Origin of the sequence: Sphingomonas spermidinifaciens (assembly GCF_002351485.1) — a bacterium.
Classification (GTDB): Bacteria; Pseudomonadota; Alphaproteobacteria; order Sphingomonadales; family Sphingomonadaceae; genus Sphingomonas; species Sphingomonas spermidinifaciens.
On sequence record NZ_NWMW01000002.1, the window covers coordinates 109,616 to 164,626 of the forward strand.

Consider the following 55,011-nt stretch of genomic DNA (forward strand, 5'->3'; position numbering starts at 1 on the left):
GCTGGAGCGCACGACCTTCTCGCGGCGGAGCGGCTCGATCGCCTCGGTCACCGCCTCGCGCAGGCGGCGCAAATCCGCCCATTCGGTGCCGAGCGGCAGATCCCCGGGCAGCGCCGGCAGCTCGGGCCATTCGAGGAAATGGACCGAGCCGTCCTCCGACGGGAAGCGCGCCTGCCACACTTCCTCCGCCGTGAAGGCGAGAACGGGAGCGGCGTAGCGGACGAGCGCGTGGAACAGCGTGTCGAGGACGGTGCGGTAGGCGCGGCGCTTCGGGCTGTCGGCCGCGTCGCAGTAGAGCGAATCCTTGCGGATATCGAAGAAGAAGGCCGACAGGTCGTCGTTGGCGAAGTCGGCGAGCGCGCGGGTGTAGCGGTTGAACTCGAACGCCTCGGCCGCGGCGCGCAGCTCGGCGTCGAGGCGCGTCAGCTCGGAGAGGATATAGCGCTCGAGCGCGGGCATCTCGGCCACGTCCACACGCTCGGCATCGGTAAAGCCGTCGAGCGCGCCGAGCAGGTAGCGGAAGGTGTTGCGCAGCTTGCGATAGGTATCGCCGGTGCCCGCCAGCACTTCCTTGCCGATGCGCACATCCTCGAAATAATCGGTCTGCGCGACCCAGAGACGGAGGATGTCGGCGCCGCTCTCGCCGATGATCTTGAGCGGATCGACGACGTTGCCGAGGCTCTTCGACATCTTTCGCCCGTTGCCGTCGAGCGCGAAGCCGTGAGTGAGAACGGCGTCATAGGGCGCGCGGCCGCGGGTGCCGCAGCTTTCGAGGAGCGACGACTGGAACCAGCCGCGATGCTGGTCCGACCCCTCGACATAGAGGTCGGCGCGGACGCCCTCGCCATAGCGCGCCTCGACGGTGAAGACGTGCGTCGAGCCGGAGTCGAACCACACGTCGAGGATGTCGTTGACCACCTCGTAATCGGCGAGGTCGTGGTCGGGGCCGAGGAGCGCCTGATGGTCGGCGGCGAACCACGCGTCGGCGCCGCCCGCCTCGAACGCGGCGAGGATGCGGGCGTTGACGGCTTCGTCACGCAGATAGTCGCCGGTCTTGCGGTTGACGTAGAGCGGGATCGGCACGCCCCAGGCGCGCTGGCGGCTGATGACCCAGTCGGGCCGCCCCTCGACCATCGAGCGGATGCGGTTCTGCGCCCGGCCGGGGACCCAGCGGGTGCGCTCGATCGCGTCGAGGGCGAGTTCGCGGAGGGTGGGGGCGTTGTCGCTGGTCGCCGGATTGACGATCGCGCCGAAGCCCGCGGCGGCGGCGAAGCCCGGCAGTTCGTCAGCGGCGCTGCCAGGGGTGCGGGCGCCGGTTGCGGGACGGTCCATCGGGATGAACCACTGGGGCGTGCAGCGGAAGATCACGCGCGCCTTCGACCGCCAGCTGTGCGGGTAGCTGTGCTGGAACGGCGCGGCGGAGAGAAGCGCGCCGGCCGCGCGCAGGCCTTCGCAGATCGGGCCTTCAGGGCCGGTGAACTTCTGGTTGATGACGCTGCCCTGACCGCCGAGCCATGCCCAGTCGTCGCGGTACTTGCCGTCGTCGGTGACGGCGAACACGGGGTCGATGCCGTTCGCCTTGCACAGCGCGAAGTCGTCCTCGCCGTGATCGGGCGCCATGTGGACGAGGCCGGTGCCCGCGTCGGTGGTGACGAAGTCGCCAGCGAGGAACGGGCGGGGCTTGGCGAAGAAGCCGCCGAGATGGTGCATCGGGTGGCGGGCGATGGCGCCGGCGAGGGCGGTGCCTTTGATCGATTCATCGAAAGGCGAGTAAGGATCAACGTACTCTTGCAACGAGGGTGCACCGACATCGCCGAAGTCGAGCGCCTTGGCCGCCGCGTTGATACGGTCAGCAAATGATGTCGTTAGATCTTTCGCGACGAGGAACTTTGAAATGCGGTTCGTGTGGAACGGCAAACCGGCTTTCGCCAATACTTCATTGACCCGCTTATCGCCTGCCGCGCCGACGCCAACCGTATCAGCGGTGACTGACAGCAGCACATATTCGATCTCCTGCCCATAAGCCAAAGCCTGGTTGACCGGGATCGTCCACGGCGTCGTCGTCCAGATGACCGCGTGCGCGCCGACCAGTTCGGGCGCGTTGGGGGCGTGCGTGATCTCGAACGCCACGTCGATCTGGGTCGAGGTGACGTCTTCATACTCGACCTCGGCCTCGGCCAGCGCGGTCTTTTCGACGGGGGACCACATGACGGGCTTGGCGCCGCGATAGAGCTGGCCCGACATGGCGAACTTCAAAAGCTCGCCGGCGATCGCGGCTTCGCTGGCGTAGTTCATCGTGAGGTAGGGGTTCGCCCAGTCGCCGGCGATGCCCAGCCGCTCGAACTGCGCGGCCTGCACGCCCACCCATTTGGCGGCGTATTCGCGGCATTCGGCGCGGAACTCGGCGGCGGGCACCTCGTCCTTCGACTTCTTCTTCGCGCGGTACGCTTCCTCGATCTTCCATTCGATCGGCAGGCCGTGACAGTCCCAGCCGGGGACGTAGGGCGCGTCCTTGCCCATCAGCGACTGGCTGCGGGCGATGATGTCCTTCAGCACCTTGTTCATCGCGTGGCCCATATGGATGTCGCCATTGGCGTAGGGCGGGCCGTCGTGGAGGATGAAGCGTTCGCGGCCGGCGCGCTGCTCACGAAGGCGATCGTAGATGCCGATCCGCGCCCAGCGGTCGAGGATGGCGGGCTCCTTTTGCGCGAGGCCCGCCTTCATCGGGAAGTCGGTCTTCGGCAGGAAGACGGTGTCGCGCCAGTCGCGGGTGGGGTCGGTGCTGTCGGTCATGGGTGCGCGCGGCCTTAGCGAAAGGCGGGCGGGGGGACAAATGCGATGTTGGCGGGGAGGCAAGGCCCCTACCCTCGCCGGGGTACTAGGTGCGCGACAGGATCGCGCGGGCCTCTTCGACGTCGTTCGCCATCTGGACCTTGAGCGCGTCGAGGTCGTCGAACTTCGCCTCGGGCCGCAGAAACGCGATCAGGGCAACGTCGATCGTCCGGCCGTAGAGGTCGCCCGTAAAGTCGAGGAAATAGGGTTCGAGCAGCTCGACGGGCTCGCCCTCGATCGTCGGGCGGATGCCGAGATTGGCCGCGCCGTCGAGGATGGTGCCGTCGGGGAGCGTGCCGCGCACGGCGTAGATGCCGTAGCGGGGGCGGAGATACTGGCCGAGGCGGAGGTTGGCCGTCGGGTAGCCGAGCTGGCGACCGAGCTTGGCGCCGTGCTCCACCTCGCCACGGATCGTGAAGGGCCGGGTGAGGAGGCGGGCGGCGTCGCCCGGCTCGCCCGCGATCAGGTGCTGGCGGATGCGGCTCGACGAGACCGGCTCGCCGCCCAGCGTCACGGGGGCGACGGTATCAGTCGAGAAGTCGTGCGCGGCGCCCAGCTCGGCAAGGCGCGCGACGTCGCCCGCGCGACCCTTGCCGAAGGTGAAGTCGGTGCCGGTGACGACGCCGCCCGCGCCGATCATGTCGGCGAGGTGAGCGGCGAACTGCTCGGGGCTTTGCGCGGCGAGGGCGGGGCCGAAAGGGAAGACGAGCATCGCGTCGGCGCCCGCCGCGGCGAACAGGTCCTGCCGCTGGTCGAGCGTCGTCAGGCGGAAGGGCGGGGTGGCGGGGCGGAAGTACCCCATCGGGTGCGGGTCGAAGGTCGCGACGATCGCCGGGCGGCCTTCGCCCCGCGCACGCTCGATCGCGCGGCCGATCACCGCCTGGTGGCCGAGGTGAAATCCGTCGAAATTGCCGAGCGCGACGATTCCGCCGCGCAGGCCCGCCGGCACCGGCGAGCCGCCGTCCAGACGCTCCATCGGCGCGCCTATAGGGGGGCGGGCGGGGAGGGGGAAGAGGGGCCTAGGGGCCGCATCCCGGCGCGCAGGACACGGACGACATTGCCGCCCATCACCTTGGCGATGTCGGCGTCGGAGAAGCCGCGGTCGCGAAGCGTCTGGGTGATGACGGCGAGGCGCGAGGTGTCGAAGCCCGTCGTCACGCTGCCGTCGAAGTCGGAGCCGAGGCCGACATGGTCGATGCCGGCAACGTCGCGCACATGCTCGATCGCGGCGACGATGGCCTTGGGGGCGGTCGAGCAGACGGCGGCGTCCCAGTATCCGACGCCGATCACGCCGCCGGTGCGGGCGATGCCCTTGATCTCCGCATCGGTGAGGTTGCGGTTGACGCGGCATGTCGCCTGGACGCCGCCATGGCTGGAGACGACGGGCCGGCGGGCGATGGCGAGGGCTTCGGCGACGCTCCGGTGACTCGAATGGGCGACGTCGACGATCATGCCGAGCGCCTCCATCCGGCGGATCACCTGTCGGCCGAACAGGGTGAGGCCGCCTTTCGCGAGGCCGTGCATCGAGCCCGCCACTTCATTGTCGAAGAAGTGGGCAAGGCCGGCCATGCGGAAGCCGGCGGCGTGCAGTCTGTCGAGATTGGCGAGCTTGCCCTCGAGGTTATGGAGACCTTCGATGGAGAGGACGGCGCCGACGACCTTTCGGCCTTGGGCGCGGTCGGCGAGCAGAGCGCCGAGTTCTGCGGGTTCGTTGATGATGCGGAGGGTGCCGTTCGAGCGTGCCTCCGCGCGTTCGAGCTTGGTCGCGTGCCAGAGCGAGCGTTCGAGGAGCGAGGTCCAGGTCTTGACCGGCTGGAGCTGGCCGATCGCGAGCCATTTGATCTGGTCGGTATTGCTGCCGTTGGCGTCGTAGTTCTGGCCCGCGGGCGTCTTCGTCACCGAGGAGAAGATCTGGACCGCGACATTGCCGGCGAGCAGGCGGGGGATATCGACATGGCCCTGGTCGGAAGCCTTTGAGATGTCTCGTTTCCACAACAATGAGTCTGCGTGGAGGTCGGCGATCGTCAGTTGGTCGTGGAGGGCCTTGGTCGCGGGGGTGACGGTGGGGAGCGGGGTGGGGGCGATCCTGTTCATCGATCGCTCGGCGATGCCGGGGGCGAAGGTGAAGAAGGCAGCGAGCGCCGCGATGAGGGTGGCGAGGGCGATGAGGGCGGCGCGCTTCATCGCACCAGCGTCACGAAGCTGTAGGCGGGGCGGTCGCCCTCGGCGGGGTAGTCCGCGCGCGCAACTTCGCGCCAGCCGGTGAAGGGGGGGACGGTCGCGTCGCCTTCGGGCCGAGCGTGGACCTCCGTCAGTTCGATGCGGGTGGCGGCGTCGAGGAAGAGGGCGAAGATCTCTGCCCCGCCGATCACCGCGACCTCCGGCGCGTCCGCCGCGAGGGCGAGGGCGTCGGCGGGGGTGTGGGCGACTTCGGCGCCCGCCGCCCGCCAGTCGCGGTCGCGGGTGAGGACGATGTGGCGGCGGCCGGGCAGGGGGCTGGGAAAGCTGTCGAAGGTCTTGCGGCCCATCACCATCGGCTTGCCGAGGGTCATCGCCTTGAACCGCCTGAGATCGGCGGGAAGGCGCCAGGGAAGGTCGCCATCGCGGCCGATCACGCCATTGGCCGCGCGCGCGAGATAGAAGACGATGTGCTGCACGCGGCCCCCCCGTTCTTTGCCCCCAGCATGGGGCGCGGGCGGGCGCTTGGCAATCGGCGGCGGCTGGGCGAAGCTGGCCCGCGAAGGGGAGCGGGCATGAAGCGATTGGGGCTGGTTCTGGGGTTGTTGGCGTCGCCGGCGTGGGCGCAGCTTGGCGAAAGCGCGCGGCCGCAGCTGCCGCCGGTGCCTTCTTTACGCGAGCGGGCGGCGACCATCGATGCGTCGCTGAAGGAGCGGCTCGACACCGTCATCCCCGCGATCATGCGCGAGCGCGGCGTCGATATGTGGGTGCTGGTCGCGCGCGAGAATTTCGAGGAGCCGGTGGTCGCCACGATGCTCGATTCCGAAGCCTTTTCGGCGCGGCGGCGCACGATCCTCGTCTTCCATGATCCGGGCGAGGGCCGGCCGGTCGAGCGGCTGACGGTCAGCCGCTATGGGCTGGGTGGGCTGTTCGCGCCCGCCTGGGACCCGGCGACACAGCCCGACCAGTGGAAGGCGCTGGCCGACATCATCGCCGCGCGCGCGCCCAAGCGGATCGCGATCAACAGCTCGGCCGCGTCCGCCTATGCCGACGGGATGACGCTGTCGGCGTGGGAGGAGATGAACGCGGCGCTGCCGCCCGAGCTGCGCACGCGAGTAGTGCGCGACGGAACCCTCGCGATCCGCTGGCTGGAGAGCCGGACGCCGCGCGAGCTTGCCGACTATCCGCGGATCGTTGGCACCGCGCAGGCGATCATCGCCGAGGGCTTCTCGAACAAGGCGATCCAGCCGGGGAAGACGACGAGCGCCGACCTTGTCTGGTGGTATCGCGAGCGGATCGCGGGGCTGAAGCTCGAGACGTGGTTCCAGCCCTCGGTCGGCATCCAGCGACAGGGGGCGAAGGGGATGCTCGAGGGTGATACCGTCATCCGGCCCGGCGACCTACTCTGGGTCGATTTCGGCATCGTGACCGAGCGGCTGGCGACCGATACCCAGCACCTGGCCTATGTGCTGAAGACGGGAGAGACCGAGGCGCCGGCGGGGCTCCGCGCGGGGCTGGCCGCGGCCAACCGGCTGCAGGACATCACCATGGCGGCGTTCCGTGCGGGTGACAGCGGCAACGCGATCCTCGCGCGGGCACGCGCGGCAGCGATCGCCCAGGGGATCACGCCCAGCATCTATTCGCACCCGGTCGGCTTTCACGGCCACGCAGCGGGAAGCGCCATCGGCTTCTGGGACAATCAGGGCCCGGACCCGCGCGGGGAAGGGCCGGTGCGCGCGGGCACGACCTGGTCGATCGAGCTGATGGCGAAGGCGGCCGTGCCCGAATGGGGCGGGCAGGTGGTCGAGTTCCGGCAGGAGGAGGATGCGGTGTTCGACGGGCGCCAAGTGCGGTGGCTGAACGGGCGGCAGACGGGTTTTTATTTGGTGCGGTGAGGGGGTTGGAGAAGGAATGTGGTTCACGCGGAGGCGCAGAGGGCGCGGAGAAGAAGAAGGGGGTTCCGGGAAGGCGCTAAGGCGCGAAGGGGTTAGGTTCACGGGGAGGCGCGGAGAGCCTACTCGGGTCGGGGTGCGTGAGGCGAGTGGCTGCACGTTCGAAAGCGGAGTACACGCGCTCCGTCTGGAGCAATGAACCCCTAAGGAATGATGGGCTAGTGAGACCGATCTCCGATCAGCGAATTAGGATTTTGTCTTGGCATTTTTTGCGCCCGACAAAATAATCTTTGCCCTTTCTCTTCCCCATCCAAACTCGCCCAGCTCTTCTATGCTATATCTACTCGAAATTTCTCTCAGCAGTATAAAGAATATCAAATAGTCCGGGGAGACTGACCACCTTGTTCCGAACTTATCGATTATACTGGCAAAAAGAGAAGTATTGTCGCCTTTAATTATACTCTCGATTTCACTTATCGTCTGCAAGCCCAGTTTATTGGAAATATCTATCATTTCAGGATAAGTCACGTCATCTGGATCGAACTCCAAAATTTCGAAGCCAGATGACTTTGCTTCCTCTACGATTTCCTCTAGGTAGTCGTTATTTTGAACAAAAGCTTTGATAGTTTCCAGAGTTATCGGTATGGACTTTTCTCCAGACGTCACTGCATTTACGGCGGCCGTGGTAAGTGAAACTTTGGCATCTCTGATCGCGACAAATTCCTCATCAGCGAGTTCGAAGAGTCCGGCTATACGGAAAAGTCTCCGGCGAAGTTTTGATGGAGTAGCCGTTTCTTGTTTGTATTGAAGTGCATGAGAAACCGCCGACCAAGCATGCTGAATAACTGTCCTAATCTGGATCTCTGCTTTAAACGATTCGGCGAACTTCCATTCAGATAGATTTGATCGGTCATTGTTCAAGCGAACAATGGAGTGAACTGAGAGATATCCAAAACGATCAACTTCAAACGAGTCGGGCTGGTGAGATAGTTCCTTCTCAAGTACGAGGAACTCCCTATCAATCATTTCTGAAACAGATGTAACATCATCTGAATAATAGACGATAACGCGCGCTCCGCACAGGTCGGGAAGTTCGGTCAATGGATCTTTGTAAGACTTGCCAGGGCGATTGATTTTATCACGAAAGCTAATTAAATCCTTAGCCCGGGATTCTACAACCTGATAGCGAATTTCGTTCGCTTCAAGTAAAGAGGTAAGCAATATTTGAAGCTTAGCCGCATACGACTCGTACAGCGGACGTTCTGCAGCATACCGCGCCATCGCTGCTTCCAAATGGTCTATCTCGTTGTTCATCACTGACACCATATCGATGCTTTAGCGGGTTGAACATATGTTGGATGCGATCCTGTCGCTCGGCGAGAAATCGGCGCTGTCAGAGTTCAATCGCTAAAGAGGTCTCCCATCTGATACCCTATCAAAACCGCAAAACGACTAACCCATTTGGCACATTTTGCTTGACAGCGCGACGCTGATCTGGCACTCCTTGCCATGCTGGAGAATTGCGAATCGGGCCGGGGCGGGGACGCTGTCCGGCCCGTTTTCGTTGGGGCGGGGGCCTTTTCATATGGCGGACGAGTTCATCACGCAGGGGCCGGATTCGCTCCCGCAGGTTCGGCGTGCCGAGCGGGGCTGGACGGCGAAGCGTCGGGAGGCGTTTCTGAGCGTGCTTGCCGCATCGGCCAATGTGCGGCTGGCGGCGCGCAGCCTGGGGATCGATCCGGCCGGCGCTTATCGGCTTCGCGCGCGGGACAAGACGTTCGCGGCGCTCTGGGCCGAGGCGATGGCGCTGGGCTATGAGACGCTCGAACAGGCGTTGATCGAGCGGGCGCGCGGCGGCGTCAACGCGATCGCGATCGACGGGCTGGCGTTCGGGTTGACGCTGACGGGCGAGGTCGATGGCGACGTCCATGCGCCGCCGCCCGCGACCATCAATGGCGGGCAGGTCGAGATGGACGTGAAGCTGGCGATGTGGCTGCTCGACCGGCAGGACCGGCGCGGCGGCCGCACCACCGGGGGCGTGCAAGGCCCGGCGCCGACGCGCGAGACGGTGGAGGCGAAGATCGCGCGCAAGCTCGACATGCTCGCCAAGCGGCGCAAGCGGTGACGCGGGGAGCGGACGGCCGCGATATCTACGCCGAGCTGAGCGCGCTGGATGCGGGTCAACGGCAGTGGCTGTTCGACAGCCTGAAGGACCGCGAGGTCGATATCATCGACGAAGCCTGGGAGGCGTGGGCGCATGACGGGCAGCTGGCGCCGCCGGGGGACTGGGCGATCTGGCTGATCCGGGCGGGGCGGGGGTTCGGCAAGACCCGGGCGGGGGCGGAGTGGGTGAGCGCGGTGGCGCGGGCCAATCCGGAATGCCGGATCGCGCTGGTCGGCGGGTCGATCGACGAGGTGCGGCGGGTGATGGTCGAGGGGCCGAGCGGGCTGCTCGCCGTCGCGCATGCGGGCGAGCGGGCGGGGATGAAGTTCACCGGCAGCGTGCTGCGCTTTGCCAACAGGGCGGAGGCTTATGTCTATTCGGCGGGCGCGCCCGAGCGGCTGCGCGGGCCCGAGCATCATTTCGCCTGGGCGGACGAACTGGGAAAGTGGCGGGCGCGGGCCGGGGCGGCGGCGTGGGACAATCTGCGGCTGGGCCTTCGGCTCGGCGAGCGGCCGCGGCTCCTCGTCACGACGACGCCGCGGCCGACGGTGCTGATGCGGCGGGTGATGGCGCTGCCGGGGCTCGTCCAGACGCTGGGGCGGACACGCGACAACCCGCATCTGCCGGCGAGCTTCGTGGGGGCGATGGTGGCCGATTATGGCGGCACGCGGCTGGGGCGGCAGGAGCTCGACGGCGAGATGGTCGAGGATGTGGCGGGCGCGCTCTGGACGCGGGGCCTGATCGAGGGGTGCCGGGTGCGGGCGGCACCCGAGCTCGTGCGCGTGGTGGTGGGGGTCGATCCGCCCGCGGGCACGGAAGGCGATGCGTGCGGGATCGTCGCGGTGGGGCTGGGCGGCGATGCGCGCGGCTATGTGCTCGAGGATGCGAGCGTCGTCGGCGCCTCGCCCGAGGGATGGGCGCGGGCGGTGGTGGCGTGCGTGGGCCGTCACGGGGCCGAACGGGTGGTGGCCGAGGTGAACCAGGGCGGGGCGATGGTCGCGAGCGTGCTGCGCGCGGTCGAGGCCAGCCTGCCGGTGCGCGGCGTCCACGCGACGCGCGGCAAGGCGGCGCGGGCGGAGCCGGTGGCGGCGCTCTACGAGCAGGGGCGGGTGGCGCATGTCGGCGCCTTCCCGGCGCTGGAGGACGAATTGTGCGGGCTGGTCGCGGGCGGGCGCTACGAGGGGCCGGGGCGCTCGCCCGACCGCGCCGATGCGTGCGTCTGGGCCTTGAGCGAGCTGATGCTCGGGCGGCGCGGGGGCGTGGGGGTGCGGGGGGTTTAGGGGGGCGCGCGGGCGCTTCGGATCGTGTAGGATGCGGCGGAGAAAAGCGAGGAGAGTGAGGATGTTCCGTTCCTTCGTCGCCGCCGCGGTGCTGGTCGCCGCCCCCGTTGCCGCCGTCGCGCATCATGGCTGGAGCGCCTATGACGAGACCAAGCCGATTACCGTCGGCGGGCCGCTCAAGAATGTCGTGTGGGGCAACCCGCACGGGACCGCGAAGATCAGCTATCAGAAGAAGGACTGGGACGTGGTGCTGGCGCCGACCAGCCGGATGACCGCGCGGGGCCTGAATGCCGATGCGATCAGCAAGGGACAGCGGGTGACGCTGACCGGCTATGCGCGGCGCGACGGGACCGCGGAGATGCGGATCGAGCGGATCACGGTGGGCAAGACGACCGTCGAGCTGCGCTGAACCCGGGTGGAAGGGCTGATCCTGGCGATTGTCGGGGCGATCGACGCCACGGGGATCGGGCCGTGGTCGCGAGGGTCGGCCGTTGCCTACCCCTGGGCGAACGTCGCGCATGTGCTGGGGGCGATCGCGCTGGTCGGGGCGATCGGGGTGGTCGACCTGCGGCTCATGGGGCTGTGGCGGGCGCTGCCGGCCGAGCCGCTGAAACGCGCGCTGGTGCCGGTGGCGATCGGCGGGTTCGCGGTGATGCTGGCGAGCGGGACGGTGCTGCTTGCCGCCGACGGGCCGGCGCTGTCGAAGTCGGGGCTGTTCCAGGCCAAGCTCGTGCTGATCGCGTTGGCGGGGGCCAATGCGCTCGCGTTCCGCTGGCGGCAGGCCGGGTGGCTGGCGGCGATGTCGCTGGGGCTTTGGGTCGCGGTGGTCGTGGCGGGGCGGATGATCGCTTACAGTTGAGGGGCGACGTGCGTGACTGGCGCCGCGTCACCCCCTCCAAGCTGCGCTAGCCGCTGACGCGGCAAGCTCCGCCATCCTCTCCCCCGAGGGAGAGGGTAGGGCGCTGCGTTGTTTCGTCGCTCCAGCGGAGGCTGGGGTCTTTGACCGCTTGGGCGAGGCGGCCCATTCAGGAGAACCGAGGATGAAATGGTTCGGTCGCAAGGCGGCCGGGCGCGATGTCGCGCGTCCGGTCATGGGGAGCCCGCGCGAGGGCGCGCGGTTGGGGGAGTGGCCGGCCGCTTATGCCGAGCAGGTGCGCGAGGGATATTGCCTGAACCCCGTGGCACAGCGGGCGGTGCGGCTGGTGGCGGAGGCCGCGGCGCAGGCGCCGGTCGAGGCGAGCGAGCCGGCGCTGGCGGCGCTCGTCGCCGAGCGGACGGGCGGGCAGCCGCTGATGGAGACGCTGGCGGCGCAGCTCCTCCTTCACGGCAATGCGTTCGTGCAGCTGCTGGGGGACGGCGCGGGGGGCGTCGCCGAGTTGTTCGCGCTCCGGCCCGAGCGGGTGACGATCGAGACCGACGCCAATGGCTGGCCGGTCGGCTATCGCTATGCGGTGGGGAGCCGGGTGATGCGCCTGCCCGCCGAGGATGCGGCGGGAAGGCCCGCGGTCATCCATATCCGGCATTTCCATCCGCTCGACGACCATCTGGGGCTGGGGTGCCTGGGCGCGGCGATGGGGGCGATCGCGATCCACAATGCGGCGACGCGCTGGAACAAGGGGCTGCTCGACAATGCCGCGCGGCCGTCCGGCGCGCTGGTCTATGACCCCGGCGACGGATCGAGCCTGTCGGCCGAGCAGTACGCCCGCCTGAAGGACGAGATGGCCCTTGCCTATCAGGGGGCGGGCAATGCCGGGCGGCCGATGCTGCTTGAGGGCGGCCTGAAGTGGCAGGCGATCAGCATGAGTCCGGCGGACATGGATTTCGTGGGGCTGAAGGCGGCGGCGGCGCGCGAGATCGCGCTCGCCTTCGGCGTGCCGCCGATGCTGATGGGGCTGCCGGGCGACAATGCCTATGCCAATTACCGCGAGGCCAATCGCGCGCTGTGGCGGCAGGCGGTGGTGCCGCTGGCCGACAACATCCTGGGCGCGCTCGCCGAGGGGCTGCGGCCGTGGTTCGCCGATGCCGTCCTGCGCGTCGCGGTCGATCGGGTGAGCGTGCTGGGCGAGGAGCGCGCGGCGATGTGGGCCCGGATCGGGTCGGCGGATTTTCTCTCCGACGAGGAGAAGCGGCGGATGCTGGGAGTGGAGGCATGAGCGCGCTGCTGGCCGAGCTGATCGCCCAGGCGGAGGCGGAGGGCGCGAGCCTGTCGGTGCTGCGCGGCATCGCCGAGGAAGCGGGGGAGACGGCGGCGGCGCGGGCCCTTGCGAGGCTGGGGCTCGCCGATGGCGGGGCGGCGAAGGACATGGCGGAGCTGCGCGAGCTTCTGGCGGCGTGGCGCGATGCGAAAAGGTCGGCGCTGAAGGCGGTGCTGGCCTGGGTGACGCACATGCTGACCGCGTGCCTGCTGGTCGGGCTGGCGGTGAAGCTGGGGTTTTCGGGGTGGGTGAAGTGAGGGGGTCGAGGGGCGACCTGACCCTGGCGGGTAGCCCGGTGGAGGCCGGGGGCCGGTTGGGTCGCGGTGACGCATCTTCGATGCCGTCCGGTCCCGGACCTCGGCCTTCGCCGGGATGCGGGGTGGGGGGTGGTCTGCCGCTGCCGCCGGACTGCGGCCTTCGCCGGGAAGGATCGGGAGAGGATGGACCGCCTGCCCTGCGCTTCGCCGGCTATGCGGCGATCTTCGACCGGGCGGATCGCGGGGGCGACGTGGTGCGGCGGGGGGCGTTTGCGGGGGCCGGACGGGTGCCGCTGCTCTGGCAGCATGGCGGGGCACCGGTGGGCGCGATCGAGCGGGTCGCGGAGGACGCGCGCGGGCTCAACGTCATCGGTCGGATCGAGCGGGCGGGGCTCGCCGCGATGGTCGCGAGCGGCGCTCTGACGGGGCTGTCGTTCGGGTACCGCGCTCGGGTAGTCACACATGGAACATATCGTGAACTCATCCGGCTCGACCTGCATGAGGTGAGCCTGGTGGCGCAGCCGATGCAGCCGCTCGCGCGGGTGACGGCATTCGAATGGGTGAAGGAGGACGAGACGGCATGACCAAGATCGACATGAGCTTTGCGGGTGCGAGCCCCGCCGCCGACGCGCGGCCGATGCTGGAGGGTGCGCGGGCGCCCGGCGGCGCGGCGTTCGAGGGGTTTCTTCGCGCGGGCACCGGCATCGCCGAGGCCAAGGCGTTCACCGGCATCACCGGCCCCGAGGGCGGCTATGCCGTGCCGCGCGAGATCGATGCGCAGATCGACGCGGCGCTGAAGGCGGCCAGCCCGATCCGCGCGCTCGCCAACGTGGTTCAGGTGGGGTCGAACGGCTATCGCAAGCTGGTCACGACGGGCGGCACGCCGTCGGGCTGGGCGAGCGAGGGGGCGGCGCGGCCGGCGACCGCCAGCCCGACCTTCAACGAGATCGCGCCGCCGATGGGCGAGCTTTATGCCAACCCGGCGGCGAGCCAGGCGATGCTCGACGATGCGGGCTTCGACGTCGAGACCTGGCTGGCCGGCGAGATCGCGATGGAGTTCGCCAAGGCCGAGGGGGCGGCGTTTATCGCCGGCAATGGTGTCGACAAGCCCAAGGGCTTCCTCGCCCAGCCGACCGCCGCGACGGGCGATGCCGCGCGGGCGTTCGGGACGCTGCAGCATGTCGCGACGGGCACCGCAGGCGATTTTGGGGCCAACCCGCAGGACAAGCTGATCGACCTGATCCAGAGCCTGCGCTCGCCCTATCGTCAGGGAGCGGCGTGGGTGATGAATGCGGCGACGCTGGCGCGCATCAGGAAGCTCAAGACCGCGGACGGCGCGTTCCTGTGGGTGCCGGGGCTGGTGGCGGGGCAGCCCGACACGCTGCTCGGCTATCCGGTGGTCGAGGCCGAGGAGATGCCCGACATCGCCGCGGGCAGCCTGTCGATCGCGTTCGGCAACTTCAAGGCCGGGTACGTCATCGCCGAGCGGGGCGAGACGCAGATCCTGCGCGATCCCTATTCGAACAAGCCGTTCGTCCATTTCTACGCGACCAAGCGCGTGGGCGGGGCGGTGAGCAATTCGGAAGCGATCAAGCTGCTGAAGTTCGCCGCGGCCTGATTTCCCCTGAGCCTTAGCCCTCCCCTTGGCGGGGAGGGCCATTTTTTTCGGGAGACGGGGGATGGAGGAAGCGGATCGGGCCGCGGGAGTGGCCGCGGTCAGGGCATTGCTGCGGATCGGCTCGGAGGCCGAGGACGGGCTGATCGGCGCGCTGGTGAGCGAGGCGTTCGACCTGGCCGAGCGGTTCACCGGGCAGGTGCTGATCGCGCGGAGCATAAGCGAGCGGATCGCGGCCGACGGGACGTGGCGGCGGCTGGTGGCGACGCCGGTGCGGTCGATCGCGGAGGTGAGTGCCGATGGCGCGCCGCTGACCGCCGAGGTTTATGCGGTCGATATCGATGCAGATGGCGACGGCTGGGTGCGGGTGAGCGGGGCCGCGCGGGTCGTGACGGTCGCCTTGCAGGCGGGGCTGGCCAGCGACTGGGCCTCGCTTCCCTCGGCGATCCAGGGCGGGATCGTGCGGCTGGCGGCGTATCGCTTCGACGCGCGCGAGGCGGGGGAGGCGCCGCCGGCGGCAGTGTCGGCGCTGTGGCGGCCGTACCGGCGGCTGCGGCTGGCCGAGGCGCGGGCATGAGCGCGGCGGTGGAGCGGGTGGCCGAGCGGCGCGCGGCGGCGGTGCGCGAGCGCGTGGCGGCAGTGCTGGCGCGCGAGGGCGCGGTGACGATCGAGGGCGAGCGCGTGGTGCTCGAGCGGCGGGCGGGGGTGCTCGCAGGCGACCTTGCCTGGGTAGCGGGAGCGATCCGATGAGCGCGGCGCGGTTGCACGAGGCAGTGGCGGCGGCGCTGAGGGCGGCGCCGGGGCTGGCGGCGGCATCGGTCTTCGCCTCGCCGCCGGTGCGCTCGGCAGTGCCCTATGCGCTGGTGGGCGAGGCGGTCGTCGCCGACTGGTCGACCAAGGACGCCGCGGGGTTCGAGGCGCGGGTGACGGTCGAGCTCCATGACGCGCGCGAGGACGGCGCCGTGGTGCGCGGCCTGGCCGAGGCGGCGCGGGCGGCGGTCGAGGCGATGGCTGACGACATTGGCCACGGGTGGCGGATCGTCAGCCGCCTGTTCGTGCGCCAGCGCATCGTGCGGACGCGGGGGCAGTGGGTGGCGAGCGTCGAGTTTCGGGTGCGGGTGCTCTCGCAGGGATGATGAGGAGGGTCTTATGGCGGCGGAGAAGGGAAGTGCGTTCCTGTTGAAGGTGGGGAACGGGGCGGTGCCGGTGGCCTATTCGACGATGGCGGGGCTGCGCACGACGCAGCTGTCGATCAACGGCGAGGCGGTGGCGATCACGTCGAAGGATTCGGGTGGGTGGCGCGAGCTCCTGTCCGGGGCGGGCGTGCGGTCGGTGAGCGTGGCGGCGGCGGGGATCTTCACCGGATCGGCGGCGGAGACGCGGATCAAGGGGAGTGCGCTCGCCGGCACGATCGACGATTATCGGCTGAGCTTCGAGAGCGGCGAGACGATGACCGGGCGGTTCCTCGTCACGCGGCTCGACTATGCCGGCGATGTGGGCGGGGAGCGGAGCTACACGCTGGCGCTCGAAAGCTCCGGCGCGGTGGTGAGCGCGTGAATCCCGCACGGGGCGAGGCGTCGATCCGGGTGAGCGGCGAGCTGCTGGTGCTGCGCCCGAGCTTCGCGGCTTTGGTCGCGGCGGAGGGCGAGCTGGGGCCGCTGTTCGCGCTGGTCGAGCGGGCGGCGGCGGGGCGGCTGGCGCTGGGCGAGATGGTGGCGCTGTTCTGGCATTGCCTGAAGGACCCGGCGCCAATGCCGCGCGAGGCGTTTGCCGAAGGGGTGGCGGCGGGCGGGCTCGCGGCGGCGACCCCGGCGCTCAAGGTGCTGCTCGGGCAAATCCTGGCGGGGCGGTGATGTTTGCTCCTTTGGATAGAGGCCGCACCGGCCCGCTCCCCCACCCGACCACCCACACCATATCCTGGACGGGTGGCCGGGTGGGGGAGCGGGCCGGTGCGGCACCTGATCCGGCGTTCCCGGATCAGAACAAGGCGTTCGCCGACGCCGCGGTGCGGCTGGCGGGGATGGCCGGCTTGGCGTTCGGCTGGTCGCCGGACGCCTTCTGGGCGGCGACGCCGGCGGAGCTGGGCGCGCTGGTGCGTGCGCTGGCGGGTGAGGAGGGGCCGGTCGCCGATGCGGGCGACCTCCGGCGATTGATGGAGGCGTTTCCCGATGGATGAGGAAATCGAGCGGCTGGTCGTCAACGTCCGCGCCGATACCGCAGGCTTTGCGCGCGACGTGGCGGCGATGCGCGCGAGCCTGGAAGGACCGATGGAGGCGGGGGCCGCACGAGCCGGGCGGGCGATCGACACGACGCTCGCCCGCGCGCTGCGCACCGGCAAGCTGGGGTTCGAGGATCTGGGCCGGATCGCAACCGCGGTGCTGGGCGAGATTGCGGTGAGCGCAGTGCAGGGCGGGCTGGGATCGCTGCTGGGCGGCGCCAAGGGGGGTAGTGGCGGCGGCGGGCTGGTGTCGGCGTTGCTCGGCCTGTTCGGCGGGGCGCCGGGACGCGCGACGGGTGGGCCGGTGTCGCCCGGGCGCCCCTATTGGGTGGGCGAGCGCGGGCCGGAATTGTTCGTGCCCACGAGCGCGGGGCGAGTCGAGGTGCCGGGGGGGGCGACGGACGTGCGGCCTGTGGCGACGCCGATCCTGCCGGCGGCGGGGCCGCGCGAGGTGCGGGTGGCGATCACCGTCAACGCCCGCGGCGGCGAGGCGCCGGCGGCGCTTGCCCAGTCGGGTCGGCAGGTGGCGCGAGCCGTGCGCGCGGCGCTGATGCGCGAGGCGTGAGCCGATCCCGCCCTCCCTGCCGTGGAGGAGAACGGTTGGAGAAAAATCATGGGGCATTGGCTGGCGGCTGCACGGAGCGTGCAGGCGGCGGGGCATCTGACGCGTTTCGATCCGCGGTTCTGGACGGTCGATTTTCCGCGGCCGATGATGGCGAGCGTCGTGACGACCGCGCCCGACGGCCTGCGTGTCGATGCCGTCTTTTATCGCAAGGGCGATCTGGCGGGGCTGATCTGGGACAGCGTCGATCGCTGGGATCATCCGCTGACGAGCTATGACACCGACCGCGATTATCGCGGGTGCGTGCTGTCGTTCCGGTGGCGCTCGGGCGGGATCGTCGCGCTGGATGCGGTGAACGGCCCGACGCTGACGATCGAGGGGCGCGATGCCGGGGGTGCCCCGCGCGCCTGGTATGTGCGGCTCTGGAACTATGCGGTCGGCACGCCCGAGGATGCGCGGGTGACGATCGACTTCGACGCGCTCGAAGGCGGGTTCACCCTGCCGGGCGAGGCGGACCCGGTGTTCGCGGGCGATATCGACCGGATGTTCGTGTCGCTGGTGCCCGAGGGCTATGTCGAGGGAAGCGCTGAGCCGATCGGCGTGGTCGAGGGGTGGGCCGAGCTGACCGACATGGCCTGCACCGGGCCGCGATCGGTACTGACGATCGGCGAGTGCATCGTGCCCGAGCATCGGTTGCGCATCGCGACGGGATATGACGACGCCTATAATCAGACGCCGGCGCGGGTGATGCGCAACATCGAGCTGCTCGGCTATCGCGGCGTCATCAACCACTATGTCGGCATGAGCCACTATTTCCGGCTCGAGCACGCATCGGGCGGGCTTTACGTGAGCCTGAGCGGGGGCGTGCTGAATGCCCCGTGCCTTGCCTGGCATCGCGACTTCGCCGCGCTGGTGGCGGCGAGCGGGCGGTCGGTGATCTGGTCGCTGAGCTATGAATTGTTCGACGAACATTGCTGGGGCGACTGGAAGCAGCGCGCGACCGACGGCAGCCCGGCGCTGACCGGGTGGGTGCCGCCCTCGACGCTGCTGAGCCCGGCGCATGTCGGCGCGATGGGGTATCTGCGCGTGGTGGCGCAGGCGTTCGCGGGGATTGCGCTCGAGGCGGGCCTGCCGATGCGGTTCCAGGTGGGGGAGCCGTGGTGGTGGGTGCGCGCCGACGGGACGCCGTGCCTGTATGACGCGGCGGCGGTGGCGGCGTTCGGGGGCGATCCGCCGGTGATCGCGAGCCTGAAGGCGCCGCTGGGGGCGGCCGAGCGGGCGCTGCTCGATGCGGCGGGGGCGCTGCTGGCGGCATCGACGGCGGCACTGTGCGAGGGCGTTCGCGAGGTCGCGCCGAACGTGGAGACGCTGCTGCTGGCCTATCTGCCGACGATCCTCGACGCTGGCATGCCCGAGGCGAAGCGCGCCAATCTGCCCATTGGCTGGGCGAGCCCGGCGTTCGATGTGCTGCAGCTCGAGGATTATGACTGGGCCGCGACGGGCAATGTCGGTGCGAGCGCGCGCGGGGCGGCGGCGGCGGAGGTGCGGCTCAATTATCCGCGCGAACGGCAGCATTACCTGTCGGGGTTCGTGTTGCGGCCCGATCAGGCGGGACAGTGGCACGCGATCGCCGCCGCGGCGGAGGCGGGGCGGGCGCGGGGCGTCGCCGAGACCTTCGTCTGGGCGCTGCCGCAGGTGCTGCGCGACGGCTTCGTGCATTTCGAGGAAGAGGAGGACGACGTGCAGGCGTTCGACGATGTGCGCTTTCCGCTGGCGCTCGGGCGCGAGGCGGAGGTGATGCCCGAAACCTCGACCGCGATCCTGACGAGCGCGAGCGGGCATGAGCGGCGGAACGTCGCCTGGGGGTCGGCGCGGACACGCTATGATGTCGGGCCGGGGGTGCGATCGGAAACGGATATTGCTGCGCTCCTCAACTTCTTTCGCGCGCGGATGGGGCCGGCGCGGGCGTTCCGGCTGCAGGACCCGTTCGATCATCGGGGCGAGGACGAAGCGATCGGGACCGGCGACGGCAGCGCGATGCGCTTCCCATTGGTTCGTCGCTATGGCGCGAGCGACCGGCGGATCACGCGGCCGGTGGCGGGGACGGTCGAGGTGCGCGTCGACGGGGCCCTGGCGGGGGGCTGGACGCTCGATCCGGGCGGCTGGGTGACGTTCGACATGCCGCCGCCGGTCGGCGCGGCGATCACCGCGAGCTTCGAATATGACGTGCCGGTGCGCTTCGCCGAGGATCGGCTGACCGTCAGCCGCGCGACCTTCCTGGCGGGCGAGGCGGCGTCCGTACCGCTGATCGAGGTGCGCGAGGCATGAGCTGGCTGGCCGAGACCTGCGCCACGATCGCCTTTTGCTGGCGGGTCGAGCGGCGCGACGGGGTGGCGATCGGGCTGACCAGCCACGACCGCGACCTTGTTATCGAAGGCATCGTCCACCGCGCGGCGCCGGGGATCAGTCCCTCGGCGATCAAGCGGTCGGACGGGCTCGACGCCGACAGCATGGACGTGACCGGCGCGCTGACCCACCGCGCGATCGGCGAGCGCGACCTGATCGCCGGGCGCTGGGACGGGGCGCGGGTGGCGATCAGCGCGGTCGACTGGACCAATGTCGCCAACCGGGTGCCGCTGGGCGAGGGAACGATCGGGGCGATCGAGACGGCGGATGGCGGGTTCACCGCCGAGCTGCGCGGCGCGTCGGCGGCGTTCGAGGCGCCGGCGTGCGAGGTGACCTCGCCCGAATGCCGCGCGGAATTGGGCGACGGGCGCTGCCGCGTGCCGATGGCGGCGCGGCGGCGGGTGGTACGGGTCGTGGCGGTGGCCGACGCTACGCTGACCGTCGATACGGCGGAGCCGGGCGACAATCTCTATGGCAGCGGGCGGCTGCGCTGGCTGGACGGCGACAATTCGGGGCTGGAGGCGGCGATCGACCGGTCGGCGGGGACGGCGGTCAAGCTGCGCGAGCCGCCGCGGCTGCCGGTGCGTGCCGGCGACCGGGCGGAACTGATCGAGGGGTGCGACAAGAGGCTGGCGACCTGCGCGGGGCGGTTCGGCAACGCCGCGAACTTTCGCGGCGAGCCGTTCCTGCCGGGAATCGACCTGCTCACGCGCTATCCCGGCGCATGAGGTGCGGTCTGGCGGCGGCCGGGGCCGCGCGGGCGCTGGTCGGCGCGCGCTTTCGCCTGCACGGGCGCGACCCGGCGACGGGCCTCGATTGCGTGGGAGTGGCGGCGTGCGCGCTGGGGCGCAAGGTGCCGGGCGATTACGCGCTGCGAACCGGGGACGCCGACCGTGCTGCGAGCCGGATCGCGGCGGCGGGGCTGGCGCGGGTCGCCGCGGGGCGGCCGGGCGACGTCGTGCTGATGCGCGTGGGACCGGCGCAGCTGCATCTGGGCGTGCTGATCGAGGGCGGCATGGTCCATGCCGATGCCGGCCTGCGCCGCGTGGTCGAGCGGCCAGGGCCGCCCGGCTGGCCGGTGATCGGCTGCTTCAGACCACAAGCGGAGGAATAGATGGCGACGCTGATCCTGACCACGGTGGGAACGATCGTCGGCGGGCCGATCGGCGGTGCGATCGGGGCGATCGCCGGGCAGGCGGTCGATCGCGCGGTCTTTCGGCCGGCGGCGCGGCAGGGGCCGCGGCTAAATGAGCTGGCGGTCCAGACCTCCTCCTACGGCAGCGAGATCCCGCAGCTGTTCGGGACGATGCGCGTGGCGGGCACAGTGATCTGGGCGACCGACCTCATCGAGACGCAGAGCACCGACGGTGGCGGCAAGGGGGCGCCGCATACCGTCCGCTACAGCTATTCGGCGTCGTTCGCGGTGCTGCTCTCGGCGCGGCCGATCCGCACGGTGCGGCGGATCTGGGCCGACGGCAAGCTGTTGCGCGGCGTGGGTGGCGGGTTCACCGCGGAGACGGGGTTCCGGCTCCATACCGGCGGCGAGGACCAGGCGGCCGATCCGCTGATCGCGAGCGCGGTCGGAGCCGAACGGGCGATGGCGATGCGGGGTCAGGCCTATGCCGTGTTCGAGGGGCTGGCGCTCGCCGACTTCGCCAACCGGATCCCGTCTCTGACCTTCGAGGTGGTCGCTGACGAGGGGGCGTGCGATCCCGGCGAGATCGCGGCAGCAGTGGGCGGCGGACGGCTGATCACGCGCGAGCCGATGGGGCCTGCGCTCGGCGGCTTCTCGGCCCATGGCGGCAGCCGGCGCGCGGTGATCGAGGCGCTGGCGAATGCAAGCGGCGGCTGGTTCGCGCCCGATGGCGACGCCATGGCGATGCGGGCGGGCGAGGGGCCGGCAGTGGCGGTGGCCGATGCGGGGCTGGGCGGCGCGCGGGGCGTGCGCACGGTCGCGCCCGCCGATCAGGCACCCAAGGTGGTGACGATCGGCCATTATGATGCCGCGCGCGACTATCAGGCGGGGCTCCAGCGCGCGGTGCGGCCGGGGGCGGGCTGGCGCGAGCGGCATGAGGAACTGCCTGCGGTGCTGGCCGCCGACACCGCCAAGCAGGTCGCGGCGTCGATGCTGGCGCGCGCCGATGCCGATCGCCGCCGGCGGCGCGTCGCCTGCGGCTGGGAGGGGCTGGCGATCCCGCCGGGCGCGCGGGTGCGGGTCGAGGGCGATGCTGGCCTGTGGCGGGTGACGGGCTGGAGCCTGGAGGCGATGGCGGTCGAGCTCGAGCTCGCGCCGATCGCGCTCGCCACGGCGACCGCCAGTGCCGATCCGGGCGCGGTGGTCGGTGCGCCCGACCGGCCGCGGGGGCGCACGATCCTGGTCGCGGCCGAACTGCCGCCGCTCGACGACGCGCTTCCCTCGCGCGCGCAGATCGTCGTCGTGGCAGGCGGGACCGAGCCGGGGTGGCGCGGTGCGACCGTGCTGATGAGCAGCGATGCGGGCACGAGCTGGAGTGCCGCGGCGTCGCTGCGCGCGGCGGGCGTGGTCGGGCAGGTGGTGACGCCGCCGGGCACGGGCCTCGCGGCGATCGAGGATCGGCGCAGCGAGCTCATCGTCGAGCTGGCGCATGACGGGATGACGCTGGCGGGGGCAAGCCAGGCGGGGATGGACGGCGGTGGGAACCTGGCGCTGGTGGGCGGCGAGCTAATCCAGTTCGGGGTGGCCGAGCAGGTCGCGCCGCGCCGCTGGCGGTTGCGGCAGCTCTGGCGCGGGCGGCGCGGGACCGGGTTGGCGATCGGTGGGCATGTCGCCGGCGAGCCGTTCGCACTGTTGTCGCCGGGCAGTGTGACGCTGTTGCCCGCCGGCGTAGCGATCGGGGGCACGCTGTCGCTCGCGCCGTCGAGCCCCGGCGACACGGGTCCGTTGCGGACGACCGAGGTTCCGGTGACGGGCGTGTCAGTCGCGCCGCCTGCGCCAGCGCACCTGCGCGCGGCTCGAGTGGCGAGCGGCGGCTGCCGGCTGGACTGGATCCGCCGCAGCCGGGCCGGCTGGCGCTGGGAGGATGCGGTCGATGTGCCGCTCGTCGAGGAGCGCGAGCGATACCGGATCGAAATCTTGGGCGGCGCTGGGCCGCCTCGATTCGTCGAGTCCGACGCGGCGACGCTTTCGATCGACGGCGGCGGGAACACGGCCCGATTGGTGCAGATCGGCACCCATGGCGCTTCGCCCGCGCGCACCATCATGCTGGAGGACTGATCCAATGGCCGAGGAACGGACCGATCGCCATGCGCTGCCGCTGCTGCAGGCGGGGCAGGCGCAGAAGGAACTGACGCACAACGAGGCGTTGGTGATGCTCGACCTGCTGGCGATGGCGGCGGCAACCGGCATCGCCGAGGTGCCCCCCGCGGCGCCGTCGCCGGGGGATTGCTGGATCGTCGGCCCCGCGGCAGGCGGGCCGTGGGCAGGCGCGGCGAACATGCTGGCGGGCTGGACCGAGAGCGGCTGGCGCTTCGCCGCGCCGACCCCCGGCATGCGGGTGTGGCTGACGAGCGACGATTGCGAAGCGGCGTGGCGCGATGGCGCGTGGGTCGTGGGCGAGACGCGAACCCGGCGGCTGGTGATCGGTGGCGAACAGGTTGCCGGCCCGCGGCAGCCCGCGATTGCGGCGCCGTCGGGCGGTGCGACGGTGGACGTCGAAGCGCGCGCGAGCCTGACCGCGATCCTGGCTGCGCTCACCGCGCACGGATTAGTTGCGACAGACTGATGTTGCCGTTGTGCAACAGCGCTCAACTTTGTTTCGCTTGCGTGGAAACCAAGCGAAATGTAGGGAGTTTGCGCTGTCCGTAGTGACAACCGAGAAAGGGGAATTTTGATGCGGAAGCTTGCCGTAGCCGTGGCGCTTGCGACCACGGCTCTTAGCACGCCCGCCCTGGCCCGCGATGGTGCGTGGTATGTGGGCGTCGAGGGTGGTGCGATGATCGTCGAGGATATCGACTTCACGCTCGCCGATACCGACACGCAGGTGCTGAGCACCGACTCGGATTATGGCTGGGATGTCGACGGCATCGTGGGCTATGACTTCGGTGCGTTCCGCCTCGAGGCGGAAGTCGGCTATCGCCGTGCCGGTGCCGAAGAGCACCAGACCTCGGTCGCGCTGGCGGGTATCCCGGCCGGCATCTATGGCGAGGACCGCTCGTTCGGCCGCGCCTCGGCGCTCAGCTTCATGCTGAACGGCCTCATCGACTTCGGTGCCGACGACGGCATCCAGGGCTTTGTCGGCGGTGGTGCCGGTGTCGCCCGCGTGAAGTATGAGGACTATGGCATTGCGCCGGTCACGCTGCTCGACGACAGCGACACCGTCTTCGCCTGGCAGGCGATCGCGGGTGTCCGCGCGCCGCTGAGCGAGAATGTCGACGTGTCGCTGAAGTATCGCTTCTTCAACGCCGACGACGTGACGGTGCAGGCGAACACGGGCGCGCTGCTCGACTCGCGCTTCCGCTCGCACAGCCTGCTGGGTGGTGTGATCTTCAACTTCGGCGAGCCGACCCCGCCGCCGCCGCCGCCGCCGCCGCCGCCCCCGCCGCCGCCTCCCCCGCCGCCGCCCCCGCCGCCGCCGGCTGAGGTCGTCTGCACCCCGGGGCCGTACATCGTGTTCTTCGAGTGGGATCGCTCGGACATCACGCCCGAGGCGTCGAGCATCCTCGACAACGCCGTGTCGGCCTATCAGAACTGCGGCAACGCGCAGGTCATGCTGGCCGGTCACGCCGACAAGTCGGGTGCGGCATCGTACAACGTCGGCCTGTCGCAGCGCCGTGCGGACTCGGTCCGTGCGTACCTGTCGGGCCGCGGCATCCCCGATGGCAACATCTCGACCGAAGCGTTCGGCGAGACCCAGCCGCGCGTCGACACCGCCGACGGTGTGCGCGAGCTGCAGAACCGCCGCGTGGAAGTCACCTACGGTCCCGGCGCGGGCATGTAATCGCGCCGGTCCCGACGGGACTGGAAAAGAGAGGGGAGGCCGGGCGACCGGTCTCCCCTTTTTTGTGCGCAGCGTGTTCCGGTTGTTCTGAAGGTGCGGTGCTTAGGCGCGCAGCAGGAGCTGCGTCGGGGAGACCTCGATCACCGGCACTTCCCAGGGATGTGCCGCGATCAGCGCGTTGAGGGCGCGGTCAAGTGTGTGGTCGGGCGTACCGGCCGGGACATAGAGCGTGAGGATGAGCGTGGGTGACCGCTGCGGCTGACCCGGCATGCCGAGCGTCGGCTGCGCGTCGGCGGCGGGGGTGAAGGCTTCCCACCCCGGCGCAAGCTCGATCACCGAGCGATAGATGCCGAAATCGCCGAGGGCGGGATGGTCGCGGATCGTTGCGAGCATGTGCGCAGCCTGCACATCGTGGTCAATCGCCTCAATGCGGCCGGCAAGAAGCTGCGCCAGCGTGTCGGCGGCGATCGGGCAGTGGATGCGGATGACGGTGGCGGCGCGAAGGGTAGGGCGAAGCGGTTCCATCGGCGCGACCCTAGGCATCGCCGCGCGGGCGGCAAGGGTGGGGCGGCGCTAGTGGAAGTCCCGTGATTTCTGCCGGATCGCATCCTCGGGATCGCAGCCGTTCCGGAAGGCGGGGTGGTAGAGGCTGCGACCTTTCGGGCGCCATTCGGGATCGCCGCGATCGGGTGAGCCGCCGCCGCCGGGCCGGCCGAGGCGCGGCATGTCGATCTCCCCGATCGCTTGGAGCATGGGACTCAGATCCTCGAGCGTGTCGGCGATGACGTGGATCACCTCCCCCTCGCGCTGTATCCGGCCGCGCACGCCGAGCATCGCCGCGGACATGACGGTGCGACGATTGGCCTCGAACCGGTCGGGCCAGAGGATGATGTTGGCGATGCCGGTCTCGTCCTCGATCGTGATGAAGAGAACGCCCTTGGCGCTGCCGGGCTTCTGGCGGACGAGGACGATGCCGGCGAGTTCGAGATAGGTGCCATCTTTCAGCCGCCTGAGGTCACCGCAGCGCGTCATGCGGCGGCGGGTGAGCTCGTCGCGAAGGAAGACGAGCGGGTGTGCGCGCAGCGACAATTGGGTGGCGCGGTAATCCTCGACCACCTCGCGCCCTGCGGTCAGCGGATCGAGCGCGACCGGGGCCTCGTCGAGTTCGGGCCGGGTCGCGCCCTCGCGCGCATCGGCGGCGGCGAAGAGGGGGAGCGGGGCGGCGCCCAGGCCCTTGATCGTCCAGAGCGCCTGACGCCGGTCGAGGCCGAGGGCATGGAACCCGTCGGCGCGCGCGACCCGTTCGAGCGCGGCGAGCGGGACGCCGGATCGGCGCCAGGCATCCTCGATCGAGGCGAAGGGCCGGTCGGCGCGGGCGGCGACGATCGCCGCGCCATGTTCGTTCGAGAGGCCGGCGACAACGCGTAGGCCAAGGCGCAGCGGCAGCGCGTGGTCGCCCATGCCGATCAGCCGCGTATCCCAGCGGCTGTCATTGATGCAGACGGGGCGGATCTCGACCCCGTGCTCACGCGCATCGCGGACGATCTGCGCGGGGGCGTAGAAGCCCATCGGCTGGGCATTCAGAAGCGCCGCACAGAAGATGTCGGGATGATGGCACTTCATCCAGGACGATGCATAGGCGATCTTGGCGAAGGACGCGGCGTGGCTTTCGGGAAAGCCGTAGCTGCCGAACCCCTCGATCTGCTTGACCAGCCGTTCGGCGAAATCGAGCGCGATGCCGTTCCCCTGCATGCCGGCGATCAGCTTGTCGCGGAACTCGCCGACGCCGCCGGTGAACTTGAAGGTCGCCATCGCGCGGCGCAAGCGGTCGGCCTCATTGGGCGAAAAGCCCGCGCCCCGAATCGCGACCTGCATCGCCTGTTCCTGGAAAAGCGGCACGCCCAATGTCTTTTCGAGGACCTCGCGCAATGCCTCGCTGGGATAGTCGATGACCGCGTGCGGGTCGCGGCGCTTCAGCTCGCGGCGCTTGAGATAGGGGTGGACCATGTCGCCCTGGATCGGGCCGGGGCGGACGATCGCGACCTGGATGGCGATGTCGTAGAAATTGGTGGGCTTCATGCGTGGCAGCATCGCCATCTGCGCGCGGCTCTCGATCTGGAACACGCCGAGCGTATCGGCGCGGCGGATCATCTCGAAGGTGGCGGGGTCGTCGTCCTGCAGCGCGGGCGAGGCGAGGGTGAGGTGCGTATCCTTGTGCTCGCCAAGCAGGTCGAAGGCGCGGCGCATGCAGCCGAGCATGCCGAGGCCGAGAATGTCGACCTTCATGAAGCCCAGCTCCTCGATATCCTCCTTTTCCCACTCGACGACGCGGCGGGCCTCCATTGCGGCGGGCTCTATGGGGACGAGATCGTCGAGCCGGTCGCGCGTCAGCACGAAGCCGCCCGGATGCTGCGACAGGTGCCGCGGCGTGCCGATCAGCTCGCGCGAGAGGTCAAGCGTCAGGGCGATGCGCGGGTCGGCGGCGTCGAGATTGAGCGCCTCGGCATGCTGTTCGCCCACCCCCTCCGAAGACCAGCCCCAGACCTGGCCCGCGAGCGCGCCGGTCAGATCCTCGGGCAGGCCCAGCGCCTTGCCGACCTCGCGCACCGCGCCGCGCGCGCGGAAGCGGCTGACGACCGCGGTCAGCGCGGCATGGTCGTGGCCCCAGGTCTCGTAGATCCACTGGATCACTTCCTCGCGCCGCTCATGCTCGAAATCGACGTCGATATCGGGGGGCTCGGCGCGGTCCTCCGAAATGAAGCGCTCGAAGAGGAGCTTGTGCTTGATCGGGTCGATCGAGGTGATGCCGAGGACGAAGCAGATCACCGAATTGGCAGCCGACCCGCGGCCCTGACAGAGAATGTCCTGGCTGCGCGCAAACTGGACGATCGAGTGGACGGTGAGGAAGTAGCGGGCATAGCCCATCCGCTCGACGAGGCGGAGTTCGTGTTCGAGGAGCTCGGTATATGCCCGGGGCGGGTCGCCGTCGAAGCGGTCGGCAAGCGCGCGGCGGGCCATCAGCGCGAGCGCTTCCTGCGGGCTCTTGCCCGACATCACGATCTCGTCGGGATATTGGTAGCTGAGTTCGCGGGGCGAGAAGCGGCAGCGTTCGGCGATGGCGAGACCGGCGGCGAGCGCTTGCGGCAGATCGGCGAAGCGGCGCGCCATGAGGTCGGGCGGCAGGAGATGCCCGTCGCCGATCCGCGACCGGCGGGCGCCGAGCGCGTCGATCGTCGTCTTCTCGCGGATCGCGGTGACGACGTCGTGGAGCATCCGGCGGTCGGGATGGTGGTAGCGCACGTCGCCGGTGGCGAGCGGGGTCAGGCCATGCGCGGCGGCGGCCCCGGCGAGGGCGTGGAGGCGTCGCACCTCCTCGGGCCGGCGATGCGCCGAGAGGGCGACATGGCCGTCCTTGCCGAAGAGGTCGGCGACCCAGCGCATGCCGGCGTCATCCTCGAACTGGGCGGCGCGCGGGACGAGCGCGGCGACGAGGCCGGCGGCGTGGTCGGCGACGTCCTCCCAATGAAGGAAGCATTGCCCCTTCTCGCCGCGGCGGCGATCGGCGCGCGACTTGCCGAGGGTGAGGAGGCGGGTGAGGCGGCTCCAGCCGGCGCGATCCTCGGGCCAGACGAGCAGCGAGCGCCCGTCGACGAGGTCGAGGCGGCAGCCGGCGACCAGGCGGATCGGGCGGCTCTGTGCGCTGACCTGTTCGGCGGCAACGAGCGAGCGGACGATGCCCGCGACCGAATTGTGGTCGGTGATGCCGAGGACGGCGTGCCCCATCTCGCTGGCGGTGACGAACAGCTCTTCGGCCGAAGATGCACCGCGCAGGAACGAGAAATGCGTCGTGACGTGCAACTCGGCGTAAGGGGGGTCAGCGGCGAGCATGACAAAGCACGAGCCAGATAGCGTCGCGCATCACCCGAACAGCCCATGCAGCCACCAGCTGAGGTCGCCCGAGACACTGCGCATCCCGTCGCCGCGGCGGTAGAGCCAGTAGCGGCGGCCGTCCTCGTCCTCGACGCGGAAATAGTCGCGGACGGCGTGTGCCTCTCCCAGCCGGCGCCACCATTCGCCGTGGATGCGCTCGGGCCCGTCGGCGCGGACGACGCGGTGGCTGACGCCGCGCCAGGTGAAGCGCGCGGGCGGTCGGTCGGGCAGTTCGGCGACGACATGGTCGAGGCGCTCGGGACGCTTGAGCAGCCGCGCGGGGCGCGGCCATTCGGGGTGCCAGGCGGGGATGTGGTCGGCATCGCCCAGGCGGCGCACATCGTCGGCGGCGAGGCGCGAGGGTGGAGCCGCATCGGGCGCGAGCGGCGGCGCGGGGGCGGCCGAGCGTTCGGGCACGTCGCTCTCGACCGCGCGCACGCGCCACAGCCGGGCCATGCCGATGCGGTTGGCGATCGCGTCGATGAGGGGGGCGAGGTCGGGCGCCGCCTCGGCATCGAGTCGCTCGTCAAAGGGCATGGGGCCGAGCGGCTCGGCGCGGCGGACATGGAGCGTCATCGCGTCGATGCCATAGCCGGGCTCGACCTCCTCGATCCGGCGGGCGATGAGGCGGAGGATATGCGCGGGATCGCGGCTGGCGCGGGCGAGGCCGATGCGGAGCCGCTGCGGCACATGATCGACGCGCTCGGCGACGAGCTCGATCGCGCGTGCGCCGAGGCCGGCGGCGGCGAGTTCGGCGGTGAGGCGGGGAACGAGTTCGCCCAGCCAGTGCGCGATCCCCTCCGCGGTGGCGATCGGTTCCAAGAAACCCTGGCGGCAGGCGATGGCGGTGCGCGGGATGACGGGATCGAGCGGTTCGGCCACGCGGCCCAGCGCCTGATCGAGGCGTTCGAGCGCACGGGCGAAGCGGCGTGCGAGGGGGCCGCGCGGCAGCTCGGCGAGCTGGCCGATCCGCTCAATCCCGAAGCGCCGCAGCATCTCGACATCGGCGGAATCGAGGCGGAGCGCCGCGGCGGGCAGGGGGGCAAGCCAGTCGGCATCCTCGCCGGGCGGGCAGAGCAGCACGCGGTCGGGCGTTGCCGCTGCAGCTTCCTGCTGTCGCGCACGCCGCGGGGCATAGGGATTGCCGTCGTCGCGCGGGTGGCGGATGCGGAAATCGGGGGCGTCGGCCAAGTTCGACTGCCTCGCCTGGCGCATCCCGGCATGGCGCGGGCGCGGCGCGGCGAAGCTCGGCTCGCCAGGCGGCGCGCCGTGGCGGACGAGCGCGGCGGCGGCGCCGGGCGTGCCGGCAACCGCGATCCGCGCGCCATGCCCCGCACGGCCAAGCACCGCGACGATGCGCGCTGCCATCGCCGCCTCCCCCCCAAACAGATGCGAGACGCCGGTCAGGTCGAGGAAGATCAGGTCCTCGCCCCCCACCGCCACCGCCGGGCTCCATTTACGCGCGAGCGCGACGGCGAGGCGTCTCAGGCCCGCGGCGTCAGCGGCGGGATCGGCGGGGTGGACGATGAGACCCGGCACCATCGCGCGCGCGGCGGTGAGCGCCAGCCCCCGCTTGAGGCCCAGCGCCCGGGCGGCAGGGCAGGCGGCGTGGACGACGACCTTCGCCCCCTCGCGCAGGCTGGTGACGACTGGCGGGTTCGCAGGCGCAGGGTTGGCGGCGCGCATGGTTTCGCGGCGGGGTGGGGCCGGCGGCTGGTCCTTGAGCGAGAAGGGGACATGGCCACGCGCCTCGTCGGGGCGGAGCGCGCGGAATGGATGGTCGGCTGCCTCGCTGCGCCGGCCGAGCTCGCGCATCGGCGGGCGCTGGTGCGCGGGAAGGCGGGCGATCTCGGCCTCGACCGCATCGGCGCAGCCGCGTGCCCAGCGCGCGCCGGGTCGCCAGCCGGGCGTGTTGGGCACCGAACATTCGTTGGCGCGCTCGTCGGCGACCGCTGCCGCCAGCGCGCTCATGTCCGCGGCCGCGCGCTCAGGCGGCGGCTCGGGAATCGCGCCCGTCCGCCGCAGCCGGTCGATCGACCAGTCGGGCAGGCAGAGCGCAGCGACCCGTCGCATCGCAAGCCTCCAATAGCCATTCCCCGGATTCGCCGCCGCGCTGTCGCACCAGCGCCGCATGCCAGCGCGCCCGCCCCACCCCCGCCACGGCGAGCGGGGCCGAGGGGGCGCAGCCGATCCGCCAGCGCGTCACCGCCGCAGACGGCACGCCCAGCGGATCGACGCCGCTCCGCCCGTGCCGCTTTAGCATCAGCGCGATCGTGCGTCCGCCCTCCGCCGCGAGTTGCAGCCGACGCGTCGCGGGCAGGCCGACACGCTTCACCTCGCCAATCACTGCGCCGAGGCCCCGGTGGCGAAGCCCCTCCTCCATCAGCGCCAGCACCTCGGCATCGTCGGCCGCCTCGGCATAGAGGACACGCTCGGTCGCGAGACCGGCTTGCGCGAGGCCGGGGGCGAACAGGTCGCGGCGGCGGACGATCCAGAGGACGGTCCCCCATGCGCGCGCGGCGATTCCAGTCAGGAACAAGGTCGCCGCCGCGTCGTCGGCAAGGTCGGGGGTGGCCCCCACCACCTCGTGCAGCGCATTGAGCCGGAGACCGCCCCCCGCCAGCCGATCGTCGATCGCGCCGATGCCGAACGGCAGCGCCGGCCGCCGGCGGAAACCGGTGCCCTCGATGGCGTTCAGCGCTTGGCGCAGCTCGGCTAGGGTGGCGGACATGACGACTCGGTTGAACCAGAATGTTCCTATTCTGTTCCAACAATGGCGGGAGTCAATCCGCCATTCGTCTCGAAATTTACAGGGCAGCGATGCTGACCCATTTACAACCGCATCGGCGCGTGTTGTAATTTTATAATAGAGCCGTGACCCGACGAATCGGGCCGTGCCGAGCGCCTTGCGCACGAAGTTTGGAGAGTTTGACTTGTCAGGCGACGTTCCCGCCAATCGCCCGCCCTTGTCGTTGCACGTGCCCGAGCCGCGGTTCCGGCCCGGTGACGCCGTCGATTATGCCCATGTCGAGGTGCCGCCCGCAGGATCCGCGAGGCGGCCAGAGCCCGGCGATGCCGCCGCGAGCTTCCACGAACTCGCCTTCGGCCTGGTCCGCGTGCTCGACGAGGAGAACCGCGCCGTCGGTCCCTGGGCGCCGCGGCTGTCGCCCGATGTGCTGCGGCAGATGCTGCGCAACATGGCACTGGTCCGCGCCTTTGACGAGCGCATGTTCCGCGCGCAGCGACAGGGCAAGACCAGCTTCTACATGAAGTCGACCGGCGAGGAGGCGGTGTCGGTCGCCGCCGCCATGGCGATGCAGCGCGACGACATGTGCTTCCCCAGCTATCGCCAGCAGGGCATCCTCATCACCCGCGACTATAGCCTGGTCGAGATGATGAACCAGATCTACTCGAACCGGGGCGACAAGCTGCAGGGCAAGCAGCTGCCGATCATGTATTCGGCGAAGGACTACGGCTTCTTCTCGATCTCGGGCAATCTCGCGACGCAGTATCCGCAGGCGGTCGGCTGGGCGATGGCGTCGGCGGCGAAGGGCGACAGCCGCATCGCCGCGACCTGGTGCGGCGAGGGGTCGACGGCCGAGGGCGACTTCCATTCCGCGCTCACCTTCGCCACCGTCTATCGCGCGCCGGTGATCTTCAACGTCGTCAACAACCAGTGGGCGATCTCGAGCTTCTCGGGCTTTGCGGGGGCGGAGGCGACGACGTTCGCGGCGCGGGCGGTGGGGTACGGCATCGCCGGGCTGCGGATCGACGGCAACGACGCGCTCGCCGTCTATGCCGCGACCGAATGGGCGGCCGAGCGCGCGCGCACCAACGCCGGGCCGACGCTGATCGAGCACTTCACCTATCGCGCGGAGGGGCACTCGACCTCCGACGATCCCACCGCCTATCGCTCCGCCGACGAGGCGACGGGCTGGCCGCTCGGCGACCCGATCCGGCGGCTGCGCGACCATCTGATCGCGATCGGCGAATGGGATCTCGAGCGCCACGCCGCACAGGATCTCGAACTCGCCGAACAGGTGAAGCGGGCGCAGAAGGAAGCGGAGGCCAACGGCATCCTCGGCCACGGCCTGCACCAGCCGCTCGATACGCTGTTCGACGGCGTGTTTGAGGAGATGCCCTGGCACCTTCGCGAGCAGCAGGCGCAGATGCTGGCCGAAGAAGAAGCGAGCGGCCGTCCGTGGGCCCGCAAGTGATCGATCGTCGCCATCTGATCGCCGGCGCGGCCGGCACGGCGGCGTTTTTGCTCGCGCGGCCGGCGATCGCCGGCGCCGTGGCGCCGGTCGAGGAGGACCTTCGCGTTTCGCCCACGCGCACGACCAAGCTTTCCGCATGGCGTCCGGCGCGCTCTCGCGGCACGGTCGTCTTCTCGCACGGGCACGGCTCATGGCCCACGCGCTACGAAGCGCTGGCGGCTCGCCTCAATGCGGCGGGCTGGAGCGTGATCGCCCCGGTCCATGTCGATTCGATGCGCCACCCCGATCGCGCGAAGTTCACGATGCAGGCGAGCTTCGGCGAGCGGATCGCCGACCTCAATGCCGCGATCGCAGGCGTTTCGGCCGAGCAGCCGGTGGTGCTGGTCGGGCACAGCTTCGGCACGTTGGGCGCGCTCTGTCTGGGCGGGGCGCTCGGTTATATCGCGCCGTTCCGCGCGCCGCGAGTGAAGGCGGTGCTGGGCTTCTCGACGCCCGGCAAGGTGCCCGGCCTGATCCAGCCGACGGCCTACACGACGCTCGCCGTGCCGGTGATGGTGGTGACCGGGACAGAGGATCGCGTACCCGGCTTCGTCGCCGATCCCGCCGACCATCTGTTCGTCAGCGAAACGGCACCCGGCCCGGCCTACACGATCGTCGCCAAGGATGGCGGCCATGAGCTCGTCGCCGATGGGGCGGCGCTAACGCGCTACGTGCCGGCGATCGAGCATTTCCTGTCGGCCTATGGCCTTGGCGACGCAAAGGCGCTGGCGGCGCTCGATAAATGGGCGGCGCCTGCGGGCGACCGCTTCGTGGTGAAAGCAGCATGACCGACGAGATGATCGAAACCGCCGCCCCGGCCGGGGGCGAGACGAGCCGCATGAACATGATCCAGGCGATCAATTCGGCGCTCGACGTGATGATGGGCCGCGACGACGACGTGCTCGTCATGGGCGAGGACGTCGGCTATTTCGGCGGCGTGTTCCGCGCGACTGCGGGGCTTCAGCAGAAATATGGCAAGACGCGCGTGTTCGACACGCCGATCACCGAGATCGGCATCATCGGTGTCGCGATCGGTATGGGCGCCTATGGCCTGCGACCCGTGCCCGAGATCCAGTTCGCCGACTATATCTATCCCGCGCTCGACCAGCTGGTCAGCGAGGCGGCGCGGCTGCGCTATCGTTCGGCGGGGGAGTTCACCGCGCCGATCACCGTGCGCTCGCCCTATGGCGGTGGCATCTTCGGCGGGCAGACGCACTCGCAGTCGCCCGAGGGCATCTTTACCCATGTCTCGGGTATCAAGACGGTGATCCCATCGACCCCCTATGACGCCAAGGGCTTGCTGATCGCCGCGATCGAGGACAACGACCCCGTCCTCTTTCTCGAGCCCAAGCGCATCTACAACGGCCCGTTCGACGGCAACTGGGACCGCCCGGCGAAGAACTGGTCGGCACATCCGGGCGGCGCGGTGCCGGCGGGCTATTACCGGATCGAGCTGGGCAAGGCGGCCACGGTGCGCGAAGGCGGCGACCTCACCATTCTCGCCTACGGGACGATGGTGCATGTGGTGCAGGCGGTGGTCGAGGAAGCGGGCGTCGATGCCGAAATCCTCGACCTGCGCACGCTCGTTCCGCTGGATATCGAGGCGATCGAGGTTTCGGTGAAGAAGACCGGCCGCTGCATGATCGTGCATGAGGCGACGCGGACGGGCGGCTTCGGCGCCGAACTCTCCGCGCTCGTCACCGAACGTTGCTTCCACCATCTGGAGGCGCCGGTCGAGCGCGTGACCGGCTTCGACACGCCTTATCCGCACAGCCTCGAATGGGCCTATTTCCCTGGCCCCGTGCGCATCGGCCAGGCGCTCAAGAAGATCATGAAGGACTGACGATGGCGCTGTTCAAGTTCCGCCTGCCCGACATCGGCGAGGGCATTTCCGAGGCCGAGATCGTGGCCTGGCACGTCAAGGTCGGCGACCGCGTCGAGGAGGACCAGAGCCTTGCCGACATGATGACCGACAAGGCGACGGTCGAGATGGAATCGCCGGTCGCCGGTACCGTCGTCGAGCTGGCGGGCGAGGTCGGCGATCAGGTGCCGATCGGCTCCACGCTGGTCGTGATCGAGACCGAGGGCGCGGAGGAAGCGGCCGAGACCCCCGCCGCGCCGGTCACCGAGGCGGTGGTAGAGGCCGAAAATCCCGGCGTCGAGGAAGTGGTGGCAACGCCCGCCCCTGCACCGACGCCCGCGCCCGCGCCGGTCGCGGCAACACCCGCAGCCCCGGAAGCTGCGCCAGCTTCCGCCGAGGATACACGCAAGGTCCTGGCCTCCCCCGCCGTTCGTGCGCGGGCCAAGGACCTTGGCGTCGACCTGTCGCAGGTCCGGCACGAGGGCGCGCATGTCCGCCATGCCGACCTCGACGCGTTCCTTCGATATAACGGCGCACAGGGCTATCACGCCCCGCACGCCAGCCGCGCTCGTGAGGACGAGGCCGTCAAGGTCATCGGCATGCGCCGCCGCATCGCCGAGAACATGGCCGCCTCGAAGCGCGCCATCCCGCACTTCACCTATGTCGACGAGATCGACGTGACCGCGCTGGAGGCGATGCGCGGCGACCTCAACGCCAACCGGGGTCAGCGGCCCAAGCTGACGATGCTGCCGTTCCTGATCGTCGCCATCTGTCGCACGCTGCCCGACTTCCCGATGCTCAACGCGCGCTACGACGACGAGGCGGGCGTGGTGACGAGGAGCGGCCGCGTCCATATGGGCATGGCGACGCAGACCGACGCCGGCCTGATGGTCCCCGTCATCCGCGATGCGCAGGACAAGAATGTCTGGCAGCTCGCGACCGAAATCGGCCGCCTGGCCGACGCAGCGCGCACCGGAAAGGCCAAGTCGGAGGAGCTGTCGGGATCGACGATCACCGTCACTTCGCTCGGCCCGCTTGGCGGCATCGCGACGACGCCGGTCATCAATCGCCCCGAAGTGGCGATCATCGGCCCGAACAAGATCGTCGAGCGCCCCGTCTTTGACGGCGACGACATCCGCCGCGCCAAGCTGATGAACCTGTCGATCAGCTGCGACCACCGCGTCGTCGATGGCTGGGACGCGGCAAGCTACGTTCAGGCGGTGCGCAAGCTTCTCGAGACGCCGGTCCTGCTCTTCGCCGACTGATCGTCGTCCTTGAACGCCGCGAGGATCGGGCAAGGCCCCGCGCCGCCCGATCCGCAGGCGTCCGCCAGCTTCGACAGCGCCGTACGCGCCGCAGTCAGCGCCGCGATCTGATCGTCGAGGGCGACGACGCGCGCGGCCGCCAGCCGCCGCACGCCTGCGCGGTCACCGACGGCGTCGAGCGCGAGCAGATCCCCGATCTGGTCGAGCGTGAAACCCGCCGCCTGTGCCGTACGGATGAAGCGCAGCCGCTCGGCCTCCGCCACGCCATATCGCCGGATGCCGCCGCTCGACCCGCCCCCCGGCGGCCGTTCGGGAACGCCGAGCAAGCCGCGGCGCTGATAGTAGCGCACTGTCTCAACCCCAACGCCGCCTGCTTTTGCAAGTTCGCCGATCGTCATCGCTTGTTTCCGTACCATGGTACGGACCCATATGGGGTGGGTAAGCCAGTCGGAGAAGGACGATGACCCGCACCGCAACGCTCTATCGCATGGTAATGCCCAGCCACACTTGTCCCTATGGCCTCAAGGCAAAGGACCTGCTCCGCCGGAAGGGCTACGCCGTCGACGACCGATGGCTCAAGACGCGCGAGGAAACCGACGCCTTCAAGGCGGAGCACGGCGTCGCGACCACGCCGCAGGTCTTCATCGAGGGCGAGCGGATCGGCGGCTATGACGACCTGCGCCGCTTCTTCGGTCTTCGGGTCGTCGATCCCAAGGCGACCACGTATCGCCCTGTCGCCGTCCTGTTCGCACTGACTGCATTGATGGCGCTGGCGGCGAGTTACGCTGCCTATGGCGATGCGCTGACGGTGCGCGCGGGCGAATGGTTCGTGGCCTTCTCGATGGTCGTGCTGGCGCTCCTCAAGCTCCAGAATGTCGACCGGTTCGCGACGATGTTCCTCAACTACGACCTGCTCGCGCAGCGCTGGGTGCCGTACGGCCATGTCTATCCCTATGCCGAGGGTCTGGCGGGTCTGCTGATGGTCGCGGGCATCGCGACTTGGGCATCGGTGCCGATCGCACTGTTCATCGGCACGATCGGCGCGGTGTCGGTGTTCAAGGCGGTCTATCTCGACAAGCGCGAACTCAAATGCGCGTGCGTCGGCGGCGACAGCAACGTGCCGCTCGGCTTCATCTCGCTGACCGAGAATCTGATGATGATCGCGATGGCGCTGTGGATGGCGGCGGGGGCGCTCGGCTGGATGCCGCACGCCGCTCCGGCGCCTGCGCACGGTATGACGATGACGACGAACGCCGATCCCGACACCGCGTTCATGCAGGGGATGATCCCGCATCATCGCGGCGCGATCGACATGGCGAGGACGGCGCTGCGCGAAGGCAAGGACCCCGAAGTGCGCGCGCTCGCCAACGACGTCATCCGCGAGCAGGATGCCGAGATCGCGAAAATGCAGGCATGGCTCGCCCGCCGCGGCGACGATGCCGGCGCCATGGCGCACTGAGGCGCCTTCGCCTAAGGTCGGGCAAATGGTCGAGCCGCTGCCCATTGCCTTTGCCCGGCATCTGACGCGCGATCGCCGGCGATCGGCGCATACCGTGCGTGCCTATCAGGCGACGGCCGAGCGGTTGCTGGCGTTCCTGCGTGAGCACTGGGGCGGGCCGGTCGATGCCGCTCAGCTTGACAGGGCAACCGCGGCCGACCTGCGCGCCTTCCTCGCGGCCCGGCGGGGAGAGGGGCTGTCCAACGCCTCGGCCGCGCGGGAATTGTCGGCGGTGCGCGCGTTCCTCGCTTTTGCCGGCGCGCCGCCGCCGCGGATCGCCGGCCCGCGCGTCAAGAAGGGCGTGCCGCGACCGATCGCGCCGGCCGAGGTGGTGGCGCTGGCCGAGGAAGTGTCGGAGGACGCCGCCGAGCCGTGGATCGCTGCGCGCGCCTGGGCGGTGCTGCTGCTGCTCTACGGTGCGGGGCTGCGCATCGGCGAGGCGATGGCGCTGACCCCCGCGATCCTGCCACTGGGAGAGACGATCCGCGTCACCGGCAAGCGCGGCAAGACGCGGATCGTCCCGTTGTTGCCTGCGGTCCGCACCGCGGTCGAGGCCTATGCCGCCGCGTGCCCCTATGCGCTGACGCCCGAGGCGCCGCTGTTCCGCGGCGCGAAGGGCGGAGCGCTGTCGCCCGCGATCATCCGCCGCTCGGTGCGCATGGCGCGCGTGCGGCTGGGGCTGTCGGATCGCACGACCCCGCATGCGCTGCGCCACAGTTTCGCGACGCACCTGCTGGGGCGCGGCGCGGACCTGCGCGCGCTGCAGGAACTGCTCGGCCATGCCAGCCTCGGCTCGACGCAGATCTATACCGCGGTCGATGCCGCGCACCTGCTCGACGTCTATCGCAACGCGCATCCGCGGGCGTGACCGCCTCCATTTCCTTCATCCGCATCGGCGCCGACGGCGTGTGCAGCGCGAACGAGCGTGCGGTCGCAGCCGAGGTGCCGATCGCGGTCGAGTTCAACGGCATCGGCTATGCGGTGCTGATGGCGACGCCGGCCGATCTGGATGACCTCGTCACCGGCTTCGCACTGGCGGAACGGCTGGTCGAGGGAGCGGATGAGCTGCCCGAGATCGATGCTCACCAGACCGAGCGGGGCATCATCGTGCGGGCGACCTTGGTGCCAGAGCGCGCCGCGCGCGCCGCCGACCGGGTGCGGCACCGCGTGTCCGAAAGCTCGTGCGGGCTGTGCGGGATCGAAAATCTCGAGCAGGCGCTGCGCCCGCTGCCCCGCGTGACCGCGACCAGCGAAGCGCAGGATGTTGCGATCTTCGCCGCGCTGGCCGCACTTCGCGATCACCAACCGCTCAATCGCGAAACCGGCGGCGTCCATGCCGCGGCGCTGGTGGCGAGCGACGGGACGATTCGCCTCGCCCGTGAGGATGTCGGGCGGCACAATGCATTCGACAAGCTGATCGGGGCGATGGCGCGTCAGGGCCTCGACTGGGACGGTGGCTTCGCGCTTCTGTCCTCGCGCTGCTCCTTCGAGCTGGTCGAGAAGGCGGCGCTTGCGGGCTGCCCGCTGCTCGTCACCGTGTCGGCCCCCACCGCGCTTGCGGTCGAGCGCGCGCGCGAGGCGGGGGTGCGGCTGGTGGTGCTTGCCCGGTCCGACGCGATGCTGGCGGTGGCCCCATGATCCTGGGCGCGGTGCTGGCGGGCGGGCGGGCGAGCCGGTTCGGCAGCGACAAGGGCGCGGCGCTGTTCGAGGGGCGGGCGCTGATCGACCATTCGCTGACGGCGCTCGGCCGGCACTGCCAGGGACTAGTGGTCGTCGGGCGCGATTGGCCCGGCGTCCCGAGCGTATCCGACCGGCCCGCGCCCGATCTCGGCCCGCTCGGCGGGCTGGCGGGTGCGCTGCATTACGCGCTGGCGATCGGGGCAGAGCGGGTGCTGACGCTCGGTTGCGATACACCGCTGGTGCCCGACACGCTGCTTGCCGAACTGGTGGCGCGGGACACGGCTGTATTTCTCGACGGCCTGCCGGTGATCGGCATCTGGCCGGCAAGCCTGTCGCCGATGCTCGACGACTTCGTCGCGACCGATCCGCGGCGGTCGATGCGCGGCTGGGCGGCGCGATGCGGGGCGGAGGCGCTTGCCGCGCCCCCGCTTCCCAACATCAACACCCCCGCCGATCTCGACCGGCTCGGCTGACCTTTACTGCGCTGCCGCCGGGGCAGCGTTCGTCCGGTACTTGTCGAACCAGGCCAGGATCGCGCTCGCCTTCGCCGCCGACTGGCTGGGCCGGGCGGTGAAGCCGCCATGGCTGGCGCCCGTCACCTTGACGAGCGCGGTCGGCACGCCGCGGATCTGGAGCGCGGCGTAATATTGCTCGCTCTCGCTCACTGGCGTCCGGTAATCCTCGCTCCCTACGACGACCAGCGTCGGCGTCTTGACGTTGCCGACGAGGCTCAGGGGCGAGCGCGCCCAGTAGCTCATCGGATCCTCCCAGGGCTGCTTCCGGAACCAGTAGCGCGAGGTGAAGCCCGTGCCGTCCATCGTCAGCGCCTCGCTGATCCAGTTGATGACGGGCTTCTGCGTCGCGGCCGCCTTGAACCGGTCGGTCTTGCCGACGATCCAGCTCGTCAGCACGCCGCCGCCCGACCCGCCGGTGACGAACAGGTTGTTGGGATCGGCGAACCCTTGCGCGATCGCCGCATCGACCGTCGCCATCAGGTCGTCATAATCCTCGCTCGGATAATTCTTGTCGATGAGGTTGGCGAACTCGGCCCCGTAGGAGGTCGACCCGCGCGGGTTGGCGTAGACGACCGCGTAACCGGCAGCGGCATAGAGCTGGTAGTCGCTCGCGAAGACCGGCGCATAGGCGGTGTGCGGCCCGCCATGGATCTCGAGGATCGTCGGCACCCGTGTGCCCGGCTGGTAATTGGGCGGCAGGACGATCCACGCGTCGATCTTGCGCCCGTCCTTCGACGTGACGGGCACGGGGCGCAGGTCGCCCATCGTCTTGCCCGCCATCCACGTCTCGTTGAGGCGGGTGAGCGGCTTGCCGCCGAGGTACACGTCCGCCGGCTTCTTCCAGTCGCCGCCGGTATAGGCGACCTGACCCCGGTCGGAGACGCTGAACGTGCCACCAGTATAAGGCCGGTCGAGCCCGCCGCCCGCCAGCCCCCCGACGACGGGGGTCAGCCGCCCGTCGAGACCGATCCGCGCGACCTTCTTCTCGGCATGGTCGTCATAGCTGACATAGATGCTGCGCCCGTCCTTCGCCCAGACGGCGGTCTCGATCTCGCGGTCGAGGTTGGCAGTCAGCGAGCGCGGGTTCGAGCCGTCGGCATCCATGACGTAGAGCTGCGCCGGCTCGTTGCTGCGATATTTGTCGTCATAGCCGATATAGGCGATCTTCGACCCGTCGGGCGACAAAGCGGGCGACTGGTCGGGGCCGTAGCGCTTGGTGAGCTGGCGGAGCGAGCCGCTCGCCACATCGACGCTGAACACCTCGCTGTCGTTGGCCTCGCGCTCCCAGTCGGGGCGACGATTGGCGGCGAAGACGATCCGTCGCCCGTCGCTCGACCAGCTCAAGGGACCGCCATCCTGAAAATTGCCGAAGGTCAGCTGGCGCGGGGCGCCGCCATCGGCCGAGACGACGAAGATATGGTCGAAACCCGGCTTCAGATAGCCGGCACCATCCGCGCGATACGTCACGCGATCGATGATCTCCAGCGGTTCGGCCCATTTCGCTCCTTCGGGCTTGGGCGGCGCCTTGCCGAGCTTCATGCCCTCGCCCGGCACGCGCATCGTATAGGCGATCTGGCGCCCGTCGGGTGACCAGGCGAGCGCGTCGGGGCTGTCGGGCAGGCCGGTGACCCGCGCGGTCGCGCCGGTCGCCAGCCAGCGGACATGGAGCTGCGGCGCCTGCCCCGGCTCGGCCGCGACATAGGCGAGGCGAGTGCCGTCGGGCGACCAGCGTGGGCTCGACCCCGTCGCGGCGAGCGGCGTCTGGGTGCCGGTCGCCGTGTCGATCAGCCAGATCGCGCTCGCCATCCGGTCGGCCATGATGTCGCCGGTGCGGCGGACATAGGCGATGCGGCGGCCGTCGGGGCTAATCTGCGGGTCCGATGCCTGTTCAAGGTTGAACAGGTCGCTGCCGGTGAAGGTGCGGCTCGGCGCGTCCGTTTTCGTCGGCGCATCCTGGGCGAGCACGGGCAGCGCGGCGCCGGCGAGCAGCAGCGCAAGGGCGTGGCGAAGCATCGGTAATTCCTCCCTTGGGTCGGCGCGGAACCTTGCGCGGGCGCTGCGCGCGCGCAAGCGGTTTCGTCGGTTACTTGGCGCGCGCAAGCGCCGCGACGCAGCCCGCCGCAATGAGCGCCGCCATCCCGACGATGCCGATCGCCGTCGAGGCCGACAGCCCTTGCTCGATCAGGAGCCCGCCGATCACCGGCCCCAGCACCGCCGCGCCGCGCCCGACGCCGACCGCGAAGCCCGTTCCCGTCACGCGCAGCTCGGGCGGGGAAGCCGCGCGCGAGCAGGGCATAAAGGCCGACGATCCCGCCGAAAATGCCCATGCCCGCGACGAATGCGGTCGGCTGGAGCGCCGAAAGGTCGGTGAGAAGCGCGAACGCCGCGAAGCTCGCGCTCGTCACCAGCATCGCCGCGATCAGCAGGCGGTGGAGCCCCAGCCGCGGCGCCGCCCAGCCGAGCAGCGCGCCGCCGATCACGCCGCCCAGGCTCATCAACGCCGAGGTGCGGATCGCATCGGGCGCCGCGTGGCCGAGGTCGGCCATCGCCTTGGGCAACCAGCCGCTGAAGAAATAGAAGGCGAGGATGTGGAGGAAATAGGCGGCGACGAGCAGGAGCGTCAGCCGGCGATAGCGGGCGCCGAACAGGGCGGCGATGCTGCCGCTCCGCGCCCGTTCGGCCGGCGCGGCGGGCAGGGCGGGAAGGTCGAGCCGGCGGGCGAGCGCCGCCAGCTTCTCGGGCGATCCGTTCGCGCCGGCGAGGAAGGCGAGCGACTCGGGCAAGGCCGCGTAGACGACGGGTACGAAGGCGAGGGTGACGATCCCGCCCGCCACAAAGATCGCCTGCCACCCCTGCGTCGCGGCGAGGTCGGCGACCGCGAAGCCGCCAACGAGCCCGCCCGCCGGATAGCCGACCGCCATCGCCGCGACGCAGAAATCGCGGCGGCGCTCGTTGGCGAACTCGGCGGCGACGGCGTTGGCGGCGGCGACCATGCCGCCGATGCCGATCCCGGTGACGACGCGCCAGAGGCAGAGGCTGGCCAGCCCGGTCGCGGTCGCGGTCAGCGCCATGCCGCCGCCCATCAGGACGAGGCAGACGAGCACCAGCGGCCTTCGCCCGCGCCGGTCGCCGAGCGGGGCGAGGACCAGCGAGCCGATCGTCATCCCCACCATCCCCGCCGACAGCGCCAGCCCCAGCCGCGCCGGCCCGATGCCCCAGTCGGCGGCGATCCCCGGCGCGGCGAAGGTGATGGCGAGCACGTCGAAGCCGTCGAGCGCGTTGAGCAGCACCGCGAGCACCACCGCGATGATCTGGACCCGATGCATCGGCCGGTGCGCGAGCGCGTCGTTCGCGGCATCAGGGCCGGCCCCGCTCATGTTTCGCGCCGAAGCTCGACCGTCACACTCGCCAGCGCGGGCGGCAGGGCGTTGGGCTTGTCGACGGTGACGGCGGCGGCGAGGACGCCGGGCATCGCGAGGCACCGCGCGGCCAGCCGCTCGGCAAAGGTCTCGATCAGCGCGATGCGCATGTCGCCCAGCGCCTCGGCCGCGGCGGCGATCGCGCGATAATCGACCGTCGACTCGATCGCGTCGGCATCGACGCCTTCGGTGTGTAGTTCCACCGCGATCACCAGCGGCTGGCGCCGGCTCATCTCGTGCGCATGGATACCGATATCGGCGACGACGGTCAGGTTGCGCACCGCCACCCGCGTGGAGCGGAGAACGCGCGCCGGGGCGGGGGCAAGCCTAAGCTCGACCATGAGTCATTTCCGCCGCGCGGACGGTGTTCTGGAGGAGGCAGGCGATGGTCATCGGGCCGACGCCGCCGGGCACGGGTGTCACGGCGCGAGCGTGCTGTACCTCATCGAAGGCGACGTCGCCGACCAGTCGGGTGCGCCCGTCCTCGCCCGTCACGCGCGTGATGCCCACGTCGATCACCACCGCGCCCGCCTTGATCCAGTGCCCACGCACCAGCCGCGGGCTGCCCGCCGCCGCGACCACGATGTCGGCTCGCGCGCAGATGGCGGGCAGGCCCTGCGTCGCGATATGCGTCACCGTCACCGTCGCCTCGCGCTCAAGCAGCCGCATCGCGACCGGCTTGCCGACGATGTTGGACTTGCCGATCACCACCACGTCGAGACCGCGATAATCCTCGATCACCGTGTCGAGCAGCTTCATGCAGCCGAGCGGCGTGCAGGGGACGAGCCCGCCAATTCCTGTCGACAGACGTCCGACATTGACCGGGTGAAAGCCGTCGACGTCCTTCTCCGGTGCAATCGCATCGAGCACCGCGCCCGCGTCGATCTGCGGCGGCAGCGGCAGCTGGACGAGGATGCCGTGGACGCCCGCATCGGCATTGAGCGCGGCAATCAGCGCCAGCAGCGCCGCCTGTTCGGTGTCGGCCGGCAGCCGATGCTCGATCGAGCGGATACCCGCCGCCTTCGCCGCCACGAGCTTGCGCGCGACATAGACCTCGCTCGCCGGATCGTGCCCCACCAGCACCACGGCAAGGCCCGGTGCGGCGGGCAGCGCGGCGACGCGCGCGGCCGTGTCCGCCGCCAGCGTCGCGGCGATCGCCCGCCCGTCGATGATCGCCGCCATCAATTCCGGAAGACGACGGTGCGGTGCCCGTTCAGCAGCACCCGGTCCTCAAGATGATAGGCGACCGCCGCGGCGAGCACCCGCCGCTCGATGTCGCGCCCCTTGCGGACGAGGTCCTCGGGCGTGTCGGCATGGCTGATCGGCTCGACATCCTGGGCGATGATCGGCCCTTCGTCGAGATCCTCGGTCACGTAATGCGCGGTCGCGCCGATCATCTTCACGCCCCGCGCATGCGCCTGGTGATAAGGCTTGGCACCCTTGAAGCCGGGCAGAAAGCTGTGGTGGATGTTGATGCAGCGCCCCGACAGGAACGCCGACAGGTCGTCCGACAGGATCTGCATGTAGCGCGCCAGCACGACGAGGTCGGCGCCCGTCTCCTCGACGATCGCCTTGATCTGCGCTTCCTGCTGCGGCTTGGTCTCGGGGGTGATCGGCAGGTGGTGATAGGGGGTGTCGCCGACCATCGACACGTTGAGCGCCGATTGCGGGTGGTTGGAGATGATCGCGACCACGTCCATGTCGAGCTCGCCGATCCGCTTGCGATAGAGAAGGTCGCCCAGGCAGTGGTCGAACTTCGACACCATCAGCACGACCCGCTGCCGCTCGCCCGCCGAGCGCAGCTTCCATGCCATGCCGTGGGTCGTTGCGATCTCTGCAAACGCCGCGCGGAGCGCTTCGACTTCGCCCGCCAGCTCGAAGACGACGCGCATGAAGAAGCGGTTGGTCAGCCGGTCGTCGAACTGCTGCGCGTCGACGATGTTGCCGCCGTTGCTCGCCAGAAAGCCCGCCACGGTCGCCACCAGACCCGGCTTGTCGTCGCACGACAGGCTCAGCGTGCAGATCGTCGTCACTTGATTCTCCCCCTTCAGTGCGCGCGCGCCTGATAGCCGTTGATCCACTCGACGGTGTTAACGAGGCCGCCGAACGGATAGAAATGGAGCCGCACCGGCCCGTGCGCGGGCGTCAGCCGCGCAGCGAGCGCATCGACCAGCTTGTCCGGCCCGGCCCTGCCCAGCAACTGCGTGATCGACACGCCGTACTTGGTCATCACCGCCGCCGACGCGCCGACACCGCAGCGCGCCGCGAAGCGCAACAGCGTCTTGATCCCCGCCGGCCCCGGCACGCCGATGCGGACCGGTGCCATGATGCCGCGCGCGCGAAGCTGCTCGAGCCAAGCGATGAAGGGATCGGCGTCGAAGCCAAACTGGGTGACGATCAGCGCGCCGAGCCCGCGCTCGTCGAGCGCCGCGAGCTTGGCCTCGAGCGCCGCCCACAGCCCCGCTTCGTCCATGTTCGGATGCCCCTCTGGATGGCCGGCAACGCCGACCGCGCGGAAGCCGTGCTTTTCGAGAAGGCCGGTGCGGATGATCGACAGCGTGTCGGCGAACGGCCCGGCGGGCTCGGGCGGGTCGCCCGCGACGATGAAGGCGCGCCGCGCCCCCGCCTCGTCCACCGCGCGGCCGAGCATCGTGTCGAGCTCGGCGTGCGTGGCGATCCGCCGCGCGGACAGGTGCGGCATCGGCTCGAATCCCAGCCGGCGCACCGCCGCGGCGGCGGCGACGCGCGCGTCGATCGTCTCGCCGGGCAGGAAGGTGATCGCCACCGGCGTTTCCGCCGCGATGCCGGGCGCGGCGGCGTGGAGCGCGTCGAAGTCCTTGGCGGTCATCTCCAGCGAATAGCCGTCGGTGACGATGGCGGGCATCGTCGCCCAGGCGGGATGCAGTGCCTCGCTCGGATCGACCATCATCGCTCTCCCGTCGCTCGCTCCTCGGCGTCGTCGCGAAACCTCTAGCCGACGCGCGGCAATTCGTATAGACGAAAGTTTCAGAAACGCGAAAACGGAGATGGATCGAGCGTGAGTGCGCCGCTGCCCCTGTTGCTGGTGCCGGGTCTGTTGTGCGACGCGCGCGTCTTCGATCGTCAGGTCGGCGCGTTGCCGGACGCCCATGCCGTCTCCGGCCATGGTGTGCAGGCCCGCCTTGCCGACATGGCCGACACGATCCTCGCAGCCGCGCCGCCGCGATTCGCGCTGCTCGGCCATTCGATGGGCGCGCGTGTCGCGATCGAGATGTGGCGCCGCGCGCCCGAGCGCGTCGACCGGCTCGCGCTCGTCAGCACCGGCACGCACCTGCCGCGCCCCGGCGAGGCCGAGAAGCGCCGCGCGCTGCTGGCGACCGGCCGCGATCAGGGGATGGCCGCGCTGGTCGATGCCTGGCTGCCGCCGATGTTCGCGCCCGCCCACCGCGACGATCGCGCGCTGACCGATCCGAGCCGTACCATGTGCATCGACCAGGGCGTCGATGCCTATGCCGCACAGATCGAGGCGCTGCTCGCCCGGCCGGAGATCGACAGCCTGCTGCCGACGATCGACGTCCCCGTGCTCGTCGCGGTGGGCGACCAGGACGGCTGGGCGCCGCCCGAGCAGCACGCCGCCTTCGCCGCACGCATCCCCGCCGCGCGGCTCGTCGTCGTGCCCGGCGCCGGCCACATGCTGCCGGTCGAGGCGCCCCAACCCTTCAATGCGGCGATCCGCGACTGGCTCGCCGCCCCCCATCCCAATGGAGAGACGAGATGACTGACCAGAGCCTGCAATCGATCCTCGACCAGAGCGGCGATATCGTCGATCTGCTGCGCAACCAGCAGGTCGGGCCCAACGTCTATCCGGGCGTGCCGGGCGAATATTCGAACTGGCGCAGCGAACAGATCGCCTGGGCACAGACCGCGGTGCTGTTCAACCAGTCGTTCCACATGGTCGATCTGGAAGTGAGCGGCCCCGACGCGTTCGCGATGCTCAACTATCTCGGCATCAACAGCTTCAAGGGCTTCGTCCCCGACCGCGCCAAGCAGTTCGTGCCGGTGACGCCCGACGGCTATGTCATCGGCGACGTGATCCTCTTCTACCTCGAAGAGAACCGCTTCAACCTGGTCGGGCGCGCGCCGACGATCGAGTGGGTCGAATATCACGCCGCGACCGGCGACTGGGACGTGACGGTCGAGCGCGACGAGCGCACCGCCGTCCGCCCGGATCCGGAGAACCGGAAGAACTACCGCTTCCAGCTGCAGGGCCCGAACGCCATGGCGGTGCTGGAGGTGGCGATGGGCGAGACGCCGCCCGACCTCAAATTCTTCCACATGGCGCGCATCCGGATCGCCGGGGTCGAGGTGCGCGCGCTGCGTCACGGCATGGCGGGGCAGCCGGGTTACGAGCTGTTCGGCCCGTGGAAGGATTACGACACCGTCCGCAACGCGCTGATCGCGGCGGGCAAGGACCATGGCCTGACGCTGGTCGGCGGGCGCACCTATTCGTCGAACACGCTGGAGAGCGGCTGGATCCCCTCGCCGCTGCCCGCCATCTACACCGGCGAGGCGCTGAAGCCCTATCGCGAATGGCTCAAGGCCAACAGCTATGAGGCGAAGGCGTCGATCGGCGGCAGCTTCGTCCCCGACAGCATCGAGGGCTATTATCTGACGCCCTGGGACCTGGGATACGGCCCGTTCGTCAAGTTCGACCACGACTTCATCGGCCGCGAGGCGCTCGAGCGCATGGCCGGCCAGCCGCAGCGCAAGAAGGTGACGCTGGCGCTCGACAATGCCGATGTGATGCGCGTCATCAGCTCGGCGCTGCAGAAGGGCGAGCGCGCCAAGTACATGGAGTTCCCGAGCGCGGTCTATTCGATGCACCCCTATGACGCGGTGCTGAAGGACGGGAAGACCGTCGGCCTGTCGACCTGGATCGGCTATTCGGCGAACGAGGGCAAGATGCTGGCGCTGGCGATGGTCGAGCCCGACTTCGCCGAGCCGGGGACCGAGGTGTCGCTGCTGTGGGGCGAGCCGAACGGCGGCACGCGCAAGCCGACGGTCGAGCCGCACGTCCAGACCGAGATCAAGGCGATCGTCAGCCCGGTGCCGTACTCTGAGGTCGCCCGAGACAGCTATGCCGAGGGCTGGCGGACAAAGCAGACGGCCTGATCCCTCGTGATCCCGGGGTCCCGCTTCGTCTTCTCCTAAGCAAGAAGAAGCGGGACCCGGATCAAAGGCAGGGTGACGGAAACAAGCTCGTACCCCGGCCTGCGCCGGGGTACTTCGCCTCTGAAGGCCTAGCGCTCGCGCGGCTTCGCCAGCGCCGACAGCATCCCGCGTACCGTCCGCACTTCCTGCGCGGTCCAGCCGGGCTTGGTGAGCAGCGTTCGCAGCATCCGCTTGGTCGTCGGCACGCGATCGGGTGGGAAGAAATAGCCGGCGCCCTCCAGCATCGTCTCGAACTGGCCGATCATCCCGTCGAGATCGGCCTGCGGGGCGGGCGGGTCGAGCTCGGTATCGGTGGGCTGCACCAGCGCGACGTGCTTCGACCATTCGTACGCGACGAGGATTACCGCCTGAGCGAGGTTCAGCGAACCGAACTCGGGGTTGATCGGCACCGTCAGGATCTCGCGCGCGATCGCGACGTCGTCGGTCTCGAGGCCCGAGCGCTCGGGCCCGAACAGGATCGCCGAGCGGCCGGTGCGGCCATGGATGCCGATCGCGGCTTCCTCTGGCGTGACGACGGGTTTGGTCACGCCGCGCTTGCGGACAGTGGTCGCATAGACATGCGCGCAGTCGGCGACCGCGTCATGGACGGTCTCGTAGACCTGCGCCCCGGCGAGCACGACGTCCGCCCCGCTCGCCGCCGGCCCGGCGGCTGGATTGGGCCAGCCATCGCGAGGGGCGACGAGCCGCATCTCGGTCAGCCCGAAATTGAGCATCGCGCGGGCGGCCTTGCCGATATTCTCGCCGAGCTGGGGGCGGACGAGGACGATGACCGGGGGCGGGGCGGGGGACCGCTGCTCCTCCGTCCGTCCCGAGCGCAGTCGAGGGGCATCGCCGAGCGAAGTCGAGGCCCGAGCCGCTCGTTCGCCAGGCGGGGCGGCAAGCCGCTTCAACCGATCCCAATCCTGCGCGATCAGCGCCTCCTTCTTCGCGCGCGACCATGCCTTGACCCGCAGTTCCGTCGCCAGCGCTTCCTCCCGCGTCGGGAACTCCGCCGTCCAGACCAGCTCCAGCGGCCGGCGATCGTGCGTGTAGCCGGTATAGGCCCCCGAATGATGCTGGGCGATCCGCCGCTCCAGATCGTCGGTATTGCCGGTATAGTAGGTGCCGTCGGCACAACGCAGCATGTAGGTCCAGAAAGTCACGGGAGGCGGTTCTCGCTGCGCTCGAACAGGTCCCTCGACTTCGCTCGGGACGAACGGATTGGATGAGCGGCGCTTATCCCTCGATACGCCGTCTCGACAAGCTCGAAGGCTATTCGGGACGAACGGTGAGGGTCGGGCTTGCGTCAGAAACAGACTTCACCCTCGCCCCACCTCGCTTACGCTCCCCGCGAACTCCTCGAAGTCGCGGGCCTCGCGGAAGTCCTTGTAGACGCTGGCGAAGCGGATGTAGGCGACCGAATCGAGGCCCTTCAGCCCGTCCATCACCATCTCGCCGATCCGGCCCGAGGCGACTTCGCCCTCGCCCGCGGTCTCCAGCTGGCGCTGGATGCCAGAGACGAGCTGTTCGATCCGAACCTGATCGATCGGCCGCTTGCGGCAAGCGATGGAAACCGAGCGAAGGAGCTTTTCGCGGTCGAAGGGTTCGCGACGCGTGCCCTCGGTCCCGGCCTTCACGACGACGAGGTCGCGCAGCTGGATGCGCTCGAACGTCGTGAAGCGCGCGGCGCAGGCCGAGCATTGCCGCCGACGCCGGATCGCCGACCCGTCCTCCGACGGGCGGCTGTCCTTCACCTGGCTGTCGTCATGGCCGCAGAACGGGCAGCGCATTCAGAGGCCCGGCGTCTTCTTCTTGCCCTTGTAATAGGCATAGCCCGCGCCCGCCGCCGCACCGATGATCGGCCCGACGAACGGTACCGGGATGGCGACGACGGCGCCGAGCGCCGCCCATTTGGCCATGCTCTTGCCCAGCGGCTTGTCGATCTTGTCCATGTCCGAACCTCAATAAATGGGAAAGCGCTCGCACAGCGCACGCACCCGGCTCCGAACGTCCGCCTCGACCGAAGGGTCCCCATGCTCGCCCTTGGCCTTGAGGCCATCGAGCACGTCGGCGATCATGTTGCCGATCTCGCGGAACTCGGCGGGGCCGAAGCCGCGGGTGGTGCCCGCCGGGCTGCCGACGCGGATGCCGCTGGTCTTCACCGGGGGCAGCGGATCGAAGGGGATGCCGTTCTTGTTGCAGGTGATCGCAGCGCGCTCCAGCGCCTCGTCCGCGTCGCGGCCGGTAACGCCCAATGGCGTGAGGTCGACGAGCGCGAGATGCGTGTCGGTGCCCCCGGCGACGAGCGCCGCGCCGCGCTCGGCCAGCGTCGCCGCCAGCACCTTCGCATTCTCGACCACCGCGGCGATGTAGCTCTTGTAATCGGGCTTGAGCGCCTCGCCGAACGCCACCGCCTTGGCGGCGATGACGTGCATCAGCGGGCCGCCCTGAAGGCCGGGGAACACCGCCGAGTTGATCTTCTTGGCGATGTCCTCGTGGTTGGTCATCACCATGCCGCCGCGCGGACCGCGCAGCGTCTTGTGCGTCGTCGTTGTCACGACATGCGCATGCTCGAAGGGCGAGGGGTGGAGCCCGCCCGCGACGATCCCGGCGAAATGCGCCATATCGACCATGAACTTCGCGCCCACCTCGTCCGCGATCGCGCGGAAGCGGGCGAAGTCGATCTGGCGCGGATAGGCCGAGCCACCGGCGATGATGAGGGTCGGCTTGTGCTCCTTGGCCAGCGCCTCGACCTGATCGAAGTCGATCAGGTGATCTTCGCGGCGGACGCCGTACTGAACGGCATTGAACCACTTACCCGACATGGCCGCCTTGGCCCCATGGGTCAGGTGGCCGCCGGCATCGAGGCTCATGCCGAGGATCGTGTCGCCCGGCTTGGTCAGCGCGAGCATCACCGCGCCGTTCGCCTGCGCGCCCGAATGCGGCTGGACGTTGGCGAAGCCGCAGCCGAACAGCGCCTTGGCCCGCTCGATCGCCAGCGTCTCGACCTGATCGGACGGCGCGCAGCCCTGATAATAGCGCTTGCCCGGATAGCCCTCGGCGTACTTGTTGGTGAAGACCGAGCCCTGCGCCTCGAGCACCGCCTTCGACACGATGTTCTCGCTGGCGATCAGCTCGATCTGATAGCGCTCGCGCTCGAGTTCGCTGGCCACGCCGGCAAAGACCTCGGCATCGGCCTCGGCCAGATTGCGGGTGAAGAAGCCGTCGGGCTGCACATCTGTCAGCGTGCGGGGGTTGGTGCTCATCGCCAGGGCCTTTCCGAGTCGGTGGGGCGGGGCGCCACCCGCCGTTCGGCGCCCACTTAAAGACTGGCGGTGGCGAATGCCACCTCCCATCATGGGGGTATGCAAGAGACATCCCGACCGAGCTTCCGCGAACGCTGGCAAGGCGTGCCGCCGCCCGCGCGGCTGCTGGGCGCGGCGGGGTTGCTGCCGCAGGGGGCCGCCGCGCTGCTGGTCGTCGCCGGGCCGCTCGAATGGCGGTTTACCGCGCTCGCCCTCGCCTTTGCCTATGCGGCGCTGATCCTGAGCTTCCTCGGCGGCCTGTGGTGGGGGCTGGCGGCGGCGGTGCGGCAGGTACCGGACTGGATCTATTGGGCGGCGGTGGTGCCCAGCCTGTTCGCGCTGGTCACGTGCGTCCCATGGTCGATCGGCAGCGACTGGCCGGGGCCGTCGCTGGTTGCGCTTGGGCTCGCGATCTTGGCGAGCCTCGGGGTGGACCTGCGCCTCGATCGCATGGGGTTGGCTCCGCGCTGGTGGCTTGGCCTGCGCGTGCCGCTGTCGCTGGGGCTCGGCACGCTGACGCTGATCGTTGGACTTGCGGCCTAAACCGGCGGGCTCGACAGCTTCTCGACGCGTGGGGCGTGGCGGCCGCCGCCGAAGGGGGTGGCGAGGAACGCCGCGACGCAGGCCTTGGCCATGTCGATACCCACCAGCCGCGCGCCCATCGCGAGAACGTTGGCGTCGTTGTGCTCGCGCGCCAGCGCCGCCGAGACGGGCTCGTTCACCAGCGCGCAGCGGCAGCCGGCGATGCGGTTGACCGCGATCGAGATGCCGATCCCCGACCCGCACAGCGCGATGCCGGCCGCCGCGCCGTCCGCCGCGACCGCCTGGCCCAGCTTGTAGCCATAGTCGGGATAGTCGACGCGATCCGCCGTCTCGGGGCCAAGATCGCGCACCTCGTGCCCCTCGCCGCGCAGCCAGTCGGCAAGCGCCGCCTTCAATTCGATCGCGGCATGGTCCGAGGCGAGCAGGATCGTTCGTGGCATGGGTGCGTCCGTCGGCGGGTAGCAGTCCAAAGCGCCCTAGCGTGACCGCCCCCGATTGCCTAGCTGTAGCGCCGCAGCACGGAGTGACGAAGATGAAGCGCACTGCCCTGATTCCCGCCCTGGCCCTGTCGCTCGCCGCGTGCGGCGGCGCCGGGGAGGCGCCGACCGCCAATGACAGCGCGGCGCTGGCGGCCGAGAACAAGGCCGGTCTGGCCGGCGAGGTCGTGGAACTGCCGGGCGGCGAGGGCGATGGCGAGGACGTGCCCCTCGCCGACGATGCGGTGTCAGCGTCAGCGATCGCGCGCGCCGACGGCTGGGTCGGCCGCTGGCGCGGGGTCGAGGGTCTCAACCTGATTGTCGCCAAGGGCGATGCGCCGGGACGCTACAAGCTCGACATGCAATATTCGCTCGACGACAAGGGCGTGTTCGACGGCACTGCGACCGAGGAGGGCATCGCCTTCACCCGGCCCGATGGCGAGCATGTGCTCCGCGCCACCGACGGTGACGCGACCGGCCTCAAATGGCTGGCGGGCAAGAAGGACTGCCTGACGGTCAAGGACGCCGAGGGCTATTGCCGCGACTGACGCGAAGCTGTCGCACGGGTGACGCGCGGCTGTCATCGCGGCGGCATCGGGCGGTCACATCACGGGCTTATCGCGCGGCCATGTTGCCGCAGCCCAAAGCACCCTCCAACCGTGCCGTCCGCGGCGCGGTCCACCGTCACGAGTATCTGACCAGACAGGGGCTGCTCGAACGCGCCTTTACCTTCGCGTTCCGCGGTCTCGTCTATGCGCAGATCTGGGAGGATCCCGAGGTCGATCTGGAGGCGCTGGCGATCACTCCCGATGCCCATGTCGTGACGATCGCGAGCGGCGGCTGCAATGTCCTCTCCTACCTGACCGCCGATCCGGCGCGGATCACCGCGGTCGATCTCAACACCGCACATATCGCGTTGGGCAAGCTCAAGCTGGCGGCCGCACGCCACTTGCCCGACCACGCCGCCTTCCACCGCTTCTTCGGCCAGGCCAACCGGCCCGAGAATGTTGCGGCCTATGAGACGCATGTCCGCCCGCATCTCGACGAGCCGACGCGCCGCTATTGGGAGGGGCGCGACCTGATCGGGCGGCGGCGCATCGGCGGGTTCAAGAAGGGCTTCTATCGCAAGGGCCTGCTTGGGGGGTTCATCGGCGCGGCGCATCTGGTCGCCAAGCTGCACGGCGTCGATCCGCGCGTGATGCTCGAAGCGCGCTCGATCGAGGAACAGCGTGCGATCTTCGACCGCGAGCTTGCGCCGGTGTTCGACAAGCGCTTCGTGCGGTGGCTGACGCACCAGCCCGCCTCGCTGTTCGGCCTAGGTATCCCGCCTGCGCAGTACGAGGCGCTGGCGGGCGACGATCCCGAGGGGATTGCGGCGGTGCTGCGCCAGCGGCTCGAAAAGCTCGCCTGCGATTTCGCGCTCAGCGACAATTATTTCGCGTGGCAGGCGTTCGGGCGCGGCTATGGCGAGGGGCCGTCGGCGCCGCTGCCGCCCTATCTCCGCCCCGAGAACCACGAGGCGGTGCGCGCGCGCGTCGACAGGGTCGAGGTGCGCCACGCCAACATGTGCGACTATCTGGACGGTATGCCCGACGCCTCGCTCGACCGCTATATCCTGCTCGACGCGCAGGACTGGATGACCGACGCGGTGCTGACGCGGCTGTGGACGGCGATCACGCGGACGGCGAAACCCGGCGCGCGCGTGCTGTTCCGCACCGCTGCCGCGCCGACGCTGCTGCCGGGCCGCGTACCCGATGCGATTCTCGATCGCTGGGATTATCGCGTCGAGAAATCGCTCGACTATACGCGCCGCGACCGATCGGCGATCTATGGCGGCGTCCACCTCTATGTGCTGAAGGGATGAGCGCTGCGACCCATGCCGCGCGCATGGACGCGATCTATGCCGGCCAGCGCCACATCTATGACGCGACGCGCAAATACTATCTTCTCGGCCGCGACCGGCTGATCAACGAGCTTGCCCCGCCGCCAAGGGGTACGATCGTCGAGGTAGGGTGCGGTACCGGACGCAACCTGATCCTCGCCGCGCGGCGCTGGCCTCAGGCGCGCTGCCACGGCTTCGACATCTCGGCGGCGATGCTGGAGACGGCGCGCGCGAAGGTTGCGGGGGCGGGGCTGGCCGATCGCATCGCGTTGGCACAGGGCGACGCGACCCACTGGGAACCACGCCTGCTCTTCGGATTCGACGCGGCCGACGCGATCTTCATGAGCTACACGCTGTCGATGATCCCCGACTGGCAGGGGGCGATCGGCGCGGCGTGCGACGCGCTGGCCCCCGGCGGCGCGCTCCACATCGTCGACTTCGGGCAGCAGGAGCGGCTGCCCGCGCCGTTCCGCGCGGGGCTGTTCGCCTGGCTCGACCGGTTCGAGGTGACGCCGCGCGCGGACCTGCGCCATTGGCTGGAGGTCGCCGCGGGCGGCAGCGACCTGTCGCTCGATTTTACCCCGCTCTATCGCGGCTATGCCTGGCGGGCGGTGCT

55 protein-coding genes and 3 pseudogenes (2 of these 58 only partly in view) are annotated in these 55,011 nt (G+C 69.8%); 37 read left to right on the forward strand and 21 right to left on the reverse strand.

Features of this window, described 5'->3' with window-relative positions; genetic code table 11:
• The 4 genes from ileS to COC42_RS10645 form a co-directional block, all read right to left on the reverse strand.
• Positions 1–2,793, reverse strand: partial view of an isoleucine--tRNA ligase gene (gene ileS / locus COC42_RS10630; RefSeq protein ID WP_096343329.1) — the 5' portion only. The gene continues 207 nt to the left of window position 1, outside the view; 2,793 of the gene's 3,000 nt are visible here — the first part of the coding sequence; the start codon lies at positions 2,791–2,793; its stop codon lies off the left edge, out of view.
• 85 nt (positions 2,794–2,878) lie between these two features.
• Positions 2,879–3,808, reverse strand: coding sequence for a bifunctional riboflavin kinase/FAD synthetase (locus COC42_RS10635; RefSeq protein ID WP_096343330.1), 930 nt, complete (start codon positions 3,806–3,808; stop codon positions 2,879–2,881).
• Between the two features lie 8 nt (positions 3,809–3,816).
• Entirely contained in the window at positions 3,817–5,016 is a 1,200-nt protein-coding gene (locus tag COC42_RS10640; protein ID WP_096343331.1) for a dipeptidase, read from the reverse strand.
• Entirely contained in the window at positions 5,013–5,489 is a 477-nt protein-coding gene (locus tag COC42_RS10645) for a dihydrofolate reductase (protein ID WP_245844046.1), read from the reverse strand. Before COC42_RS10645 ends, COC42_RS10640 begins: the two co-directional genes overlap by 4 nt.
• A 96-nt stretch (positions 5,490–5,585) precedes the next feature.
• On the opposite strand from COC42_RS10645, the gene COC42_RS10650 reads away from it, so the two are divergent.
• On the forward strand, positions 5,586–6,905 hold the full coding sequence (locus COC42_RS10650; RefSeq protein WP_096343332.1) for a M24 family metallopeptidase: 1,320 nt from the start codon (positions 5,586–5,588) through the stop codon (positions 6,903–6,905).
• 243 nt (positions 6,906–7,148) lie between these two features.
• Here COC42_RS10650 and COC42_RS10655 read toward each other — a convergent pair whose 3' ends face one another.
• The gene (locus COC42_RS10655) at positions 7,149–8,216 is read right to left on the reverse strand and encodes a GTP pyrophosphokinase (protein ID WP_176484638.1); all 1,068 of its coding nucleotides are present in this window, start codon (positions 8,214–8,216) and stop codon (positions 7,149–7,151) included.
• A gap of 271 nt (positions 8,217–8,487) precedes the next feature.
• Here COC42_RS10655 and COC42_RS10660 point away from each other — a divergent pair, with 271 nt between their 5' ends.
• From COC42_RS10660 to COC42_RS10755, 21 genes are all read left to right on the forward strand, one after another.
• A complete protein-coding gene (locus tag COC42_RS10660; RefSeq protein WP_096343334.1) occupies positions 8,488–9,027 on the forward strand; it encodes a hypothetical protein in 540 nt (179 codons plus the stop codon).
• Positions 9,024–10,346: a DNA-packaging protein gene (locus tag COC42_RS10665; protein WP_425442846.1), complete on the forward strand. Its 1,323-nt coding sequence runs from the start codon at positions 9,024–9,026 to the stop codon at positions 10,344–10,346. The genes COC42_RS10660 and COC42_RS10665 overlap by 4 nt, the downstream gene beginning before the upstream one ends.
• A 61-nt stretch (positions 10,347–10,407) precedes the next feature.
• Positions 10,408–10,755: a DUF6152 family protein gene (locus COC42_RS10670; RefSeq protein ID WP_096343335.1), complete on the forward strand. Its 348-nt coding sequence runs from the start codon at positions 10,408–10,410 to the stop codon at positions 10,753–10,755.
• Between the two features lie 6 nt (positions 10,756–10,761).
• Positions 10,762–11,205, forward strand: coding sequence for a hypothetical protein (locus COC42_RS10675; protein ID WP_217991284.1), 444 nt, complete (start codon positions 10,762–10,764; stop codon positions 11,203–11,205).
• Between the two features lie 181 nt (positions 11,206–11,386).
• Positions 11,387–12,499, forward strand: coding sequence for a phage portal protein (locus COC42_RS10680; RefSeq protein ID WP_096343336.1), 1,113 nt, complete (start codon positions 11,387–11,389; stop codon positions 12,497–12,499).
• A complete protein-coding gene (locus COC42_RS10685) occupies positions 12,496–12,798 on the forward strand; it encodes a DUF6127 family protein (RefSeq protein ID WP_096343337.1) in 303 nt (100 codons plus the stop codon). The genes COC42_RS10680 and COC42_RS10685 overlap by 4 nt, the downstream gene beginning before the upstream one ends.
• A gap of 197 nt (positions 12,799–12,995) precedes the next feature.
• Positions 12,996–13,382 carry an HK97 family phage prohead protease gene (locus tag COC42_RS10690; RefSeq protein WP_096344140.1) on the forward strand — a complete coding sequence of 129 codons (387 nt, stop codon included), beginning with the start codon at positions 12,996–12,998 and terminating at the stop codon, positions 13,380–13,382.
• Entirely contained in the window at positions 13,379–14,416 is a 1,038-nt protein-coding gene (locus COC42_RS10695) for a phage major capsid protein (protein WP_096343338.1), read from the forward strand. Before COC42_RS10690 ends, COC42_RS10695 begins: the two co-directional genes overlap by 4 nt.
• A gap of 61 nt (positions 14,417–14,477) precedes the next feature.
• Positions 14,478–14,990, forward strand: coding sequence for a head-tail connector protein (locus COC42_RS10700; protein ID WP_096343339.1), 513 nt, complete (start codon positions 14,478–14,480; stop codon positions 14,988–14,990).
• Positions 14,987–15,163 carry a hypothetical protein gene (locus tag COC42_RS17680; protein ID WP_176484640.1) on the forward strand — a complete coding sequence of 59 codons (177 nt, stop codon included), beginning with the start codon at positions 14,987–14,989 and terminating at the stop codon, positions 15,161–15,163. The genes COC42_RS10700 and COC42_RS17680 overlap by 4 nt, the downstream gene beginning before the upstream one ends.
• Positions 15,160–15,549, forward strand: a complete 390-nt coding sequence (gene gp17 / locus COC42_RS10705; protein ID WP_096343340.1) for a tail completion protein gp17 — start codon at positions 15,160–15,162, stop codon at positions 15,547–15,549. Before COC42_RS17680 ends, gp17 begins: the two co-directional genes overlap by 4 nt.
• A gap of 13 nt (positions 15,550–15,562) precedes the next feature.
• Positions 15,563–15,970 carry a phage major tail protein, TP901-1 family gene (locus COC42_RS10710; protein ID WP_096343341.1) on the forward strand — a complete coding sequence of 136 codons (408 nt, stop codon included), beginning with the start codon at positions 15,563–15,565 and terminating at the stop codon, positions 15,968–15,970.
• Positions 15,967–16,266 carry a GTA-gp10 family protein gene (locus COC42_RS10715; protein ID WP_096343342.1) on the forward strand — a complete coding sequence of 100 codons (300 nt, stop codon included), beginning with the start codon at positions 15,967–15,969 and terminating at the stop codon, positions 16,264–16,266. The genes COC42_RS10710 and COC42_RS10715 overlap by 4 nt, the downstream gene beginning before the upstream one ends.
• 80 nt (positions 16,267–16,346) lie before the next feature.
• On the forward strand, positions 16,347–16,589 hold the full coding sequence (locus tag COC42_RS17935) for a phage tail assembly chaperone (RefSeq protein WP_245844047.1): 243 nt from the start codon (positions 16,347–16,349) through the stop codon (positions 16,587–16,589).
• Entirely contained in the window at positions 16,582–17,196 is a 615-nt protein-coding gene (locus COC42_RS10725) for a tail tape measure protein (RefSeq protein ID WP_096343343.1), read from the forward strand. The genes COC42_RS17935 and COC42_RS10725 overlap by 8 nt, the downstream gene beginning before the upstream one ends.
• A gap of 48 nt (positions 17,197–17,244) precedes the next feature.
• On the forward strand, positions 17,245–19,521 hold the full coding sequence (locus COC42_RS10730) for a DUF2460 domain-containing protein (RefSeq protein WP_096343344.1): 2,277 nt from the start codon (positions 17,245–17,247) through the stop codon (positions 19,519–19,521).
• Positions 19,518–20,327, forward strand: coding sequence for a DUF2163 domain-containing protein (locus COC42_RS10735; protein ID WP_096343345.1), 810 nt, complete (start codon positions 19,518–19,520; stop codon positions 20,325–20,327). The genes COC42_RS10730 and COC42_RS10735 overlap by 4 nt, the downstream gene beginning before the upstream one ends.
• On the forward strand, positions 20,324–20,713 hold the full coding sequence (locus COC42_RS10740) for a C40 family peptidase (RefSeq protein WP_096343346.1): 390 nt from the start codon (positions 20,324–20,326) through the stop codon (positions 20,711–20,713). The genes COC42_RS10735 and COC42_RS10740 overlap by 4 nt, the downstream gene beginning before the upstream one ends.
• The gene (locus COC42_RS10745; RefSeq protein ID WP_096343347.1) at positions 20,714–22,852 is read left to right on the forward strand and encodes a phage tail protein; all 2,139 of its coding nucleotides are present in this window, start codon (positions 20,714–20,716) and stop codon (positions 22,850–22,852) included.
• Positions 22,853–22,856: 4 nt separating this feature from the next.
• Positions 22,857–23,360 (forward strand): DUF2793 domain-containing protein, encoded by a 504-nt coding sequence (locus COC42_RS10750; RefSeq protein WP_096343348.1) that lies wholly within the window; start codon positions 22,857–22,859, stop codon positions 23,358–23,360.
• 108 nt (positions 23,361–23,468) lie between these two features.
• Positions 23,469–24,575 carry an OmpA family protein gene (locus tag COC42_RS10755; protein ID WP_096344142.1) on the forward strand — a complete coding sequence of 369 codons (1,107 nt, stop codon included), beginning with the start codon at positions 23,469–23,471 and terminating at the stop codon, positions 24,573–24,575.
• A 102-nt stretch (positions 24,576–24,677) separates the two neighbouring features.
• Here the strand turns inward: COC42_RS10755 and COC42_RS10760 are convergent, their stop codons facing one another.
• Genes COC42_RS10760 through COC42_RS10775 form a run of 4 tightly spaced genes read right to left on the reverse strand, consistent with a single transcriptional unit; the run spans position 24,678 to position 31,236 of the window.
• Positions 24,678–25,100, reverse strand: coding sequence for a YqfO family protein (locus COC42_RS10760; protein ID WP_096343349.1), 423 nt, complete (start codon positions 25,098–25,100; stop codon positions 24,678–24,680).
• A gap of 48 nt (positions 25,101–25,148) precedes the next feature.
• Positions 25,149–28,463 (reverse strand): error-prone DNA polymerase, encoded by a 3,315-nt coding sequence (locus COC42_RS10765; protein WP_096343350.1) that lies wholly within the window; start codon positions 28,461–28,463, stop codon positions 25,149–25,151.
• A gap of 30 nt (positions 28,464–28,493) precedes the next feature.
• The gene (locus tag COC42_RS10770) at positions 28,494–30,578 is read right to left on the reverse strand and encodes a DNA polymerase Y family protein (RefSeq protein ID WP_245844048.1); all 2,085 of its coding nucleotides are present in this window, start codon (positions 30,576–30,578) and stop codon (positions 28,494–28,496) included.
• Positions 30,493–31,236, reverse strand: coding sequence for an ImuA family protein (locus COC42_RS10775; protein ID WP_096343351.1), 744 nt, complete (start codon positions 31,234–31,236; stop codon positions 30,493–30,495). The genes COC42_RS10770 and COC42_RS10775 overlap by 86 nt, the downstream gene beginning before the upstream one ends.
• 202 nt (positions 31,237–31,438) lie before the next feature.
• On the opposite strand from COC42_RS10775, the gene COC42_RS10780 reads away from it, so the two are divergent.
• The 4 genes from COC42_RS10780 to COC42_RS10795 are packed head-to-tail and all read left to right on the forward strand — an operon-like array spanning position 31,439 to position 35,887.
• Positions 31,439–32,722, forward strand: a complete 1,284-nt coding sequence (locus COC42_RS10780) for a 3-methyl-2-oxobutanoate dehydrogenase (2-methylpropanoyl-transferring) subunit alpha (RefSeq protein ID WP_096343352.1) — start codon at positions 31,439–31,441, stop codon at positions 32,720–32,722.
• Complete coding sequence (locus tag COC42_RS10785) at positions 32,719–33,549, forward strand: alpha/beta fold hydrolase (RefSeq protein ID WP_176484641.1); 831 nt, start codon at positions 32,719–32,721, stop codon at positions 33,547–33,549. Before COC42_RS10780 ends, COC42_RS10785 begins: the two co-directional genes overlap by 4 nt.
• A gap of 50 nt (positions 33,550–33,599) precedes the next feature.
• A complete protein-coding gene (locus COC42_RS10790; protein WP_096344144.1) occupies positions 33,600–34,604 on the forward strand; it encodes an alpha-ketoacid dehydrogenase subunit beta in 1,005 nt (334 codons plus the stop codon).
• A 2-nt stretch (positions 34,605–34,606) separates the two neighbouring features.
• Complete coding sequence (locus tag COC42_RS10795) at positions 34,607–35,887, forward strand: dihydrolipoamide acetyltransferase family protein (protein WP_096343354.1); 1,281 nt, start codon at positions 34,607–34,609, stop codon at positions 35,885–35,887.
• Here the strand turns inward: COC42_RS10795 and COC42_RS10800 are convergent.
• On the reverse strand, positions 35,836–36,285 hold the full coding sequence (locus COC42_RS10800; RefSeq protein ID WP_096343355.1) for a MerR family transcriptional regulator: 450 nt from the start codon (positions 36,283–36,285) through the stop codon (positions 35,836–35,838). The two genes, COC42_RS10795 and COC42_RS10800, sit on opposite strands and share 52 nt — an antisense overlap.
• A 62-nt stretch (positions 36,286–36,347) precedes the next feature.
• Between COC42_RS10800 and COC42_RS10805 the strand changes: the two are divergent.
• From COC42_RS10805 to mobA, 5 genes and pseudogenes are all read left to right on the forward strand, one after another.
• A pseudogene (locus COC42_RS10805) lies at positions 36,348–37,070 on the forward strand (MauE/DoxX family redox-associated membrane protein); the annotation flags it as partial.
• A gap of 54 nt (positions 37,071–37,124) precedes the next feature.
• A pseudogene (copM, locus tag COC42_RS17685) lies at positions 37,125–37,346 on the forward strand (CopM family metallochaperone); the annotation flags it as partial.
• A 25-nt stretch (positions 37,347–37,371) separates the two neighbouring features.
• Positions 37,372–38,253, forward strand: coding sequence for a tyrosine recombinase XerC (locus tag COC42_RS10810; protein WP_176484642.1), 882 nt, complete (start codon positions 37,372–37,374; stop codon positions 38,251–38,253).
• On the forward strand, positions 38,250–39,023 hold the full coding sequence (fdhD, locus tag COC42_RS10815) for a formate dehydrogenase accessory sulfurtransferase FdhD (protein WP_096343356.1): 774 nt from the start codon (positions 38,250–38,252) through the stop codon (positions 39,021–39,023). Before COC42_RS10810 ends, fdhD begins: the two co-directional genes overlap by 4 nt.
• On the forward strand, positions 39,020–39,538 hold the full coding sequence (gene mobA / locus COC42_RS10820) for a molybdenum cofactor guanylyltransferase (RefSeq protein ID WP_096343357.1): 519 nt from the start codon (positions 39,020–39,022) through the stop codon (positions 39,536–39,538). The genes fdhD and mobA overlap by 4 nt, the downstream gene beginning before the upstream one ends.
• Positions 39,539–39,541: 3 nt before the next feature.
• Here the strand turns inward: mobA and COC42_RS10825 are convergent, their stop codons facing one another.
• The 6 genes and pseudogenes from COC42_RS10825 to COC42_RS10850 all read right to left on the reverse strand — a co-directional run bounded on the left by COC42_RS10825 (position 39,542) and on the right by COC42_RS10850 (position 45,925).
• Entirely contained in the window at positions 39,542–41,593 is a 2,052-nt protein-coding gene (locus COC42_RS10825; protein WP_096343358.1) for an alpha/beta hydrolase family protein, read from the reverse strand.
• A gap of 239 nt (positions 41,594–41,832) precedes the next feature.
• A pseudogene (locus COC42_RS17940) lies at positions 41,833–42,957 on the reverse strand (MFS transporter); the annotation flags it as partial.
• On the reverse strand, positions 42,954–43,340 hold the full coding sequence (locus COC42_RS10835) for a dihydroneopterin aldolase (protein WP_096343360.1): 387 nt from the start codon (positions 43,338–43,340) through the stop codon (positions 42,954–42,956). The gene COC42_RS10835 and the pseudogene COC42_RS17940, both read right to left, overlap by 4 nt.
• The gene (locus tag COC42_RS10840; RefSeq protein WP_096343361.1) at positions 43,327–44,181 is read right to left on the reverse strand and encodes a bifunctional 5,10-methylenetetrahydrofolate dehydrogenase/5,10-methenyltetrahydrofolate cyclohydrolase; all 855 of its coding nucleotides are present in this window, start codon (positions 44,179–44,181) and stop codon (positions 43,327–43,329) included. Before COC42_RS10840 ends, COC42_RS10835 begins: the two co-directional genes overlap by 14 nt.
• Positions 44,181–45,032 (reverse strand): formyltetrahydrofolate deformylase, encoded by an 852-nt coding sequence (purU, locus tag COC42_RS10845; protein ID WP_096344146.1) that lies wholly within the window; start codon positions 45,030–45,032, stop codon positions 44,181–44,183. The genes COC42_RS10840 and purU overlap by 1 nt, the downstream gene beginning before the upstream one ends.
• Positions 45,033–45,046: 14 nt before the next feature.
• The gene (locus COC42_RS10850; protein WP_096344147.1) at positions 45,047–45,925 is read right to left on the reverse strand and encodes a methylenetetrahydrofolate reductase; all 879 of its coding nucleotides are present in this window, start codon (positions 45,923–45,925) and stop codon (positions 45,047–45,049) included.
• 111 nt (positions 45,926–46,036) lie between these two features.
• Here COC42_RS10850 and COC42_RS10855 point away from each other — a divergent pair, with 111 nt between their 5' ends.
• Entirely contained in the window at positions 46,037–46,756 is a 720-nt protein-coding gene (locus tag COC42_RS10855) for an alpha/beta fold hydrolase (RefSeq protein ID WP_096343362.1), read from the forward strand.
• A complete protein-coding gene (desA, locus tag COC42_RS10860; protein WP_096343363.1) occupies positions 46,753–48,150 on the forward strand; it encodes a syringate O-demethylase in 1,398 nt (465 codons plus the stop codon). The genes COC42_RS10855 and desA overlap by 4 nt, the downstream gene beginning before the upstream one ends.
• 128 nt (positions 48,151–48,278) lie before the next feature.
• Here desA and COC42_RS10865 read toward each other — a convergent pair whose 3' ends face one another.
• The 4 genes from COC42_RS10865 to glyA form a co-directional block, all read right to left on the reverse strand.
• Positions 48,279–49,352, reverse strand: a complete 1,074-nt coding sequence (locus COC42_RS10865) for a TrmH family RNA methyltransferase (RefSeq protein ID WP_096343364.1) — start codon at positions 49,350–49,352, stop codon at positions 48,279–48,281.
• Between the two features lie 156 nt (positions 49,353–49,508).
• The gene (gene nrdR / locus COC42_RS10870; protein ID WP_096343365.1) at positions 49,509–49,979 is read right to left on the reverse strand and encodes a transcriptional regulator NrdR; all 471 of its coding nucleotides are present in this window, start codon (positions 49,977–49,979) and stop codon (positions 49,509–49,511) included.
• The gene (locus tag COC42_RS17690) at positions 49,980–50,141 is read right to left on the reverse strand and encodes a hypothetical protein (RefSeq protein ID WP_176484643.1); all 162 of its coding nucleotides are present in this window, start codon (positions 50,139–50,141) and stop codon (positions 49,980–49,982) included.
• Between the two features lie 9 nt (positions 50,142–50,150).
• On the reverse strand, positions 50,151–51,455 hold the full coding sequence (gene glyA / locus COC42_RS10875; protein WP_096343366.1) for a serine hydroxymethyltransferase: 1,305 nt from the start codon (positions 51,453–51,455) through the stop codon (positions 50,151–50,153).
• A 144-nt stretch (positions 51,456–51,599) separates the two neighbouring features.
• Between glyA and COC42_RS10880 the strand changes: the two genes are divergently transcribed.
• On the forward strand, positions 51,600–52,037 hold the full coding sequence (locus tag COC42_RS10880) for a DUF3429 domain-containing protein (protein WP_245844049.1): 438 nt from the start codon (positions 51,600–51,602) through the stop codon (positions 52,035–52,037).
• Here the strand turns inward: COC42_RS10880 and rpiB are convergent.
• Positions 52,034–52,477, reverse strand: a complete 444-nt coding sequence (rpiB, locus tag COC42_RS10885) for a ribose 5-phosphate isomerase B (RefSeq protein ID WP_096343368.1) — start codon at positions 52,475–52,477, stop codon at positions 52,034–52,036. The two genes, COC42_RS10880 and rpiB, sit on opposite strands and share 4 nt — an antisense overlap.
• A 92-nt stretch (positions 52,478–52,569) precedes the next feature.
• On the opposite strand from rpiB, the gene COC42_RS10890 reads away from it, so the two are divergent.
• The 3 genes from COC42_RS10890 to COC42_RS10900 form a co-directional block, all read left to right on the forward strand.
• Positions 52,570–53,061 carry a hypothetical protein gene (locus COC42_RS10890; RefSeq protein ID WP_096343369.1) on the forward strand — a complete coding sequence of 164 codons (492 nt, stop codon included), beginning with the start codon at positions 52,570–52,572 and terminating at the stop codon, positions 53,059–53,061.
• A gap of 80 nt (positions 53,062–53,141) precedes the next feature.
• Positions 53,142–54,377 carry a BtaA family protein gene (locus COC42_RS10895; protein WP_096343370.1) on the forward strand — a complete coding sequence of 412 codons (1,236 nt, stop codon included), beginning with the start codon at positions 53,142–53,144 and terminating at the stop codon, positions 54,375–54,377.
• Positions 54,374–55,011 carry the 5' portion of a class I SAM-dependent methyltransferase gene (locus COC42_RS10900; protein ID WP_245844050.1) on the forward strand. Its footprint extends 16 nt past the window's final position, so only the first 638 of its 654 coding nucleotides appear in the window; the start codon lies at positions 54,374–54,376; its stop codon lies off the right edge, out of view. Before COC42_RS10895 ends, COC42_RS10900 begins: the two co-directional genes overlap by 4 nt.

What these genes read in the sequence shown, in the direction of transcription:
- COC42_RS10835 (WP_096343360.1), bottom strand. Translation starts at nt 43,340, where the DNA reads ATGGTCGAGCTTAGGCTTGCCCCCGCCCCGGCGCGCGTTCTCCGCTCC.
- glyA (WP_096343366.1), bottom strand. Translation starts at nt 51,455, where the DNA reads ATGAGCACCAACCCCCGCACGCTGACAGATGTGCAGCCCGACGGCTTC.
- COC42_RS10850 (WP_096344147.1), bottom strand. Translation starts at nt 45,925, where the DNA reads ATGGTCGATCCGAGCGAGGCACTGCATCCCGCCTGGGCGACGATGCCC.
- COC42_RS10750 (WP_096343348.1), top strand. Translation starts at nt 22,857, where the DNA reads ATGGCCGAGGAACGGACCGATCGCCATGCGCTGCCGCTGCTGCAGGCG.
- COC42_RS10655 (WP_176484638.1), bottom strand. Translation starts at nt 8,216, where the DNA reads ATGAACAACGAGATAGACCATTTGGAAGCAGCGATGGCGCGGTATGCT.
- COC42_RS10685 (WP_096343337.1), top strand. Translation starts at nt 12,496, where the DNA reads ATGAGCGCGCTGCTGGCCGAGCTGATCGCCCAGGCGGAGGCGGAGGGC.
- COC42_RS10660 (WP_096343334.1), top strand. Translation starts at nt 8,488, where the DNA reads ATGGCGGACGAGTTCATCACGCAGGGGCCGGATTCGCTCCCGCAGGTT.
- COC42_RS17680 (WP_176484640.1), top strand. Translation starts at nt 14,987, where the DNA reads ATGAGCGCGGCGGTGGAGCGGGTGGCCGAGCGGCGCGCGGCGGCGGTG.
- COC42_RS10840 (WP_096343361.1), bottom strand. Translation starts at nt 44,181, where the DNA reads ATGGCGGCGATCATCGACGGGCGGGCGATCGCCGCGACGCTGGCGGCG.
- COC42_RS10810 (WP_176484642.1), top strand. Translation starts at nt 37,372, where the DNA reads ATGGTCGAGCCGCTGCCCATTGCCTTTGCCCGGCATCTGACGCGCGAT.
- COC42_RS10795 (WP_096343354.1), top strand. Translation starts at nt 34,607, where the DNA reads ATGGCGCTGTTCAAGTTCCGCCTGCCCGACATCGGCGAGGGCATTTCC.
- COC42_RS17690 (WP_176484643.1), bottom strand. Translation starts at nt 50,141, where the DNA reads ATGGACAAGATCGACAAGCCGCTGGGCAAGAGCATGGCCAAATGGGCG.
- rpiB (WP_096343368.1), bottom strand. Translation starts at nt 52,477, where the DNA reads ATGCCACGAACGATCCTGCTCGCCTCGGACCATGCCGCGATCGAATTG.
- COC42_RS10640 (WP_096343331.1), bottom strand. Translation starts at nt 5,016, where the DNA reads ATGAAGCGCGCCGCCCTCATCGCCCTCGCCACCCTCATCGCGGCGCTC.
- mobA (WP_096343357.1), top strand. Translation starts at nt 39,020, where the DNA reads ATGATCCTGGGCGCGGTGCTGGCGGGCGGGCGGGCGAGCCGGTTCGGC.
- COC42_RS10890 (WP_096343369.1), top strand. Translation starts at nt 52,570, where the DNA reads ATGAAGCGCACTGCCCTGATTCCCGCCCTGGCCCTGTCGCTCGCCGCG.
- gp17 (WP_096343340.1), top strand. Translation starts at nt 15,160, where the DNA reads ATGAGCGCGGCGCGGTTGCACGAGGCAGTGGCGGCGGCGCTGAGGGCG.
- COC42_RS10770 (WP_245844048.1), bottom strand. Translation starts at nt 30,578, where the DNA reads ATGCGACGGGTCGCTGCGCTCTGCCTGCCCGACTGGTCGATCGACCGG.
- COC42_RS10725 (WP_096343343.1), top strand. Translation starts at nt 16,582, where the DNA reads ATGGATGAGGAAATCGAGCGGCTGGTCGTCAACGTCCGCGCCGATACC.
- COC42_RS10710 (WP_096343341.1), top strand. Translation starts at nt 15,563, where the DNA reads ATGGCGGCGGAGAAGGGAAGTGCGTTCCTGTTGAAGGTGGGGAACGGG.
- desA (WP_096343363.1), top strand. Translation starts at nt 46,753, where the DNA reads ATGACTGACCAGAGCCTGCAATCGATCCTCGACCAGAGCGGCGATATC.
- COC42_RS10825 (WP_096343358.1), bottom strand. Translation starts at nt 41,593, where the DNA reads ATGCTTCGCCACGCCCTTGCGCTGCTGCTCGCCGGCGCCGCGCTGCCC.
- COC42_RS10745 (WP_096343347.1), top strand. Translation starts at nt 20,714, where the DNA reads ATGGCGACGCTGATCCTGACCACGGTGGGAACGATCGTCGGCGGGCCG.
- COC42_RS10730 (WP_096343344.1), top strand. Translation starts at nt 17,245, where the DNA reads ATGGGGCATTGGCTGGCGGCTGCACGGAGCGTGCAGGCGGCGGGGCAT.
- COC42_RS10775 (WP_096343351.1), bottom strand. Translation starts at nt 31,236, where the DNA reads ATGTCCGCCACCCTAGCCGAGCTGCGCCAAGCGCTGAACGCCATCGAG.
- COC42_RS10895 (WP_096343370.1), top strand. Translation starts at nt 53,142, where the DNA reads ATGTTGCCGCAGCCCAAAGCACCCTCCAACCGTGCCGTCCGCGGCGCG.
- COC42_RS10670 (WP_096343335.1), top strand. Translation starts at nt 10,408, where the DNA reads ATGTTCCGTTCCTTCGTCGCCGCCGCGGTGCTGGTCGCCGCCCCCGTT.
- COC42_RS10635 (WP_096343330.1), bottom strand. Translation starts at nt 3,808, where the DNA reads ATGGAGCGTCTGGACGGCGGCTCGCCGGTGCCGGCGGGCCTGCGCGGC.
- COC42_RS10755 (WP_096344142.1), top strand. Translation starts at nt 23,469, where the DNA reads ATGCGGAAGCTTGCCGTAGCCGTGGCGCTTGCGACCACGGCTCTTAGC.
- COC42_RS10650 (WP_096343332.1), top strand. Translation starts at nt 5,586, where the DNA reads ATGAAGCGATTGGGGCTGGTTCTGGGGTTGTTGGCGTCGCCGGCGTGG.
- COC42_RS10680 (WP_096343336.1), top strand. Translation starts at nt 11,387, where the DNA reads ATGAAATGGTTCGGTCGCAAGGCGGCCGGGCGCGATGTCGCGCGTCCG.
- COC42_RS10735 (WP_096343345.1), top strand. Translation starts at nt 19,518, where the DNA reads ATGAGCTGGCTGGCCGAGACCTGCGCCACGATCGCCTTTTGCTGGCGG.
- COC42_RS10800 (WP_096343355.1), bottom strand. Translation starts at nt 36,285, where the DNA reads ATGACGATCGGCGAACTTGCAAAAGCAGGCGGCGTTGGGGTTGAGACA.
- COC42_RS10790 (WP_096344144.1), top strand. Translation starts at nt 33,600, where the DNA reads ATGAACATGATCCAGGCGATCAATTCGGCGCTCGACGTGATGATGGGC.
- COC42_RS10700 (WP_096343339.1), top strand. Translation starts at nt 14,478, where the DNA reads ATGGAGGAAGCGGATCGGGCCGCGGGAGTGGCCGCGGTCAGGGCATTG.
- COC42_RS10760 (WP_096343349.1), bottom strand. Translation starts at nt 25,100, where the DNA reads ATGGAACCGCTTCGCCCTACCCTTCGCGCCGCCACCGTCATCCGCATC.
- nrdR (WP_096343365.1), bottom strand. Translation starts at nt 49,979, where the DNA reads ATGCGCTGCCCGTTCTGCGGCCATGACGACAGCCAGGTGAAGGACAGC.
- COC42_RS10740 (WP_096343346.1), top strand. Translation starts at nt 20,324, where the DNA reads ATGAGGTGCGGTCTGGCGGCGGCCGGGGCCGCGCGGGCGCTGGTCGGC.
- COC42_RS10695 (WP_096343338.1), top strand. Translation starts at nt 13,379, where the DNA reads ATGACCAAGATCGACATGAGCTTTGCGGGTGCGAGCCCCGCCGCCGAC.
- COC42_RS10765 (WP_096343350.1), bottom strand. Translation starts at nt 28,463, where the DNA reads ATGCTCGCCGCTGACCCCCCTTACGCCGAGTTGCACGTCACGACGCAT.